This window comes from Cognataquiflexum nitidum, from assembly GCF_022538055.1.
GTDB classification, from domain to species: Bacteria; Bacteroidota; Bacteroidia; order Cytophagales; family Cyclobacteriaceae; genus Cognataquiflexum; species Cognataquiflexum nitidum.
Window position 1 is genome coordinate 173,014 of sequence record NZ_JAKZAM010000003.1, and the last position, 57,671, is coordinate 230,684.

Sequence of the window (57,671 nt, forward strand, 5' to 3'; positions counted from 1 at the left end):
CAGGCGGAAATATAGTAGAAGCACCCACTTTCCTGAGATTTCAAGGAACCGGAATTCAACAAGTCATCGGTTTTGATATCGATGTACAGCAATTGGAAGTCAATAAACCGACGGGAAGTTTGATTTTCTATTCAGATGTGAGGACCAAGGCCAACTTCATCATGAAAAACGGGCAAGTGGATTTCACGGGATTTGACCTTTATGTGAATACAGGGGGAGGCGGAGCTTTGACTTATGAAGGAGGAAAATGGCTCAATTTGAATCAGTTATACTATAACCAAATCCCTGCAACATTGACTTCCGACAATGCTACATTCCCATTTGAAGACTTGTACCAAGGTGGAATTAGAAAAGTGCAGCTTTTGGGCAATTCTCCGGGTGGAAATATTTCCGTCCGTTTCATAGAAATTCCCGGGAGCAATGATGACCCGATGTACGATGATTTGGATGGAACCCCGATTCTCTATCAACTGAACAGCTATTTTGAGTTTTCGGGAATGAGTCCAAGCACAAACCCCATTGAAATGAGAATATCGGCTGAAAATCTCGTGGTGGACGATGTGGACGACCTGAGAATCACCGGAAATGGAAACGCATCCAGTGGTAATCATTTGCCGGGATTGGACCCGACCTTGCTTTGGGCTAGAAGGGAATTAGAATATGGTCAGATCAACGGAAATCCATTTACTGTCGGTAGTTTTCGGATACTATCAGTTTTGCCTGTGACCTGGCTTGAGGTATCAGCAAAATGGAACAAACAAAACATTGATGTTTATTGGACTACCGCCAAGGAGTCAAATAACGAACGGTTTATCGTCCATCGCTCGATGGATGGCATTGGAAATTTTGAAATCATAGGAGAAGTTGACTCCAAAGGAGATAGTGATCAAATCCAGGAATACCGGTTTTCGTATTTCGAAAAAATGCGCGATGCCCAAACTTACTTTCAAATCGAACAGAGGGATTTCGATGGAAAAAGCTCTTTCAGCAAAGTATTTAGAACTGAAGGAAATCCAGAGAATAATACCCAAAAGGTAAATGTCTGGCCTAATCCTTATGAAAATGGCCAAATCCATTTCGTATTTCCGAAAGGGACCAACCAAGACAAAGTGCAAATTAGAATCTCGGATTTGAAAGGGCAACCACTCTATTTTGGCAATTTTTCCCAAGGCATGATGGAAGAATTGCTTGAAAAACTCAGTTCCGGAATGTACCTCATGGAGCTGATAACAAACGATAAGAAATATGTATTGAAGCTACTGAAGAAATAAATCCTGAATATTTGCCTTCTGTAAAATTATGAAGTGCTTCAAAAGCGCCTATTTCGATTAATTTTTTAACTTGTTGGTCAAACCCAACCGCAACCTATGACCATTTTATTTGTTTTCGTCAGCATCTTGGTTCTGATCTTATTTATCACTTGGCTGAAGCTTAATCCGTTTTTGGCTTTTTTGATTTCTTCTATTCTGGCAGGTTTCTTATTGGGAATTCCCCCTGAACAAATCGCAGGTTCCATCCAAAAAGGAATCGGCGGATTGCTCGGAGACTTGGTCATCGTCATCGTGATGGGTGCCATGTTGGGCAAGCTGGTAGCAGAAAGCGGTGCAGCACAAAGAATCGCCGATACGCTGATGTCCATCTTTGGGGTAAAAAACGTGACTTGGGCCATGATGGTCACAGGCTTGGTTGTTGGAATTCCTCTGTTTTACAATGTCGGCTTTGTATTGCTCGTTCCTTTGGTTTTTTCAGTTTCCTACAGGTACAAACTTCCCGCGGTCTATGTTGGCATTCCGATGCTGGCAGCACTTTCAGTTACCCACGGATTTTTACCACCTCATCCATCGCCTGCAGCATTGGTTGCTCAGTTTGGGGCCAATATGGGACTCACCTTGGCTTATGGATTGATCGTGGTTATTCCAACGATTATCATCGCCGGCCCACTCTTCGCTAAGTTTTTGAAGGGAATTGATTCAAAACCTTTACAAACCTTTCAGGCCAAACAAAGAGAAGAAGCGGATTTGCCTGGCACCTTCAACAGTTTCTTTTCGGCCCTTTTTCCTGTTTTCCTATTGGTAGGCACTACGGTAGTCAGCCTACAGATGTCACCTGACCACGTCCTGTTTCCCTATTTCAAATTTGTGGGCGATCCGGGAATGGTGATGTTGCTCTCCTTGTTGATAGCAACTTTCACTTTGGGTGTCAAAATGAAGTTTAAAATCCCTCAATTAATGGATATCTATGTCGTGGCTGCCAAAGACGTCGCCATGATTTTGTTGATCATTGCAGGGGCAGGGGCATTGAAGCAGGTTTTGATGGACTCAGGGGTCAGTCAGACTATCGCAGATTCACTTCAGGGATGGGATGTCCATCCGTTGATTTTGGCTTGGTCGATCACTGCCATCATCCGGGTATGCGTGGGTTCGGCGACTGTCGCAGGACTGACGACCGCAGGCATCATAGCACCCATGGTCAGTGGCGGAAATGTTGACCCAAATTTATTGGTATTGGCGATCGGCGCAGGGAGCTTGATGTTTTCCCATTTTAATGATGCAGGATTTTGGCTTTACAAAGAATACTTCAATGTCAGCGTCAAAGACACCATCAAATCCTGGTCTGTGATGGAAACAATCGTGGCGGTAGTTGGATTGGGAGGGGTTTTGATTTTGGATGTTTTTATTTGAAATGATATATGCTTCGCGATATTTAATTGATATATGCTTCGCGATATAAGATTGATATAAATGGATATAAAATTGATATATGGTGGATATTAGCTGCGCGATATTTAATTGATATTTGCTGCGCGATATTTAACTGACATAAAGTTGATATATGCTTCGCGATATAGGGTCTATATAAATGGATATATAATTGATATTGGTGGATATTGGCTGCGCGATATTTAATTGATATATGCTTCGCGATATAGGGTCGATATAAATGGATATATAATTGATATTGGTGGATATTGGCTGCGCGATATTTAACTGATATAAAGTTGATATATGCTTCGCGATATAGGGTCGATATAAATGGATATATAATTGATATTGGTGGATATTGGCTGCGCGATATTTAACTGATATAAAGTTGATATATGCTTCGCGATATAGGGTCGATATAAATGGATATATAATTGATATTGGTGGATATTGGCTGCGCGATATTTAAATGATATAAAGTTGATATATGCTGCACGATATAAATGGATATATAATTGATATTGGTGGATATTGGCTGCGCGATATTTAATTGATATATGCTGCGCGATATAGGGTCTATATAAATGGATATATAATTGATATTGGTGGATATTGGCTGCGCGATATTTAACTGATATAAAGTTGATATATGCTGCGCGATATAAATGGATATATAATTGATATTGGTGGATATTGGCTGCGCGATATTTAATTGATTTAAAGTTGATATATGCTTCGCGATATAGGGTCGATATAAATGGATATATAATTGATATTGGTGGATATTGGCTACGCGATATTTAAATGATATAAAGTTGATATATGCTTTGCGATATAAATGGATATATACTTCGTGAAATACGTTGATATAGGCTTCGCGATATTTAATTGATATATGCTGCGCGATATATGGTTGATATAAATGGATATAGGTCCTGAATCAAACGCTATTCGAGGTTTCGACATATTAAAATTTCATCAATATCCTATTGATTCAAAAAATGGTTGATCGTAATCAAACCTCAAGACCCAATCCTATTTCAATTTATTTCTACTTTATTTCTACTTTATTTCTACAGTATTTCCACCTTATTTCTATCATACTTCAACCGAATCTCAAATCTCCTGTCTCAAATCTCAAATCTAATTTCATGAAAACTGCTGAAGAAAACTTTGCCTCACTTGGACTAACTTTACCTCCACCACCAAAACCTCTTGGTGTTTATAAACCCTGCTTGGTTGATGGAAAATACCTCTACCTCTCCGGACACGGAACAGTCCAAGAAGACGGAACCCTTATCATCGGCCGTGTAGGCAAAGACATGGACATGGATGCGGGGAAATTGGCTGCAAGACAAGTCGGGCTCGCCATGTTGGCCACCATCAAAGCCAATATCGGTTCACTCAATAAAGTCAAACGTGTCATCAAAGTATTGGGAATGGTCAACTGTACACCGGAATTTGAAAGACATCCTTATGTCATCAATGGCTGCAGCGAATTGTTTGCGTCGGTATGGGGAACTGAGAATGGCATCGGCGTAAGAAGTGCAGTAGGATTTGGTTCTTTGCCTGATAATATTCCTGTGGAGATTGAGGCACTTTTTGAGTTGGAGTAATTTTAAGGATATATACTTCGCGATATTTAATTGATATAAAGTGGATATATGCTTTGCGATATAAATGGATATATACTTCGTGAAATACGTTGATATAGGCTTCGCGATATTTAATTGATATATGCTGCGCGATATATGGTTGATATAAATGGATATAGGTCCTGAATCAAACGCTATTCGAGGTTTCGACATATTAAAATTTCATCAATATCCTATTGATTCAAAAAATGGTTGATCGTAATCAAACCTCAAGACCCAATCCTATTTCAATTTATTTCTACCATATTTCTACTGTATTTCAATAATATTTCTACCTTATTTCAATTTAAATTAAAAAAATGTTCACCATAGACGCCCACCTCGATCTCAGCATGAATGCCCTGGAATGGAACAGGGACCTGACAAAATCTTTATCGGAGATCAATTCTCGGGAGAAAGGTTTGAAAGATAAGCCGGATCGGGGAAACGCAGTGGTTTCACTTCCTGAACTCCGCAAAGGGAATATAGGGTTGGTGGTGGCTACTCAGATTGCAAGGTATGTAGCAAAAGACAATCCTTTGCCTGGTTGGCACTCTCCTGAGCAGGCTTGGGCCCAGACTCAAGGACAATTGGCATGGTACAAAGCCATGGAGGATGCGGGAGAAATGACCCAAATCACAGACCTTGATAGTCTTGAGAAGCACATTCATTTATGGCTACACGAGCTTCCTTGGAGTACCAAACCCATCGGTTACATTCTTTCTTTGGAAGGTGCTGATTCCATCGTAAAAGTCAATTATCTGGAAAAAGCATATGAATCGGGCCTTCGGGCTTTGGGTCCTGCGCATTACGGGCCGGGCAGGTATGCGAATGGCACGGATGCTACTGGTGGATTAGAAAAAAACGGCAGGGAACTACTCAAAGAAATGGAGCGGTTGAATATCATCCTCGATGCCACACACCTTTGTGATGACAGTTTTTGGGAGGCTTTGGATCATTTCAATGGACACATTTGGGCAAGTCATAACAATTGCCGCGCCTTAGTCAATCATAACAGACAATTTTCCGACGAACAAATCAAGGTCCTGATTGAAAGAGGTGCGGTCATCGGCGGCGCCTTGGATGCCTGGATGATGGTACCCAATTGGGTGAGGGGAAAATCCAATCCCAAAGAAATGGGCTGCAATTTGGAAAAAATGATTGACCATATGGACCATATCTGTCAACTTGCCGGAAATGCAAATCATATCGGTATCGGGTCTGACTTAGATGGGGCTTTTGGTAAAGAACAATGCCCCCATGACTTAGAAACTATCGCTGACCTACAAACCTTACCCGGCTTACTTTCAAAAAGAGGATATTCTGCACAGGATACTGAAAAAGTGATGTTCGGCAATTGGTTGGGATTTTTGAGGAAAGCCTGGGCAAAATAGGATTTGCATAATACAATAACATTAGTATCTGCATTAATCCGACCTTGTTCACTTCAGAACATAAGTAGCCAGAACTTTTTGTACATCATACACATTTACAGATTTAGAGAATTGTTTTTTGATGCTTGGATCCTGTTCGCTTGATACCCATATTTTCAGTTCTGCATCCAAGTCAAAAGTACCTGTCGTCTCCACGCTGAATCTGGAGATACTTTTATAAGAAATAGACTTATATTCTACCTTGCTACCCGTGACCCCTTGTTTTTCCACCAAGATCAATCTCCTGTTGGTAAAAATAAAAACATCTCTGATCAGTTTGAAGCCCATTTCGATTTCCTCTCCCTCAATCAATAGTCTTCCATAATCTTTGACAAGGTCTTCCTTGTTGGCGTGGCCTGCGTTGCCGAGAAGTGCAGAAAATAATCCCATATTTCAAAATTTTTAATATTTTAATTTTATATTCAATAAAGGAAATTTAATTCAATAATCCAGCGAGGTCATACTTAAAACACGTTGATTTGAATTCTCATTTTTAGTGCACAGGTAGGCAGGATTTTTTTTTCAATGATGTGTAAAAAAAAAACTTCACCTATGGAAAAATGCAAAGGTTTGCATAAGTAAAAATAGTTTATATTAATTATTTTAAACATGTATATATTACGTAAATTAATATTTTAAATTATTATTTTTTATTTTTTTTATTATATTTTTTTGAAAAATGACGATAAAATTTAATTTCCTGACACGTCAAACTATAAAATTAAAGTAATATTAAATTTGCCATAGTCAAATCTTTTATTGCAAAGTGTTGTTTTTAAGATTTTTTAACTTGAAATTAAACAGCATTTTCTATCCAAATTCTGTTTAAATCCCTTTTCAAAGGATTTTAATTAAGAAAAAAGATAGGGATGTGTTAATTAAAAATCAACAATCAAACCCCATTAACCCATGAAAAAACAATGGAATTTTGCTTTCCTTTTGTTTTGTCTTTTGTGCCTGAGTGTTCCGAACCTCAGTTTTGCACAACAAAGCCAAATAACTGGAAAAGTTACGGACACTGATTCTGGAGAAGGAATCCCAGGGGTCAGTGTTTTGGTAAAGGGTACCACTAGAGGTGCCATTTCTGATTTGGACGGGAATTTTTCGATTGCGGCTGCCGCAGATGAAATCCTAGTCTTCTCATTTATTGGATACGAATCCTTGGAGCAACCTGTGGCAAACAGGTCTGTGATCAATGTCGGATTAAAAGTATCTGTACAAGCCCTTAATGAAGTCATCGTAGTAGGTTACGGTACTCAGGAAAGGAAAGAAATCACAAGTGCCGTGACAAGTGTCAAAGCTGAGGATTTCAACCAGGGAACTGTCAATGATCCTCGTCAGTTGCTTCAGGGCAAAGTGGCAGGTCTAAACATTGCAAGACCGGGTGGTAACCCCAACGGAGGCTTTGCTATGCGTCTGAGAGGTATTTCCTCTATTGGAGAAAACGCCGAGCCGCTCATAGTAATTGATGGTGTGATTGGTGGTTCTTTGAGTACAGTGGATCCTAATGACATTGAATCTATGGATGTTCTTAAAGACGGATCTGCAGCTGCAATCTATGGTACTAGGGGTTCTGCAGGGGTTATTTTGGTAACAACCAAAACAGGAAAAACCGGCAGAACAGTTGTAGAATTCAACAGCAGTGCTGCAGTAGAAAATGTGGCAAGGACAATCAGCGTCATGAATGCTGAAGAATACAAGCAGATTCCTAACTCCAGGGACCTTGGTGGAAATACCGACTGGATGGACGAAGTAACAAATACTGGATTAAGCTTTATCAATAACCTCTCCCTTGGAGGTGGCAATGCGAGTACAAGCTACAGGATTTCGATCAACTCACGTAATGTAAAAGGTGTCGGGATCAATTCAGGTTTTGACCAATTGAATGCAAGAATCAACCTCACCCAAAAAGCACTGAATGACAAAGCAATCTTTACTGTAAACATTTCGAATACATCTATTGATAGAGAGTTTGGAAACGAAAACTCTTTCAGATATGCCATCATAAGCAATCCGACAGTTCCTATTCGCGATCCAAACCCACAGAGTCCTAACTTTGGTGGCTATTATGAGCGTGATATATTTGACTGGTTCAATCCTGTTTCCATTGCAGAGCAAAACATTGCTGATGGTAGAGACAGTAGGCTTCTTGCCAGTATCCGTGGAGAATATAATTTCACCAGCAAGTTAAGAGGCGCTATATTCTATGCCAGCCAAAGAGAAACTGATTGGAGAGGTTCTTATTCACCAAAGACGGCTAAATTTGGAGGAGGATTTGGAAGGAATGGCCTCGCAAGAGTAGAAAACAGAGAAAGGCTTAATGACCTCATTGAAACTACCCTTAATTATGATGAAACAATAGGTAAAGTTGGAATGGCTTTCTTGGCCGGATATTCTTACCAGGAGTTTTTCAACCAAGGAAACTTCACTGAAGCAGGAAATTTCCTTACAGATGCATTCACTTACAATAATATCGGTGCAGCACTTGATATCGCCAACGGTTTGGCATCAGTTTCAAGTTTTGCCAATTCAAACAGGTTGGTAGCATTCTTTGGACGTGCCAACTTCAATATAGAAGACACCTACCTTTTGTCAGTCAGCGCAAGATATGAAGGTTCTTCTCGATTCGGAGCAAACAACAAATGGGGATTGTTCCCTGCGATCAGTGCGGGTGTAAACATCGCCAACTTGATTGACATGACAGGCGTAAGTGCTATGAAATTCAGAGCGAGTTACGGAAGAACGGGTACACAGCCTGGTCAATCTTATTTGTCATTGCTAAGATTTGGCCGTCAGGGGAACTTCTTCTTTAATGGTCAATTTGTTCCTTCTTTCGGACCTGTATCAAATGCCAACCCGGACCTTGCATGGGAAACCAAAGACGAATACAATGTGGGATTGGACTTTGTGATTCTTAACAACAAATTAGACGGTACAATAGATTATTACTCAAGGGTTACCACAGGAATGATATTGCCTATCAACGTTCCTGTTCCACCAAACCTTTTCCCAACTACCCAGTTAAACATTGGAGAACTTCAGAATTCAGGTCTAGAGGTAATGTTGAACTATAGGGCGATCCAAAAATCAAACTTCAGATGGACAACAGGAGTCAATTTCTCCACCTTGAGAACAAATCTAAGGAGCTTGTCAGCAGGTGATCTAAGTTTTGGAGAGGTAAATTACCGATCTAACTTCGGATCTCCGGGTCAAAACCTAACCCAACTTATCCGAATCCAAGAAAACGGACCACTTGGACAGATTTGGGGTCCAATCAAACAAGGCGTAAGTGAAACCGGTGCTCCGATAATGCAGGTAATCAACGGTACAGCCAGAGATGCAAACGGAAACCCTGTGTATTGTAACTGTAATGATGACAGAACCCAATTGGGAACTGCCTATCCAACATTGAACTTTGGTATCAATAACAGCTTTGGCTATAAAAACTGGGACTTGAATTTCTTCTTTAGAGGAGCTGTAGGTCACTATCTAATCAATAGCTACAGAGGCTTCTATGAAAATACAGAAAGTACTACTGTTCAAAACTGGAATATCGTGAATACCAAGTATTTCGATCCTGCAGTTACAAAAGCAGAATACAACAGTTCTCACGTTGAAAAAGCTGATTTTGTGGTATTGGATAATGCTACCCTTGGTTACAACTTCAATGTTGGACCAGGCAAAGCAATCGGAAGAATCAGAACTTTCATCTCTATACAAAATCCATTCATGTTTACAGGATACACTGGTGTAGATCCTGAGGTAAGATATGGTGATTCGGAGTCGGGCAATGATCCACTTGCACCAGGTATCGAGCGTAGAGCTACTTACTTCACTACTACGATCACTACCCTTGGCCTTAATTTAAGTTTCTAAGCTAAAACAAAAGATATCATGAAAAAATTAATCAATATAAGATACTTCTTGATTGGCCTTGGAATGAGTTATTTCGCTTCATCATGCGTCGATTTGGAAGAGGAAGTATTCAGCGAAGTTACAGCGGATAACTTCTTCAAAACCGATGAGGAATTTATTTCTGCACTTGGACAAGCATATACATCCTTAAGTGGATTGGGTAACCACTCCGGACTATGGTCAATCAATGAAATCGCTTCTGATGAAATCGTAGTCTCCCACAAAGGTGGTGACTGGTTTGATGGAGGTGTGCTTCTGCAATTGCACCAGCATGAATTCCAGCCTGATAACCCTTTCTTGCAGAACTCTTGGAATTTCCTCTTTGGAGGTATTAATAACTGTAACAGGTTGATCTTTTCCTTTGAACAATTAGATAATCCAAATTCTCCTGCCTTCATCGCAGAACTCAGGGCATTGAGGGCTTTGTATTATTACTGGGCAATGGATGCTTTTGGAAACGTTCCGATTGTAATCGACTTTACAGATGAAGAAGCACCTGCTACCAAATCAAGAAAAGAAGTTTATGATTTCATATTGAGCGAACTCAATGAAATCATTCCTTTGCTACCTGTAGCAAGAGATGGAACCACTTATGGAAGGATGACCAAATGGAGTGCTTTGATGATCAGAATGAAGCTTTACCTGAACTCGGAAGTGTATACAGGTACTGCGCAGTGGGCATTGGCTGCGGCGGATGCCTCTGAAATCATCAACACAGGTCCTTACAGCTTGATGCCGTCTTACAGGGATAACTTCGTTATCAACAACAGCCGGTCAACAGAAAATATCTTCGTCTATCCTTATGACAAGGTATTTGCAAGAGGCTTCAACTGGCCAATGATGGCACTTCATATTGTGAGTCAAGCAACCTTCAACTTTACCACTCAACCTTGGAATGGTTATCAGACTGTAGAGGAATTTTATAATTCTTATGTAGATCCTGCAAAAAATCCAGGTGTTCAGGGCCCAGTTTGGACAGGTTTGGCTTTGACACAATCGACAGGTACGATAGATGGCAGGTTGAGCAATTTCTTGGTTGGACCTCAATTCAGGGCAGACGGCACTACATTAATAGATCCAGGAGTGGAACCTACCGATCCAACAGGAAGAAACGGTGATCCAAATGGCCCACCACTTACTTTCATGCCATTCCTCAACGAAATTTCTCCGGGAGGACTTCGTCAGGCAGGAGCACGTATTGCAAAGTATGAATATGAGAGAGGTGGCACAGAAAACATGAGCAATGACTTCGTAATATTCAGACTTTCTGATGTGATCCTTTCACTTGCAGAAGCAAGATTCAGATTAGGACAAACCACCGAAGCATTGGCCTTGGTCAATCAGATCCGTGCCAGAGCAGGTAATCTTACTCCATTCGCCACTTTGACAGAAGAAAATCTTCTAGCAGAAAGAGGTAGAGAGATGTATGTGGAGATGACCAGAAGACAGGACCTTATCCGATTCAAAAAATATGGAGATGCATGGTGGCCTTTTGCAGGTATGAACAGACCTAAGAGAGTACACACTCCAGGTAGCTTCTTGGAATTGTTCCCAATTCCAGCACCTCAGCTTCTTGCTAACCCAAGATTACAACAAAATCCAGGATACAATTAATTAGGGTTTGATACAAATTAAAAAAGCAGGCTGAAGATTTTTCAGCTTGCTTTTTTTTTATATAATTTTCTGACCCATATTTTATCCAAAAGGATTGAAGTATAGACACAAATTCCTTTAATTTAAATCCTCAAACCCTCCAAATATTCCAAAAGGAGAAAATTTAAAACTTTGCTTGACACTCAAATAAACTATGCGCAGTTACATAACCATATTGTTCCCTCTATTCATTCTTGTCCTGCTAATCCAAAGTTGTGACTCTTCCATATTTACCTCCTCGGACAATAATTTATCCAAATCCGACAGTCTGTTTTTAGGATTTCATTTGGGTATGCCCCAAAAAGATTTTTTTGATCTCTGTACCGAATTGAATAAACAACAAAAAATCACCCAAGGTCCCGGGGGGACTACTAATGTGGAATATAGGATCGTAGATGAATACGACAGCGAAATCAGCATGCGGTTTTACCCGACCTTTATTGAAGAAAAAATATTCGAAATGCCTGTCACCTATTCTTATGTCGCTTGGGCTCCTTGGAATAGACAATATTGGGCCGAAAAATTATTGCCGAAAGTTTTGGAGAGATACAAAGAAATCTATGGCGATGATTTCAAGTTGATCAACCATCCTACGCAAGGAAAGGTCTATTATAAAATCGACGGCAAAAGAAGGATTAACTTATTTATCAAGGACGACCAACATGTACAAGCCGTCTTCTCCGATTTAAGGGTAGAAAAGAGACTTAAAGAAGAATTTGAAAAAAGCCAAACCCAAGAACAGGCACCTACGAATTGAACAGAAAAAGAGTGAGTTTGTGAAAAATCCATCAGATGAAATATGCCCGATTGCCATTATTATTTTTACCGCTGTACATCCTGATTTCATGTTCCCAAAAAACTGATTTAAAGCAAACATTACCCCTTTTTGAAAGTCTGAGTCCAAAAACAACAGGCATAGATTTCACCAATACATTGGACGAAACAGAGGAATTCAACATCATTGAATACCTCTATTTCTATAATGGAGGCGGAGTGGCTGTTGGAGACATCAATAATGATGGGCTGTTGGATATCTATCTCTCCTCCAACCAACTTCCAAACAAACTTTTCCTCAACAAAGGAAATATGGCCTTTGAGGATATTACGGCACAAAGTGGAGTGGGATCGCCCGGGCCCTGGAAGACAGGCATCAGCATGGTTGATATCAATGGTGACGGGCTATTGGACATCTATGTTTGCAGACTCGGGGATTGGAAGGGAGTCAAAGGCAAAAACGAGCTATACATCAACAACGGAGACCTGACATTTACGGAAAGTGCCAATAAATATGGTTTGGATTTTCAGGGATTCAGTACCCAAGCAGCATTTTTTGATTTTGACCGAGACGGTGATCTCGACATGTACCTTCTCAACCATGCCGTTCACACAGAGAACAGCTACGGCAGGGCTTCACTCCGCTACATGGACAGCGGCCCTGAAGGAGACAGGCTCTATAGAAACAATGCGGAAAAGGGAGAACTGAAGTTTACTCCTGTGACCAATGAAGCAGGGATTTATTCCAGTCAGATAGGCTACGGCTTGGGAATCGGAATAGCAGACCTCAATAACGACGGGTGGCCTGACATTTATGTGTCCAATGATTTCAATGAAAATGACTACCTCTACATCAATCAGGCCGATGGAACCTTCAAAGAATCCAGCAAAGAAGCCTTAAGCTATATGAGTAGGTTTTCGATGGGAAATGATTTGGCTGATTTCAACAATGACGGATGGATTGACATCATAAGTCTTGACATGTTACCGGAGGACGAAATCGTCCAAAAAATGTCTGCCGCCGAAGACAGCTATGAAATATACCAACTCAAACTGAATTTCGGTTACGGCAGACAGACTACCCGAAACAGCCTGCAGCTAAACAATGCTAACGGCACTTTTTCGGAAATAAGCCAACTTGCAGGAGTCAATGCCACAGACTGGAGTTGGTCCCCTTTGTTCGCGGATTTTGACAATGACGGTTGGAAGGATTTGTTTATTTCCAATGGCATTGCACGCCGGCCAAATGATATGGATTATATCAACTTCATCACCAATCCCGAAATAAGAGATGGACTGGTACAAAGACCAGATATCAGCGATTTGAAAATTTCGGGTCAGATGCCTCCCGGAGAAGTTCCCAATTATTTTTTCAGAAATTCGGGAAACCTGACATTTGAAAATGTAAGTGAGGCTTGGGGAATAACCGAAGCTACGATTTCCAATGGGGCAGTCTATGCTGACTTGGACAATGACGGAGATCTTGATTTGATAGTCAACCATATCAATCAACCCTCCGAAATATATGAAAACAAGCTGAATCAATTTACAAATGGTGAAAAACCATCCTTTCTGAAAATCAGGTTTGATGGATCAGGAAACAATAAGTTTGGGATCGGGGTGAGGGTAGAGGCCTACTTAGGTGATGCGAAAATCATTCAGGAAAACTTCACTACAAGAGGATTCCAGTCTTCCGTTGCGCCGGAGATCAATTTGGGATTGGGAAAAGCTACTAATATTGATTCTCTAAAAGTTATTTGGCCTTCAGGGAAGAGAGAAACTTTCCTCAACCTAGAAGTAAACAAACTGATTACCGTAAAAGAGGAAAATGCATTGCTTGTCTCCATTCCCAAAATTGAAAAAAAGCTTTTTTTAACCCAAAAACTCAGTTCGGAGGAAACAGGCTTGGATTTTTTACACGTAGAGGACGATTACAATGACTTCAACAAAGAGCCCCTCCTGCCTCACAAACTTTCTCATGAAGGACCTGCATTAGCCACTGGGGATGTCAATGGAGATGGATTGGAAGACATATTTATCGGTGGGGCATTAGGTCAGGAGTCAGTTCTATTCCTCCAAAACAAAAACGGAAAATTTCAGAAGTCTCTGCAAGCGGTTTTTGAAAAAGGCTTGGAATCCGAAGATACCTATGCTGCCTTTGTGCAAAGTGACACAAAGGAATTTGCAAATTTACTTTTGCTGAATGGAGGAAACAATCCTTCAATTCCACATTCCAATAAAATCCATCAAAATCACGGTTCATATTTCGAATCAATTGATCTTCCTATTGATCCGGAAATCCAATATGTAATAGCACTTCCACAAGATTTAGATGGCGATGGTTTGGAGGATTTGTTTGTAGGTGGAAGGAATGTCACAGGGAAATATGGACAGCTTCCCAGAAGTTATATCCTCAAGAACAGTGGAAATGGAACCTACATGGATATCACTTCCCAAATGGCACCTGACTTAGCCACTATCGGAATGGTCAAGTCCGCTGCTTGGGTAGACTTGGATCAGGATGGTAATATGGATTTGGTTGTGACCGGAGAATGGATGCCGATCAGCATTTTGATGCACCGCAATGGGAAATTGGTCAACGAAACTGAAAAATTCGGGTTAGCCAATACTTCAGGCTGGTGGAATACGGTAGAAATTGGAGATTTGAACGGAGATGGTTTCCCGGATTTGGTACTAGGAAATCTTGGATTGAACAGCCGGCTAAAAGCCTCCACAGAAGCACCTGTAAGGATGTATGTCAGGGACTTTGACGGAAACGGCAGTCTAGAACAAATCCTGACTTACCAAAATAAAGGCAAAGAATATACCATCGCCACACGGGATGAATTGGTGAAGCAAATACCAGTGCTCAAAAAGGAATTTGTCAGGCATTCAGACTTTGCCGGCAAAACAGTACATGAAATTTTCAAGAACTACAAGTTGGAAGAGGCCATACTTTTCGAAGCCACCCAATTCAAATCCCTTGCCCTTTTAAATAATCGAGGAAAAGGATTCACTATCCAATCACTTCCTGTTGAATCTCAATTTGCACCCATTCAGGCAATTTTGTTGGAGGACCTAGATGGTGATGGAATATTGGATTTGCTCTTAGGGGGGAATATGACAGCCGCTTCTCCCTATTTCGGTGCCTATCAGGGAAGTCATGGATTGGCTTTGAAAGGAGACGGAAAGGGCGGATTTTCAATTATGGAAAATGGCAAACTCGGTATCCAAGGTGATATCAAACATATCCGTACCATTAAAGTCAAAAATGAAACATGGATTCTCTTTGTCAAAAACGATGGAGAATTGGAGGTTTTTAAAAAGCCATAAACATGGCCTCCCATTTTTTTCAGTACAATTGGATACAAGTTGAGGTAATTAGGCTTCAATTCCAATTACTGCAATTTCAACACTGAACCAACAGTGATATACTACATGAATTACTGACAAAGGCCATTGATAAAAATGAAAAGTACCTTATTAAATTTCGACCTATGAAGTAATAAGTGCGCATCTGCAACTTTTCCCTATTCTTATTTATTCTGAAAAACCGCCCCTTAAAACTTGAATGAAATACAGCAGGTTACAGCAAACATCAAATCGCCCAAAATAAAATTAAACCTTGGTTTCTAACTTGTTTTTCAAATCAATTAATTCCCTCAGAAGTTTCCGTTCTCTTTCAATTGCAGCTTTTTTGTGGGTATCAAAATTTTTCTCTACTTCTGCCAAGGATTCGAAATTATATCTGTATTTTGCTCTGATCCTAAAATACAAGGTGCTTAGGAAAAACACCATAGTAAGCAGAGTGGCAATCAGTAGAAACCTTCCAAAAAATGATGCTTGCTTGATTTGATAATCCTTGTTTTCTACCAACAATTTTTCATTCAAAATCAGGCTCAAACTATCAATTGACCGGTTCGAAATCAAGAGTGAATCTGTTTTTAATTGGTTGTTTTCGAGTAAGGATTTAATTATTGAATCTGTGGAATCACTATGGCTTTGAACAATAAATTTTAATTGCTTTAAGTCTTCTTCATTCACAATAAAGTGACTATTGGAATTGGATGCGGGAAAGAACATCTCCTCAAAGAGTATAGAAATACTGTCTGAAAATTTGGAAGTCACATTTTCATCAAAGTTATCCGCTTGGATGAAAAGCATAATTGCAAAAATAATTGAATACATTTTGTCGGGCTTATAGGAAGGTTTACAGAACTTTATTTGAACCGGCTAAGGAAAGTCAGTATACTTTTGGACCTTAAGTAACAAAAAAATAAACATGTCAAAAAAATAAATTCTATAAAATAGAACCATCAGTTTTTAATTGTAAATAAATTGAATGTAAAAAAGTTAAATAAAATTTTTTTTAGAAATTATAACGTTTTTCCCAAAATAAATTTCATTTTCATGTTCTAAATCCAGATATAGCTAAGATTCAATCAGTGTGTTTAATCTTAATTTTCAATCTGTTTTTGGGTCACAATGATTAAAATAAGAATGTATACCTGTAAAATAAATGGGAAAAGTTATTGCAGTTGCAAACCAAAAAGGCGGTGTAGGAAAAACCACAACAGCCATGAATTTAGCTGCTAGTTTGGCAGTCCTAGAATACAAAACATTAATCATTGATGCAGACCCACAGGCAAACACCAGTTCCGGACTTGGGGTTAATAAGGAAGATACAAATGGAAGTATTTATGACTGTTTGATTGCGGGAGCGGAATTAAAAAACATAATTCAACCTACCGAATTTAAAAACCTTTATTTGGTGCCTTCAGTAATAGACCTTGCCGGGGCAGAAATCGAGTTAATCAATATAGAAAATAGGGAGGAGGTATTAAAGCTTGTCATAAGCAATTCAAAGGAGGATTTTGATTACATAATTATCGATTGCTCTCCCTCACTCGGTATCATTACCATCAATGCACTCACAGCTTGCGATTCAGTTATTATCCCTGTGCAATGTGAGTATTTTGCATTGGAAGGCCTTGGAAAACTGCTCAATACCATAAGGATAATTCAGACTAGACTCAATCCACAACTTGAAATCGAAGGGATACTGTTGACCATGTATGATCCAAGGTTAAGACTTTCCAATCAGGTGGTGGAAGAAATCAAGCTTCACTTCAAACACATCGTGTTTGAAACCATCATTCCAAGGAATGTAAAGTTGTCCGAATCCCCAAGTTTTGGATTGCCGGTGCTGTCCCTGGATGCCGATGGGAAAGGGGCCATTGCCTACTTAAATCTTGCACGGGAAATTACCCTCAAAAATTCCTAAGTGGATACTTTGGAATCCACGTGCCAATAAAAGGTGCGGAGTCCATCATTGGTTTTAGAACATTCCCATTTACCAAAAAACCCGGCAATCCTAAAGTCTGAAATCAAGTAGTGACAATAAAAGAAAGAAATAAAAATCTTGGTGCGGTAGTTATTTTGCGGATCTAAGTTCAGCCGATCAAATATTTTGTAGTTTAGAATCGCCAAAAAAAGTATCAGTTCCCAAAAACCACTTTTACACCCTCAGCTTTCATTTTTTCCACTTTTGCAACTTTAGAATCAATAACTGTATTCCAAAGGTAAAGTGATTTGAGAGAATGGATCTCGGAAAGGGCTTCCAAACCTGATTCGCTGACTTTGGTCCCGTTAAGGTTCAAACTTTCGAGTTTGGAAAGAATCTTCAAAGATGAAATTCCGGAATCTGAGATGGGATTATTTTCGATCCGCAGTCTTTGCAAATTGGAAAACTGAGCTACCTGATTCAGGTCAGCATCCTGAACTCCTGTCCCGGCCAAACTGAGCCAATAAATCTGGTCTTTGATAGGCAAAAGTGCTTTCAATAATTCGGAGGCCTGATTCTTTGCGGCATCCGATGGTAAGACAACATCCAAAGCACCGGATTCATGAGAGAGAACCCTTACCCGAAATCCCATTTTCTCCAAAGCCTTGAGATGAACAGTATCGATGCTCACCGCTATCATTTTCTCCCCTCCGAGAATATTTAGTCTTGGCTTTGCCCATGCGATGATTTCTTCATCCGCAGCCATCAAGGATACTTTGGGATCTGCCTTCCCCATTGCTATCCACCAAATGAGTATTTGGATTTCTTCCTCCGTTAGGGGCTTTTTCCCTTCGGCAGGCATAAAATCATCGTGGTCATACGGCAGCGTTACTCTCCTTATCAACTCACTTTTTTCGGCATCAGCAGCAATAAAAACCGGGCCGTTTTCTCCCCCTTTGAGCATTGTCTCATAGGAAACCAAGTTCAGATCACCTTTGGTTTTTCCGGGTCGGTGACAGCTTTGACACTTACTTCGAAAAACAGGCTGAATCACATCGGTAAAAACCTCCGCATCCTCCACCTTAGCCAAAACCCGCCCTTTGGTCTCTTTTTGCTTTTCACCAAAAGGTGCAAAAGCAGTCAGATAATCTTCTCCATGAGTCAGGCTTCCTCCAAAATGTCCGGTAACAGAAAGTGCCAGGATCATAAATCCCAACACAATATAATTCAGCTTTTTGCTGAATCTAGGCTCATTCTTATTCACCCACCAAGCAATTCCAGAAATAATGACCGTGGTCCATCCAGCCACCAAATGAATATCCAAAAGGTCGTCCTCATATCCCCCGGATTGCGAAAGCATAAAACCCAACACCGCCGCAATCAAGGCACTGATGGTTCCCAAAAGCAAAGAAAAATTCACAGCTTCCTGCATCGCGGGCCTTTTCCCAAATACCTCATAAGCTTTAAAAAAGACTGCTATGATCAAAAAGCCAATGGGCAAATGAACCCAAAGTGGGTGAAACCGGCCGATGAAAGTAATCAGGTCTTGTATCATATTTTGACCATCCTAGGTTAAAATACCCTTTACCACATGACCTTCTACATCGGTCAGCCTAAACCTCCGGCCTTGATGCTTGTAGGTGAGTTTTTCGTGGTCTATCCCAAAAAGATGTAAAATCGTAGCCTGCAGGTCATGCACATGAACCGGATCTTTGACCACATTATATCCAAAATCATCTGTTTCTCCATAGGTAAATCCGGGCTTCACTCCAGCCCCACACATCCATTTGGTAAAGCAGCGTGGATGATGGTCCCGGCCATAATTATCCGGTGAAAGCGTGCCTTGACTGTACACCGACCTTCCAAATTCACCTCCCCAAACGACAAGCGTATCCTCCAACAAGCCCCTTTGCTTGAGGTCCTTGATCAGTGCAGCTGTCGCCCGGTCAGTTTTCTGGCATTGGTTTTTTATCCCTCCGGGCAAATTCCCGTGCTGGTCCCATCCCTGATGGTAGAGCTGTACAAATTTGACATCCTTTTCAATGAGCTTTCTCGCCAAAAGGCAATTGGCGGCATAAGTACCGGGATCGCGGCTGCCTTCACCATACATCTCATACACCGAGTCAGGCTCCTTGGACATATCCGTAATTTCCGGTACCGAGGTCTGCATCCGGAAGGCCATCTCATATTGGGCGATGCGGGCACTGATTTCAGGATCGCCATAAGTATCCAACTGCACCTCATTCAATGATTTGAGGTAATCGAGCATTTCGCGCCTGTCTTTTCCATCGTAATTTTCAGGATTGCCAAGATAAAGTACAGGGTCTTGCCCAGACCGGAATTGGATGCCTTGGTATTGGGAAGGAAGAAAACCATTTCCCCAAAGTCTGGCATAAAGCGGTTGGTCCTGCACCGCATTTTTGGAAACCAATACGATAAAAGATGGCAGGTTTTGGTTGTCCGAACCCAAACCATAACTCAACCAAGCGCCCATCGAGGGTCGGCCCGGAAGCTGATGACCTGTCTGGAAAAAAGTAATGGCCGGATCATGATTGATCTGTCCGGTCTGCATGCTTTTGATAAAACAAAGTTCATCCACGATCTCAGCAGTATGGGGCATCAGTTCACTGACCCAAGCCCTGCTTTGGCCATATTGGCTAAATTTGAAAGCTGAAGCAGTCATAGGAAACGAACTTTGATCGGCACTCATCCCGGTAAGACGTTGCCCGTCTCTCACCGAATCAGGGAGCTCCTGCCCGTGAAGGTCCATGAGCTTTGGTTTGTAATCATACAATTCCAATTGGGAAGGCCCACCACTTTGAAAGAGATAAATCACCCGCTTTGCCTTGGGCATAAAATGCGGCAAGCCTGCCAATCCATTTGCTGACTCAGAAAGCAAAGGCGGGGTTTGGGGATTTTCTGCAAAAATCTTCTCCATTCCCATCAGCGAGCCCAAGGCCAGGGAACCAAGTCCCAAAGAAGTTTTTGTCAAAAACCTCCTTCTGTCCATATTCTTTTCAATCTCCTGAAGATCCCTGTTGGAAGACCTGAGAGGGGCATCGTGATGGTGACTCATATTATCTTTTGGTTAGAAAAGCATCTGAATTGATAATGGCACTGGCGGTAACGGCATTGGCCGCAAGATGGAAAGGATCTAATTCTTTAGGAATCTGATATTCCCCTGAAGCCAACCAGCCTTTGGTCTTGTTTTGATCTGCCTTGAATTTACGGTATTCATTTTCCCTCAATTCTATAAGAATTTGAAGCTCCTTAGGATTGGGTTTTCTTCCTGTCAGTCTGCGGAAAGTATCTTCTATAGACTTGGAGATTTCCGGATAAGCCAGCATTTTTTCTCCCAAAACCTTGGAAGCCTCCACAAAAGTCGGATCATTCATCAGTACCAAAGCTTGAAGCGGGGTATTGGTTTCCTGCCTTTTGCTCACCGAAAAGCTATGATCAGGTGCATCGAATATGGACAATGTAGGATGGTGAACCGAGCGTTTCCAAATCGTGTACATACTCCTCCGATAGAGATTTCCCCCTTTATCCTGCACGTAGTTGGCTCCATTGACTTTCCAAAGACCTTCAGGTTGGTAAGGAAACACACTTTTGCCTCCAATCGTCGGATTCAGCAAACCTGCGGCAAAAAGCGCATTATCACGGATCAATTCTGCAGGAAGTCGGACCGACGGCCCGCGGGCAAGGAGGTAATTGTCAGGATCCTTTTCCATCAGTTCCGGCCTGTTTTTCGAGGCTTGACGGTAAGTGGCAGAGGTGACAATCAGACGCTGCATGGCTTTGACATCCCAAGCGGAATTTTGAAATTCCAAAGCCAGCCAATCCAACAATTCCGGATGAGAAGGCAATTGTCCTTGATTCCCAAAATCCTCGGAAGTTACGACCATCCCGTTTCCAAAGTAATTTTGCCAAAAACGGTTGACTGCTACCCTTGCGGTGAGTGGATTTTCTGCATCCGTCAGCCATTGAGCCAGTCCAAGGCGGTTTTTGGGAAGGTCTTCGCGCATGGGCAAGACGCTCTCAGGGGTATTGGGAAAAACCTCTTCTCCCCTCATATTATATTCCCCACGGGTCAAAACATAAGTGGGCCGCTTATTGGTTTTGTCCTGCATGACCATCATCTCCGGAATCCGCTCCACAGAATCCGCATAGGCTTTTCTCTTAGCCACCACCGCTTGTAGCTTTTCTTTATAAGCCAAAGAATGGTTATTGAGGTACAGTTTTTTCAGGGCTTGTCTTTCTTGGGCGCTAAACTCGTTGCCAGATTGGGCAAGGATTGACTTATATTCTTCTAACCTCACAATCTGCAATACCTCCAAAGAAGAGAGTTCTTTGTCGTAGACACTCACTTCATCCACCAAAGCGTCTTTGAGTCCCTTGCCTCTCCACACTGCCCCTACCTGCAAACCCGGCTGTCCCCCCTGAAAAAGGATGTCTTTGTACAGATTGTCATGGGTAGTTTGGGTAGCCATTTCAAGTCCGTTTAGGAATATATTGAGTCCATTTGCTTTGGAAGAACCGTCATACGTCATGACCAGATTGATCCATTGGTCCCGGGGAATATCCTGTTCTGTGACTTTGGTGATGGCATTGTATGGAGCGGTGTGCGCCATCAGCAATTCCAAGCGGTTGTTTTTGAGACTGAGGTGATATCCACGCCAGTTATAAAGCACTGCGCCTGAACCCTTGTGAAAAATCACTCCATCAGTCAAAGATTTGGGTACAGTAATCCAAATACTCACAGAAAAAGGTTCGCTGCGCGAAAAAATACCCGAACCGCCCAAATCCAGCCAGGAATCCCCGTTGAGTTTGACAGCTTTTCCTCTAAAGCCCTCTACATAGGCAGGTTTCTGGTTTTTCACCTCGCTGCTTTCCATCGTTCCTTTTTGGGAAGGATTGAGATTGTTTTGTATGGAGTTTTGGTCAAAAGAATAAAACCCGACCCGACTTGCCGGAAAATCCAGTTTGGCAATTTTTTGAAGGGAACTGGATGCCAACCAAGCCTGAAATGCCTTTTCTTCCTTCTCAGCCACTATTTTCAGTTCCTCTTCCTCCCTGTTTTTTTGGGAAAGCAAGTAGGAAAGCATGTTGTCTTTCTCCGTATCTGTCAAAAGCATCGTCGGAACAGGTGTGGCATCATCCCAAGAAATCTGACCGGCCTCATCCACCTGATTGAAAAAACTGCTGAGCTCAAAGAAATTTTTCTGGGAAATGGGGTCGTACTTGTGGTCATGACACCGCGCACAGCCCAGCGTCAAAGCCATAAAAGCCTGACCCATGGTACTCGTCCGGTCTACTACATATTCCACCCGAAACTCTTCCTCTACAATGCCTCCTTCCATATTTTGGGGATGAATGCGGTTGAATGCCGTCGCTATCAGCTGTTCTTTGGTAGGATTGGGAAGAAGGTCTCCCGCCAACTGATGGGTGATAAACTGGTCATAAGGTAGGTTTTGGTTGAAAGCCCTGATAACCCAATCCCGATAGGGCGATGCATCCCGATACCGGTCTACGGTGTAGCCATGTGTATCGGCAAACCTCGCAATGTCCATCCAATGCATGGCCATTTTCTCCCCATAATGCGCAGAATTGAGCAATCTGTCGACCTGTTTTTCATAAGCATTGACGGAAGGGTCAGCAAGAAAGGCATCTATCTCAGCCAGGCTTGGAGGCAAACCTATCAAATCCAGACTCAATCTTCTCAGGAGCGTTTCCTTATCCGCCTCTTGCGATGGTTTGATTCCTTCCTGTTCCAATTTGCTAAGTACAAAGTGGTCAATGGGATTTTTGGTCCATGATTTATCCTTTACTTTCGGAATGTCATGTTTTTGAGGAGGGATAAAAGCCCAATGCTTTTTGTATTCAGCCCCATCTTCTATCCATTTGATCAGGATGGCCTTTTCCTTTGGAGTCAAGGTCAAGTTTGATTCTTGGGAAGGCATGCGGAACTCCGGATCTTCTGAAATGATCCGGTGAAAAAGTTCGCTTTTACGGAGGCTTCCAGGGTGGATGGCTACCTTGCCGGGGGAATCTTTGAGGGAGGCAAAAGCCATTTTGGGATCGTGCAAGCTTAATCCTGCTTTTTGTGCTGCCAGATCAGGACCGTGACAGGCGAAGCATTTATCCGACAAAATCGGCTTGACATGAATATTGAAATCCAATGCTTCCGGCAATTCCTCGTAGGCTGCCTGAACATCCTCGGGGAGTTCGGGGCTACAAGAAATTAAAGAGAAAATAAAGGAAAAGAAAAACAGTATTCTTAAGACCATTTGAAATCAAATCACCGGATTAAATTAAGGGAATTTCAAATGAAATCCCACCTGTTGTATCCTGAATTGTGGCAATACATTTCTTTGTATAAGTGATGAGATACTATAGTCATCCGACTAAATGCAGGAATACCTTAAAATCTCCCTTGATGTTTAAATTAAGGGAGATTTTTTGATATATTACAAATACCCCCTGCTTTAAACTGAACAATTCAAATTGTATTATTTTCAGATCCCTTTCTAAACCTGAAAGTCATCCTAATCTGAGAAGCTTTATTAGCGATATATAAGAGCAAATGTTAATGGCTGCCATATTTAAAATTGTGACAAACTTTTCAGCCTCTTTGCACTGCCTGCGAAATACCTTAAATAATTAATTGGCTATCAAAACTATCCAAACCAGGGTTTTGATCCCTTCCAAGCTGTCCGCGTAAAAGTATCCCAATTCGAAGTTCTGATTCAGTTGCTTGAACAGAATTTCGATATTCCATCGGCATTTATAAAGTAGAATTATTGTGTTCTCACTGAGGTCAAACATATTGGACACAAACTCAAGTACCTTCCCGATTTAAGGGCCTTTTTATATGATCAATCTGGCCTTCAGAGGTTACTTTGACGGATTCAGAAGGAATATCTGATCGAAGATAATCCCTTCATAGGCATATTCACTGATATGGTTTGGTTTTCCTTCCAGGATCTCATAATCTGAATTTTCATGAAGTGGGGTTACAAAATAGACTCCGTTATCACTCCAATCTTTCCCTTTCCGATCCTTGACATAACCATTGTCAAAGACATAAATCGTCCCATTTTCTCTTTCATGCTATCTGAGAAAAGATTTATCATTGCAGGCAGCTTCGTTAATAAGCACAAGATCCGGTACTAAGCAGCCCAAAGGCAACTTAGAGTGGATTTTAAGCCCGCCTTTCTTTTTGCCCAATATTAGGATTGCGCTCTGCGCCTTTGTACACATCCACGAAAAGATAGATTGTCTAAGAATCAATGATTATGACTTTTCCCTTATCCAACTGTCTGTCCAAAAAGTTGGGTTCTAAAGGCTTCATCTCTGCCTTATAAGGGTCAAAAAGATGATGATTTACCGATTCAAATACCACACTGTCTCGCTTGATATTGAAATCACTATCCATACTGACCGCAGGAAGTTTGTCTATACCCAAATATGTCAGAAGATCTTCAAGGAATAATAGGTTTTTACTTAGACTATTAAGTGATTGGCATTTGGCTACAAAACCGCAGAGCATCAATACCAGTTACTTCCATGTAGTCATAGTCTTTTAGTACCTTTCGCTCTAGTGTTCAGACAAACAGAAGTCGACAATTTCCCGGGGAAGAAAAGAAAGTAGCTGACAAATTACCGGATGACCCGCAAGATTCGTATTTTTGAACATGATGTTTTTTTGGTGTGGTAACTTCAAACATCATAAACTCTAGCAAGGTGTCAAAACCTCGCTTTTTTCAAGATTTTCAAAAACACGCAGTGTTTTTGTCTGATGACAGTAATTTTTTTTATCATTATTAAGAAATTTAACCCCTTTAAAGGCCTTCAATGGTTGTAAATCAGCTTAATATTAGGTGTTCAAGAATCAATAAAAGTCTATTTAGCTTCGGATTGCTTTTTCTAGTTGTGATCAATCCGGTCTACAGTCAGCTTATTGGTCGTTATGATGATGATATTAATTTATCGTCTTTCCCCTACCATATTATGACATACGGCACTCAACATGGTCTCCCTGTGAATCAAGTCGATGGCTTGGCAAAAGACCGGAATACCGGTGTTTTGGTTATATCAACTTCCAACGGCCTTCATCAATTTAACGGGTATGAATTTAGCTCCTACCGTAACCATCCATTTTATAGTCAAACGATATTTATTGGATTATTTTCTTCCAATTGTTATGAGCATCTGCTGGGGATTAATATGTTTGGTGAGGTTTATCATATCGCCGAGGAACCGGAATTGGTAGGAATCTTTAATGCAGTTGAAATTAGGGATGAGTATATTTTAAGCATTGATTCAATTGGGACAGTTAGATATTTACAAGATCCTGACTTTAGCGAGCACATATTCCAAACAGACATTACTAAGGCCAATTTCATTCACCGACTGCATCCTGATACGCTGATAATAGCCGATCAAACAAAAACCTATAAATTTTTACCAAAAAGTGGTCACAAGGAAGTGATTTTACAAGAACGCATAATTGACGTGGAATCTGATCCCAATGATGATTTTCGATACTTTCTAACACAAAAAAAACTTTATCAACTTACATCGGGAGGTCTTAGTCAAGTTGATATACCACTCTCTGTAAATGAGAACTTAATATCTATGTTTTTCAACAATGGCGCGTTGCTGATCAACTCATCCGGTGGTCTTTATTATTATTACATTGGCTTCTTATCAAAATTCACTCAGGATGATATACTCCCGACAAATGGGCTATTCAGTTTTTTCCTAGACCATCAAACTCGGACCCTTTTTCTAGGAACACGCAATAAAGGCCTTTTGAAGCTTACCGAAAGGCGGGTGGTCAATCTTTTTTCGATATCCAATGAACTTCTCAGTTCTTTTGGCTCATTAGTGTTGGACTCCACATCGGTATATGCTTTGGCAGGAGGTAATTTGGTCAAAGTTTTCAATCAAAATACATCCAAAATTTTCGATACGGATAATAAATCAAATGCTTTAGCATCACTCAACATTATTGGAGACACGTTATTTCTAGGTACTTGGGAGGATGGAATCATTGCCCTTTCTAAGCGAACAGAAAAACAGCTCTATCATCAAAGACTAGGAGGAAAGTCAGTTTTTGCTACATATCAAGATCCCAACGGGGTCTTTTGGGTGGGAACAAATAAGGGTGTTTACACTGGAAACAGTATAGAAAAATTAATTCCATTTAAACCTGACACTATTGATACTCAAATTATTACAATGTTCCGTACACGATCCGGTCATTTGTGGATGGGCGGAGAAACTACCATTTACCATCTTGATCAAAATGGGACAATAATAGATCAATTTGGACCGGAACAGGGTTTAAAAGTAAAAGATGTACGTGCTTTTTATGAGGATTGGGAGGGTAGAGTTTGGATAGGCACTTATCAGGGTGGCTTGTTTTGTTTTCATGATAATCAGTTGATAGAACTTCGCAACAAGCCTAACAACATGCTCAGTAATGATATCTTTACCTTGACCAAAGATAATTATGGTAATTTGTTGATGAGCTCCAATAATGGAATTATGGTAGTTCAGGAAAAAGCTTTGATTGCCTATTTAAATAATGAAATTGATTATTTGGTGCCTTTCTATATTGGTGTTCAATCCGGAGTTTTTAATACGGAATTTAATGGAGGGTTTTTAAATAACCATATCAATAAAAACGGAAGTGCAATCTATTTTCCATCTGCACAGGGTATAGTTGTCTACTTATCAAGTCAGATCGAAACAAAGAAAACTCCGATCATTCTAAAAGGTGTATTTGCTGACGGGAAAGATGTTCTGTTTACGAGAGAAATTTCCCGTACCACCATGAAAATCCAATTTGAATTTTTTAATGTTAACTACAATGAATTTGAAAATGTGTATTATCAATTTAAACTGGGAAAAAATGGCAATTCTGTCGAATGGAGTATGCCTTCACGGGCCACTATGGTCAACTTTGATTTTTTGCCCCCCGGTGATTATGTTTTTCAGGTCAGGGCTATCAACGGTTCAAATGATCCGGAGCCGGAGGTTCTAAGTTATAGCTTTAGAATTCTCCCCTATTTTTATGAGCGACCCTTGGTTCAGGTCGGTTTTTTTCTGATTTTTCTGTTCTTGATTTTTGTGACAGTTCAGAAGCGAAATCAACGAAAGCAACAGCAATTTCAACGAGATTTGGAGAATAAAAATACCATAACAGAGCTCGAACTAAATGCTATTCAAGCCCAGATGAATCCTCATATTATTTTCAATTCGCTTAACATGCTGATGCATTTAATTAGATTGAAAAGTTTTGAAAAAGCAGAAAATTTCACTTTTGAATTTGCACAGATGTTGAGAAATATTCTTGAGAGAAGTGGAAATCATTTCATTGAGATTGGTCAAGAAATAGAATTATTGGAGAATTATCTACAGGTTCAGATGATCCGGTTCCAAAATTCAATAATCTACAAGATTGAATGTGAACCTAGACTGTATGCCGTACGGATCCCTTCGATGATGGTACAGCCATTGGTTGAAAATGCCATTGTCCATGGACTTTCAAATACAACTGAAGGCGGACATTTAGTGATTCGATTTGAGAAAGTAGGGGATTCAATCTATATTTCAGTAGAAGATGATGGGATTGGAAGGGCAAAATCCGCTAAAATTCAGGAAGGAAAAAAACGCAAGTCAATAGGTTTGATATTGATCCACAAGAAGATAGATCTGATGAAATCAAAGTATGGCATTTCCATAAAACTTAATTTGGATGATTTGTATGAAGGTGAGCGTTCGGGTACAAAAGCTTCACTGATGATTGATAATGATTCTTTGGCAAATAATGAATTAGAAGGGGATCAAGTCTCAGTTATTAATCAAAAATGATCACTTATTTATCATTTGATTTAGAAAGGAATCATGGATCAAACATTTTGATTTAATTTAATCCTTTGATATAATAACTCTTCCTATGATTCGATGTGCAGTGATTGAAGATGAATTGGCCAGCAGGGATATTCTGATCGAAAGAATCAAGACGTTTTATCCGGAATTGGAAATTAAATCTACCATAAGGAAAAAAGAGGAGGCCACTGATTTTTTGAATAAAAACCCTATCGATATTGTCTTTATGGACAACCACTTGATAGGAGGCTTGGGGCTTCAGGTATTGAAGGAGGCGGATGTAAAAAACACAGAGGTTATATTTGTGACTGCCTACTCAGAATACGCCATAGAAGCGATGAATAGCGGAGCTACCTATTACCTATTAAAACCGTATAGTGACCTCCAGTTTCGCAAGGCTGTAGACCGGGCATTGATGCGCATCAGTGAACGACGGAGAATCCTAATGGTAGGTGCAAAGCAGGATACGATGATTCATCTAGATGATGTAATGTACATCGAGTCTGATGGCGTTTATTCTGTATTTCACATGAAAGACGGAATAAAGATTATATCCTCAAAAAATCTTGGGGTTTTCGAAAACCGTCTTTCGTTTTACAATTTTTATAGAATCCATCATTCACTGATCGTAAATGTGGATCATATCGACATAGTAGAAAAGGGGGCCCACCCGGTGGTCAGGCTAAAGGATGGAGCTACTAAATTGTCTATTTCCCAGCGTAAGTCAAAAGCTTTTTTTGAAGCCTTCGGTTTTTAAACCCGGGTTACATATTTGATTCCTACTGAAGGTTTAAATCACAACAAATCAGGAAATTTTATTTGGAAATCATGGTACTGCTTCGGTGGGAAATAAATGAACCGAATCGGAAGACTTGAAAAGAAGTAAAGTCTAAAAATACATTCAAATGCCTATTCTGGAATAATAAACAGATGGAATTTTTCCTCTATCGTCAGTTATTAATTGTTTTGTCGCACTTATTAAAATTGCCATTTCCATAAATAGAGAAAGGACTAAATTGCTTCAACATCCAAAAATTATGATAGCACTAAATGCAAAGTGAAAATCTTATATGATTGAAAATCAAATCTTTGTAAGATAAATTTAAACCAACTCTAATGTTTTACAATTATGAATTTCTTTAAAAAATTGAGATTGCTAGTAATAAACTATAGGAACAAAAAATTAAAAAATCCAAGTTTGGAGCTTGAAAGACTTCCATGGAAATCAAAAATACTACATAGGTAATTCAACAGGAGGTCTAGTAACATCGGATATGACTTGGTAACAGGAATTAGCCTAGTTTTACTTAATAGGGTATAGAAGCGGATAGTTCTGCGCACTGAAGTTTGATTTTACCTTGAATCAAAAACCATGATCGCTTTAGGAAACAAAGCGAATTTAATGCCCGAAATACAAATGCAATTCCAAAAAATCATCGCTTCCTTAATACTCTGAAGGATGAACTGTTATTTTTTTAAATCTATACAAATTAATTCTAAGCAAACCCCTGACTTCCGTAGGGCCGAAAATCAAACCTGTTATTAGGTTTTCACTATTTCAAGATGGGGATCCGTATTTAAAAAAAAATCCCTCCATTAATGAAGGGACTTTTCTTGGTAGCCTCGAATGGAATCCCTGCCCTGCCGACAGGCGGGGAACCCATATCTATTGTTTAGAAAACTTCTATTATTGAGATTGATTTTAAATATTTGTAAATCAATATTTTATAATTTTAATTACAGTAAAGTAAGTCCGTTTGGAACTCCAACTGCAATTTTATTTCAAGGTAAATTCAGGTCTTTAGATTTTTACTCACCCTCTCAGGTACAATTAACTTGGTAACAATCGCAAGAAAGTTTCAATGTTTATACCTATCCAAAAATTACGAATTGTATTCGCTAGTAATTTTCTCAATCAAAGACCCTTTCAGCTTTAAGAAACTTTCAAAGGGAAAAAGCCCTGTTATATTCCTGATTTTGAAATTAGGGACTGTAAGGAACTATCAGGCTTGGTTTTCTTCTTAAAATAGAATTTCTTTAAGACTAATTCTTAGCTATTCCATGAAACATCTTATCTTTTTGATTCTATTCTTTCACCTAATCCCATGTTCAGAGATTTACTGTCAAGGAATTAAAGACCCTATCTCAAATTCAATCATTTTATTCATAGGCCAAGTTGAACCTTTGTTTGCGACTACCTATGTGAAAAGTAAAGACGGCAATGATTTAAAGTACACAGACTTTTTGATCTCCGAAATCAAGTCCGCATCTGAGGACCAACAAAAGGTCAAAGCTTTAGCCTCATTTGCTATGGTCATGGCTTCTCTGAGTAAGGAGGATGCGAAAATCTTTGGCGCCAAAACCGGTAACGATGAAGCAATTAGAAGAGAATATCAATCTTTCCTCTATTTAGAAACCATTCCAATCTCTTCGGAAGAAGAAAAACTTCAAGTCTATCTTCATGCCATCAAGTCAATAGCATTTCACCTCAAAGTAAAGGAAATACCTGCTTATGAAAATCTTGAGATGGTTAATGACTATGTGGAAAATGAGCTTTCTAAAAACCTACAAACATTACCCAAAAATGATGCGCTTAGAATTAATCAGACACAACTCCACTTTTTGTTCTCTATAGCACTTGAGAATTATTCCAAATTTTTGTCTGTCGGTATCCTGAAGGAGAAGCAAAATCCTAGATTTGATCAACTCACTGCTTCAAGATCAAAAATTCTCCCTCAGGCAAAAAATGTCAGTGGATTATCCGATAGCTTGATAAGCATGGAGGGTGAGGCTTATTTAAAACTCAATCAAGATATGGAATCATTATCAGGTGAATATCTTGATTTTGCGTCTGATTTGATGGGGAAAATAATTGAAGGATAACATCAAAAAAACTGAAATGATATGACTCTCCAAAGCGCAGATAAGCTTATCTATGATGATAAAACCTACTATATCTATGCAGAGCCTTTAAGTGATTACTTGAAACAAGCAGCTTTGCCTTACCCTCTTGTAGCTCCAAATACAGCTTGTTGGAGAGGGTATTCCGCCACCTATACGGTTCAAGGTAACAAGTTGTTCTTGACTGAATGGAAGGGGTATATTCGTGATTTTATGCAAGTAGGGATTGACTACCTTTTCCCCGGCGAGTCATTTGTCTTTGCGGACTGGTTTACCGGTAGCATTAAGATAAAGCAATTAGGGGAATACATAGCTGGCAGTGGTCCTTTTGAGATCCACGAAGGCCAGTTGGGTTTGGAATTCGAGCAGGGAATTTTTATTAAAGAATCCGAATACTGGCTTCCCAAAGAGGATGTTGAAAGGATTAGAAAGGAAGAAAACGACATGCCTTTTTAAATTAATAAATATGATAAGTCACCTCGACCAAGTTTTGGATTGCTTTGTCCGCATGGATGTAGAAAGGTTGGAATTGTTGCTAAGTGATCAGTTTACCTATTCTGATGTATCGAAGGAAAAGTTTTTAGAAGCCGTTGATATATTTTTTCAGGATTACAGAAACGAAGATCCTCCCACATTTCAGTTTCAGATTTTCCCGGGGGCATGCTGTAACAAATCCTGTGACCTTCACTTGGGCACTACTGCTTATCGCTTTATCGGAGCTAGTGACATTTATACAGATATCCGTTTTATACTAGAAGAAAAAGTTGGAGAAGAAAGTGTGGTAAAGGATATCTACAACTGCAATCAGTTAATTACCAATGAAATTTCTCCTGAGGTACAAATGCAACGGATCCTGTGGGTATTTGAAGATGATAAAATCACCACCCAACTTCCTCCTAACTATGCATTGCAATTAAGTCAGGCCCTTTCTGCAGAATCAAGTTGGAAAATGAAAACCAAGGATTTCCCTATTCAGATTGCCGATGTAAGGTCTTGGTTGGCTGTGCATGAAAATCTATTTCATGATCTGGGAGGCCACCCTCCATCCTACGAGATAATCTGGAAGTGGGATAGATTTCTTGTACTGTATTCCAATTTGAAGAAGTTTGTTCAGTTTCTGGATGATCTGGATCCTCACCTCCAAAAATTTTCAGATTTAAAAGGTCGGGGATTACCCGAATCAGAACTTCTCCGCTGGATTGTAGAATTGGAAAAATTGCTAGAGAAAAAGTATAGCAAAGTATATGGTTGGTTTTACGAACTAAAAAATCTTGGGTTCGCTTGGCATATCACGATATATATAAGTACTAGATTCCAAACAGAAGACCAGTTGATTACTGATTTACAGGCCTTTTTATCTTGGTTTGAAAAAGAGCGAAAAAAACTATTCGATCACTACTTTTCGATGACTTCCGGAGAGGTTGATCAATTTATGGATCAGGCAAAACACCCCTACGAGATCTATCGGGTAATCACTTTGGTTTCCTATCACCTGGCGATCAGAGAACGCTTCAAAAAACAAGGTGTTTACATCCCTTTTAATTTAGGAAAGGATCTGGATTTGGAGCAGTACCGTTTGATAGTCTAGCCAGACACAAGAAAGTAATAAAATTCATCTAAGAATGTTGATTGAAAGATTTTTGTCCAATGAAAACAGGTAACCACAGCTTTAACCTAATTATCATTTCTTATTTTAGTTCAACCATTTTTTTGGTTTGTGGCAACTCTTATATTTATTTGTGACAACTCTTATATTTAAAGGTCACCAGCTTACAATGAATCCAGAATTCAAACTCCTCATCCGAAGCATTTCCTCCTATGTCATGATTTTTTCCGGAGTCCTGATTTTATTCTGGTTTTTATTTGTGATGGGCAGTAGTATCATGGGATTCAACTTTTTCTCCAGTGAGGCCTTGGAACTTATGGTATTTATTTTTCTGATGGGGATTTCAATCATTGGCGTGGCGGCGGTGATCAATATTAGTTTGAGTATCGACCTGATCGCAGATGCTAAAATCAAGGAGTTAAATCTCCCGACTCAACCCAGAAATCTTGGAAAACGCATGGTTGCCTGGACATTGGGTGTGATAGGAGTCTTGGTTTTACTGGCATTTATAGGAAACTATTCCATCAAAAGAACCCACCTTCGGAAATTCCAGACCTTAACTTCTGACGTGGTTCAATCCCATCAGGATAATCTCGTGAGGATCTTTGAGTACATGGGGGATACCGCAAAGATTTTAGAGACAAAGAAAATACTATCTCAAGTATCCGGGAGTTCCAATAAAATCTTAGGGGCGGAGGTGATTCTGAATAGAGAAATTCAGGGTGAAAGCAAATGGGTTGAGATTACTTCCGGAACAGATTCCAGCGCACTTGTCAATCAAGAGTTCGAACAACTTATAATTATTCTTTCCGGGGACGAGAAGAAACTGATTCAAGAACTGGCTGATGGTACTAAAGCAGGTGCGCAGGTGCTTGAACTGGAAAACGGAGAGATCAAAGGATACTATCCGATCAGCAAAAATGGAAAATCTATGGTGGTAAGACTAATTCCGATGCCGGAATCCCGAGGAAGCAGAAATTAGAAATTACTATCAATGAGCATAAGATGGAACAACTGACTAAACTCAAAAGGCTACGAATCGAGAAAGACGAGCTGCTGATCACTATCCGGGAAAAGGAGGAAGCGAAAACCAAATCGGCTGTTTACCTTGCTATTTTCGTTCTTCTTTTGATTTGGATGGTCGCATTACTCGCAAATCCCAGCGGGGCTCAAGACCCAAATTCGATGAACGAATCCGGGGCAAAGTTCCTGAAATTTGTTTCAGGTAAATTTCTGATAGTAAGTTTAGTCCTGATGTACCGGACACACAAGATCAACAAAGAAATCCGGGAACTTGAAAAGGAATACGAGGAGATGAAGAAGGGAGTGGGGTATTTGAGTAATTGAGGTGGTGGTTTCGGCTCTGGTTTTATAATATTTTCGAATCAACCCTTTGGTTTATCTTGAAAAAATGATGGAAGCGAATTACAGAATATGGATTCAGGAATTAAAGCAAAGAATTCGTTCTGCTCAGCTTAAAGCCGCAGTGGCGGTAAATGAGCAGATGATTATGCTTTATTGGGATATTGGGAAGCAAATAGTCGAAAAACAGCAAGAAGAAAGCTGGGGAAGCAAAGTGGTAGAACAGATGGCAAAAGATTTGAAAAATGAACTGCCCGAGACGAATGGATTTTCCAGAACCAACCTGTTTGCCATGCGTCAATTTCACCTATTTTACAAAGATTCTATCCTCCTACAGCAAGCAGATATTGATTTACAAAACAAAGAAAATCAGAGTGATATAATTGTCCACCAAGCTGGTGGACTAATTGGAGAAGACAATCTGCTCTGTAAAATGCCGTGGAGACACCATGTGGCAATCCTTAACCACTGTAAAGATACAACCCAAGCCTTTTTCTATATCAAACAAACCATTCAGCATAATTGGAGCAGAAGTATTTTGGAATTACAGATGGAGTCCGACTTGGATAAGAGACAGGGAAAAGCGCTCAATAACTTTGAACTCACGCTACCCAAAATCCAAAGCGACCTAGCCAAAGAAACACTGAAAGATCCTTACAAATTTGACTTCCTCACCTTGGAAGCTGATGTACAGGAATTACAGTTGGAGAAAATACTCACGGAAAATATTTCTAGATTTTTGCTTGAGCTGGGAAAGGGTTTTGCTTTTGTGGGCAGACAGTATCCCCTGCAAATCGGAAATAAAGAACGGAAATTAGATCTGCTATTTTATCACCTGAAAATGCATTGCTATGTTGTGATAGACTTGAAAATGACGGAGTTTGAACCTGAATTTGCCGGTAAAATGAACTATTACCTAAGTGCCGTGGACCAACTGTTAAAAACGGAACTTGACCACCCTAGCATTGGGATTATTTTGTGCAAATCAAAAGACAAAATAGAAGTTGAGTTTGCCTTGCAAGACCTCAACAAGCCCATGGGAATAAGTGAATTCACCTTCAGTGAATTACCCTTGGACATACAAAAGAACATGCCTACAGTAGAAGAAATCGAAAACGAATTAAAAGACAATTTGGATGACTAGTGGTATAAAATTTTATGGAGAGCATTTCGTTCACTGAGGTTTCTGATGCCGAGAATATATCCCTTCCAAGGTTCCTGAAATTTGTTTCCGGTAAATTTCTAATAATAAGCTTGGTCCTGATGTGCCGGACACATAAGAACCATAAAGAAATCCGGGAACTTGAAAGGGAATATAAGCAAATGAAGAAGGAAGTGGGGTATTTGAGTAATTGAAAAAAACAGCCAAATTAAGGTATGCTAGAACAACTTAAAGAAATCAAAGAAAAACTCAATCAGCTCATCCAAGAGGTTGAACAGTTAGAAAACTCAATCCATGGTGAGGAAATAATTATTGAAAGAAAGGATTTTAAGTTTATTAAACGAGTTTCAAGGATAGCAGATTCTGATTCTCATCTTTTTCGATATTTAAATGGGGTTTTTTTTAGGCTATATGGAATATCACCTTCTATCTTGTTAGGAGAAAGTTTGAGTTTAGAGTTGAAATATGAGTATTCAATTTTTAAAGCATTACAAGAAAATCGACTTCAAAAAATTGTTTTGTTAAAATTAAAAGAGCCTGTAACAACAAAAAACGGCTCCATAATAACCCATAAAATTGAACAAGAAATTGACTCCAAATTACGTGAAAATTATAGGGTTAAGTGATGATATTAATTAGATAACATTCTTCAGAAGAGTTTAATTTTCCTGTGAACCTAGACAGCACATATGTCTCTCAAATTTGATTCATCATTAAAAATCAAAGAGGATAATGCTAAAAACAACGATTTCAACGGTTTTCATGAATAGAACACTGGGACTTCAAAAAGAGGTTCTGGATAAACACGGATTTATCAATTCTTTTTTACAGGATCAGTCTGCCGGAATTGAGTACAACAAAGATTTTGTTATTCTGGCATTTAGACCTAGTAATCAAACTGAATTCCAACAGTTTGTAAATTCCGAGACTCGAAGAACCCAATCTCTTATCCGGCATTATTCTTAGCCCTGCGGGATTAAAATGCTGGTTTACAAATTGGATTCTAAGTATTCTGCCGATTATGAGCTCGTCAGGCAGGGGAAGTATTCAAAGACTTCCAAAGAATACCAGGCATTGTTCCCAAAAACTGTTAAGATTAAAGACATTTTCGGAATAGAAAAGGAGCAAATTTCCCTTCAATATCGGATTTTCAACAAAACACCAGACCTAAGAAAATTCTGGGAGGACAGGCTTGGAGTTCAGTTTTCAGAGGACCAAGAACTTTGGCCTATCGTGTCCATGGAAAAGGAAACATTACATGTAAACCGATTCTTATTAGCCGTAGCTGGATAATTTTTGAAGGGGTGATTGCTTAAGTTAAGTGAACCCTATAAAAGTGTATTCAATATTGTTTCCTAGCAAATTGAATGATTTCATTATCCTCCCAATCCCCTTTTATATCTAGTATTTTTCCGTTGTCGAAAATAAGGGAGCAGTTATCATCAACTAGTTTTTTGAACTCTTTTACTGAATTTAGATCAGAGAGATACTTAACGGTGACTGTATTATGAGTCTTCTGATCTATTTTTCCTTTGGTTGTGTAGAAGTTGAATCCTTTGCCGGCAATCATGTAGAAGTAATTGGATAGGATACAGCGTTCATGGAAAAATGAATTCTGTAAAAATACGATGGAAAATTCTACCCTATCTGAATAGTTGGTTTCCAGCAAATCTTTTACTTCTTGATATCGCTTTGAAATAAAATCCGCAGGAGAAAATCTCTTATTTACATCACCTCCTACAACGAAAAGGATTTTAAGAGGAGTCGTAAGCCGTTCAAAATCTACAAGTCCATTGATAAGCTTAGTGACATTCTCCTGAATCAAATCTTTTTCATTGAATAGGTAAGGGTCAAAAATTACCAGCGATGAAAATGGTAGGCCTTTTATGCCAAAATCTTCCCAAGATTTAAATTCAGAATTTTTCCCTCCCACATTAATCAATGAAACCCGATTATTACTGAATTTTTTCCAGGAATTCGGCAGAGAATTCATTTTTAGCCATTCTTTATAATGAATACACTCAGATTCCTTTGTAGCGCTAAAGAGTACATTCATCAACGATGGAGAAATTTTCGCCAAAACCTCTGGACTATTCAAACAATGATTTTTATCTATGGTGATATTTTTTTGTCCTGAAAATGATCGGTCAATGAGGTTCCTTAAAACTGGATTACTGTCAATTGTCTTTTTATCCAACTCATTCGGACAGAGAGCAAGAATCTCGGAGGAGTAGAAAAAACTATTAAACTCGGCAAAAAATTCAATTAAATAGCTATGCTCCAAAATAGAATTTCGAAGGTCATTCAATTTTTGAATGGTAGGAAAGTCAATTACTGATCGAGCAGGAATCGTCTTCATCAATTGGAACTTGAGTTATACAAAAAGGCCAAAAGTCTTGGAATCTCATCAAAGAATCCTTCACCAAATTCGGCTGATAATCGTCCATCCTCTAAGATGTTTATTTCCTTAAAAGGCGAATTTTTGAATTCATCAGAATCCGGATGGTTGAAATAATAGATCTTTGTACTCATAGGGTCTAGCTCTTTCTTAGCAGTTAGGTATTGGAAATTTCGAATCATATATTCACTATGAGTTTCCACGACAAATTGAATATTAAATTCCTTAGCCGCATCCAGAAGAAAATTAGCCAGCTTGGATTGTAAAGAGGGATGAAGGTTGCTTTCTGGTTCTTCCAATAAAAATACAGTTGGTTTTATATTCTTAGTCCTATGATTTTCTCCCATTTTTCGAATAACTGAAATTGCAATTTTTAAAATAATCGGAATCAATTGAGAATAACCGTATCCAAGGTCTGCCAACAAAACCTTTCTCCCATTTTTTAGAATGAATATTTCAGAAGTGACGCCCTGAATTGAGTTGATTATCATTTTATCTCCAATATCAAATAGCTTCAATGAGTTATCTATAAATTTTTTTACTTCATGAGAAATATTCGTTCCAACCTGACCAAATTCCCAAAGTAGCTTATTCATCTCCGCCACTTGTCCACTTGCTGAATATAATCGTTCTGTATTGGCTCTAAATGAAGACAATGAATCAACAATCGAAAAAATATCAATCACTCTTTTAAATGTTCTATTGAGTTCCTTTTCAAAAAATTCTTCAAAGACAAACGTTCCAAAATCCGTTAAGGGCAAGGTTGACTTCTTATTGCTAGTACTAAATTGATTAATTCCCGCATCGCTTACTTTAATAGACAGTCGATCTAAGATCTCAGAAATTGAATATAAAAATATAGCTTCAAATTTTTCTGGAAAATCGTACACACTGTCTGAAACTATGTACTCAATTTCAACTCCTTTAGAAATTCCATCAAGTTGATCCAAAAAGCTTTTCTTGTCTTCTTCTTCAAATTCCTTGAATAGTTTTGCATTTACATCTTTATGTTTTCTTTCTGGAAATATTTTTAGATAAAAGTTTAAAAAAATGTCTGGGAGTAATTCTTCTGACACATTTCTTCCTCCTTTGTGGTACTTCCAAATTTTCCTTTCCCAATTTTCTAGTCCTGGATGAGAATATAATAAAGTATCATGATAACCATTTTCATACATAAAAATTAAACTTGCAATTATACTTTTAAAATTACATTTTACTTCTATTGGAATAAAAGAATATAGAAAGACGCTTCCATATTGTTCATCTTGATCATATTCCGCTTTCTCTATTCCTTTTTTTAATTCAAAAATAATATCTCCACTTTCGAAATATATTTTTACCGCTTTCAGTTTTCCAGAAAAGGAATCTCGTGATTGAGCATCATATACTAAATCAATAAAGGTTTTATCAATTAATTGAGGAAATGGGAAATCAAAAGTAAAAACCAGCTCATTGGATTCGCTCTTGAAATTCAAGACTTGGCCATACCATCCTAGATGATGCTTACCACCAGAAAAATTAAGCTCTTCTAGTCCCCCCGTTTCACTGATACTACTTTTCAATAAAAGGAGTGACTTAATTAATGAGCTTTTTCCAGAACTATTTTGCCCAGTCAATAATGTTATAGGGGCTAAATTAAAAACAGCTTTCTCTTTAAAAAGTCTGAAATTTTCTAAACCTAAAGTATGGAGGTAAGACATGATTATTTATATTGACTTTATTATCTTAAACTTAATGTAAATCAGATTAATTTATTGTTACTTATCTTGCTTTAGATTTTCGATTTGATTTTCTAAATCTTCTAATAGACTATTTTTTTGGGTTATCATATTTTCAAATTTTTCAATTTCCTTTTTTAGCCTCTCATTTTCTTGTAAGATTTTATAAACATCAAAACTACCCAATTCATTAACTTTTTTTAGAAATTCCATTATATGTCTTTGGAATACTGAAGGGAATCCTCCATTTATGCTAGTTTTAAATAGCTCGTTTCGATTTGTGTCATAGAAAATTAATTCCTTGTCAAATGAATTATAATCACCTTCAATAATGTCTATCAATTCAAAATTATTTATTTTAACTTTTGTCGAATTTCCATTTTTATCAAAAAAATCATATCTGCACTGAATATAACCTTTTTGACATTTTTTTAGTGGAGTTGATTTAATAATGAAATCAAAATATGACAATTTAATTGCCTCTTCTAAGCTGTCTTTATTAATTACAGAACCATCTTTAAACCAAGCAGAATATATTATTTCCATTTTTATTATTTTATAAATTAAATTAATTTCCATCCCCACTTTTCCTTTTTGGAGTCGTAGGTTTTTATGATTTGTCCTTTGAAATTTTGCCCATCGCTGAGCTTGTATTTTATAATCAATGTTGGCTGGATAAAAGCATCCCCAATAAATCCGAAGCTTGCTCCAGGTTTGATTTTTACAATTCCTTCAACTTCTTTTTGAAATTGGGATTTGAAGGAATCATCTGTTATTTTCTTACAGGTTAAGACATTGTAACGCCCGCCTTTTGCGCCTCCATTGAATCGGACTGATAGCACTTCTCCAGGATGGACTTTTTTTAGAAACCGGTCGAATTTGAAGAAGCCAAACTTTTCTTCGGATGCGATAAAGTTAAGCATGCTCTTATCCGAATTGACAAACTCCACAAGAACGAGTTCTTCCGGGGTATCCGAATATAGTATGCTTTCGGCCAAGGCTGTATGCTGTCGATAGAAGGATTTATTGGAATCCAAAGTCTTTGCTTCTTGAAACCAAGATTGACTTAACCATTGATTGATGATTCCAGGAATCTTATGCCCGTGAGATTCCTTTACTTTCAAAATCAACTCGATTTCTCTCTTGGCTTCGTTATAAAGTTTTCGTTGGATCATTGCTTCCGCCATCTTTTGCCTCACTCCAACCAACATCTCCTCCGGACTGGTACAAACCAATGCCCGACAATGGCAGGAAAAGACTTTTTCAGGATCTTGTTCTACCGCTTCAGCTAAGACTTCCCATACCCAAAAGTCATTTTGCTTCTTTTGTGCAAAAGGAATCAAGGCAGACAAAACGTTCTCCTTTTCCCCCAAAGCCAACAAGAGTTTAGCCTGGAAATATGGTGGGTATTGGTAGGCGGGATATTTCTCACTTAAAGCCTCTATCTGGGGGAGAAATTCTTCTGCTTTCTCCCGATTGAAATAAACATTCCCCTGCATGTCTCTTTGGGGTAGGAGGTGCTTGGCATAAGCGATATAAACCTGCTCGGCCAAGGCCATGATTTCTTTTCCGGTTGGGAGTTTCTCCTTCTGAAAATCATGTTCGGAAAGATTTTCCAAACCCCACCAATCCATGAATTGGAGGTAATATCCGCTATCTTTTAAGCCTTTATGAAACCCTTTCAATAAAAAACTATATCCGTCAGAAGGTTTGGTAAAATGGAAGCCTTGGATCAAATCAGCCAACTTCTTTATTTTTTGAACCGGAACAGGTTCTTCTTTGGACAACGCAAACACTAGCTTACCTCCCTGAAAAGACAGGGAATCAAACAGCATCTTTTCATCTTCGGGTAATTGAAGCTCAACCAACTGAATCAGCCAATAAACAAAGTCTTCAAAGCTTTCAGCAGAAGCATTGATCTTCAGGTAGTCGTAATACACCCAACTGAGATTCCTCTTGGTCCAGATATTTTCCGGATTAGCTTCGAATTCAGCCTTGGCCATTTCCAAAGCTTCTTCAAGCCTTCCGGATTGACGTAGTTCTTTGATTTCTTTAGCTGGCATATTCGTCTTGTTTAAAAGTTTGCAATAACGTTTTAATGTTTGATAGCAACGTCGGACTATTTGTCATACTTTGAATAGGAACAACCCTGCCAAAAAAACCATTCTTTTTATATTCAAAATCAACTACAGCTGTTTCATTGTTTCGCTTAAATCTATAGCGCTCTTTGTATTGCTGATGTTCAATACCATCAATGTTGATACCCGTTTCTTTAAACAACAATACTAAGTCATCAAACAAACTTCTTGTAAATGGGAACTCTTCTTCTACCTCAAAGTCAAATTCAATTTGGCTAATAATCGTTTCGGCTGTATTTCGCTTTATGGAAACATTTGGTAAATGATTTAATATTTCAGCTATTGTATTATTGAATGCACTACTTGGGGAAAGATTTGGCATAGACGCAAATGGATTTCGAAATTCATTTTTCCCGTTTATATAAGTTCTGAAAACTGCTTTGTCTTGCTCCCTCTTAAAAGTGTATCTAATCTCATAGCCAAATTTCTCCCACCCAACAATTTCAATGTATTGCTTCCTTACTGCCTGGCGAACTTTGATAAAATGATCCTGCAATGCAACAGGTTGCTCTAAAAGGTTCAGCATTGTAAGCTGTTGCAGCAATTCATTGTCCAGACTGATTTCTTCTGTTTGAACCTGATTGCCATTTAATTCTTTTAATGCATTCAAAACTGTTACATCGAGGAATGTCATATCTGAATAGGAATTGAAAAACGGTGGATTTAATGCATATAAGGTTTTTGATGCCCGGGTGATTGCGGTGTACGCGCATCGATAAAAATCCTGATTTGTTTTTCCAGCTCTCCGCTGTTTATCTGTGAAGCAGTCGAAACCTTCCATAGTATCATTATCCCAAACGGTAAATACATTATTCCATTCACCACCTTGAGCCTTATGGCAAGTAACGGCATAACCGTACTTCATAAGCAGGCAATTGAAAAACTCATCCTGCATAATGGCTTCCTTAAACTCTTCTGTTTTGGGCTTTAAACCCTTATGCCGGGTAGTAAAGTCTACATACAAAGCTTGGGTTTCTTCCGGCTTCAGGTAATTGTCTCCGTAAAGGAAGTTTTCAAGCATTTTGCCCTTTACAATCTTATTATTGGTTTCTATATCCGGAAAAACCAACTCCACATCACGCCAGTAAAGTGTTACCGGATTTTTACCTCTTAATGCAATTGTTCGCTGGGTAACTACATCGCTTACTTCATTGATTACTGCAAATTCACCATTAAAAATGCCCTTGCGATAATTATTACCACCCATGATGACAATATCACTTTTCTGAATAGGCAAATCAGCATTACCAAATCTTCGTCCTCTTATCTGTAAATTTAGATCAAGACAAGTTTTATTCTTACTGGCAATTATAATTTTTGGACTTGCTGCAACTTGCCAAGTTTCGAGGAAATTTTCATAGGTAGGATTTAGAATATCCTTAGCATTTGAACGCAAATTGAAGTCATTGAAAAAACGGGCTGAAATACTCTTACGAATTTTTGCAGCTGCTCTCAGAATGCCACTATCACCACCTTGCCGTTTTATTTCCTTCATTTCGGTTTCTTCTGAAGAAAGATTGAACTTCTCTTTAAGATAGTTGGCTTCAAATGCTTTTGAACTATTATCTCCTACCGGTGGTAATTGACAAGGGTCTCCAACAAAGATAATTTTAGAATTTACGTTAGGCTGTGCAACCCTTGTGTAAGTAATCAAATCAGACAATAAGTGGCTTGATCCAAAACGGAAAAACTCTCCTTCGCTTTTGGCATCAGATAACATCGAGGCTTCATCCACTATGAATATCTTGCCGACCACATCCACATTTTTCCGGATTTTATAATAGTAATAGAAAGAATCACCTTCTTCTATCTCTACCATATCTTCATAGCTATAGATAGACTTATGAATAGTGTACGCTTCTTGCCCAGTTTTTTCTTGGATTACTTTTGCTGCTCTGCCTGTTGGAGCCATCAAGGCAAAATCCTTTTCAACTGCATTGAGATATTCTGCTAACCCTTTCAGGATGGTTGTTTTACCACTGCCGGCATATCCTTTCAGCATAAACACCTGCACTGGACTGGCTAAAAAAGCCTCCAGCTTAGTTAGAGCCGCTTCCTGGTCTTGGCTTAGGTTTAAATGCTTAAAGTGATTGAATATGCTCATGGATTTTAATTTGAATCAAAGCTACGCGAATGGTGTGCAGTGTAAATGCACAGAGAAATGGGTGGTTTTTCTAAGTCAGATCAAAATCGATATAACCCAATGAAAAACAATACATTATAAGCTTTTTCCTTCAATAATTGATTGACTAATCTTGGTTTTGAGTTCTTCAAGAACCTCATAAACCAGGTAGAATTCTTCTTTTCTCTTATTAATAATGAACCTTCCGTCATTATATAGCTTTGATTGGTCTTTGGTTAGTTTATTAAACTCTATGTATCCCCCGTCCAGAAAACCGTTGATTTCAAATTCCTGAAGCGTTTTATCATCGTTAACTTCCGATAGGGAACTTCTATGACTTAGTTCATTTCTAAAATCATTTAAAAAATAAAGATGCGATGAGATCTTTTTATCTAAAGTCACCATTTCTTTTAGGGCGGTTAATTTTATTTTATAAGGAATATGAAAAATCGAGGTTGGTTCTTGAGATGGTGAATAGTTGGAGTTCTTTTGCTTCAAATAACGATTGACTGATCTAACATCGCTATTAGATATCTTAAGAAAAAAGTAATTGACCATTTCTTCAGCCTGTAAGTGGGCATATCGGCAAAATTCCCCAAAGTTTTTTTTGTGGTTTGGCGTCCCCTTCTCAAACCTACACATTTCAATACAATCTCTAAAAAGTTGTTCACGAGAAGGCTCTTCAAACCAAGAATAGTCGATAAGATTTTGGAAGTCTAACGCCAAATAGTTTCTAATTAAATTAACTTTTTGGTCTAGGTTTTCAGAATTATCCGTCAAAAAATCAACCTCAACCGACTTCTTTTCCACCCCATTTGAATGAAAAGTCTGTATTAATTGATCTCTAAACCATTCATTTCCAGGAGAAGTTGAAATCTCCTTTACAAACTTCAACAAAGCTTTGAGTTTATTCCTGTCCATTCATTAATCATTATTTTCGAAAATTTCCATTGCCTTTTCCAAGCCTTCTTTAAACAGCAAATCCAATACATTTTCCAGAAAATCTTCTCTTTTTTGCAACTTCGGTTTTATTGGAGCTCCGCATAATTCATTAAATCTACTTTTCAATTTACTATACATATTTGACTCCCCTCGCACCATTTTCAAATAGTTCAATTTTCCCTCAATGACACTTGCCATATCAGGCCTTCCTTTTAAGATATGACTTTTATTCTTGAGGTATTCAGCCATGAAAAAGGAGTATGCCCTATCATACCCGTATCTTTCCCAGTAATACAGCCACATCCGGAGCTGCTTAACATAGCGTTTGGAAACATTTACTTTTTCATTGACCACTAAGCCTGTGACTTCTTGTCTAAAACCTTCTTTCTGAAGCCGGGTTTTTGACTCTTTTATTTCAAATCCTTGATCTTTAACAACCCTCTCAAGTTCAATCAGAAACTCTGAATCTTTCTGATAAACATTGTGCATGGAACTGAAGGTAAGATCATCTGCATATCTAGTGTATCGAAGTCCAAATCGTTTAGCCACCCCATTCAACCGATGATCCATTTTGTGGCAGATGATATTGGTAATCGTAGGTGATGTCGGGGCTCCCTGTGGAAGTACATTTCGCTTAGTCTTGACCCAATTATTTTCAGGATCTTTGCGTTCTACCTCAAGTTCAGTACAGCAAATTCCAGCAATTATATTGGCGATTTCTAATTTGCCCAAGGAAGGGATCTCATTAACCAACCATGCCACTTTTTTGGCATCATTTTCAAATTTCCAGTGAGAATGGTGTGATTTGGTTATTACATAAATGGGTTTTTCATCATTTATGGAACTAGAGGCAAAAAGCTTAACCTTGAATTGATTTGAGGGAACGGGAACAAAAATTTCATAAAAAGGATGGTCTCTTTCCGGAATATCACTTTTATCAACTACGACTTCTGAAACATAAGAGTAACGATACCTTTGGAATGTTATATCCTTAGACTTTAAAACCTGAGTTGAGAATTCTTCCCAAGGCATAGAAAAAATTTCAGGCGAAGTTTCTTTATTAAGATTGAATGGAGGCAATTGAAGAACTTTCCAAACTCTTGCCTGTTCGATGGATGGGAAAAAGTCTTTTAAATCTAGATTATAGACATAACGCTGGCCAACGTGAGCCTTGGCATTATCTACAATAGATTTTCCAGGGACAAATCCCGTTGCAGCAAGGTGAGGCTGGTTAATTGCCTGAAGGATTACATTTAATATTTGTTGAAGTGATTTCAGCTTTCCAATAGGGGCATGGATTGATCTTTCACCTCCGGATTTCTTGTTTACCTGAAATTCAAAATACCTTTTACCTCCTAGGTTTGCATTTGCATATCTGGTCAGTTTTGTCATACTAAAGGAGTATGCTTTTTCCCCATATATCCACTCTGCAACCAGATTGATAAAGTTCAAAAGATCTTCCTTGGTCTGAAGTCTTTTAAAATTTTCCCTTACGTATTTAACTTGATTTTCAGTTAGCATCGCTGATGAATTAAAAAATTCTAGAAGACCTGTCGATATATTCTCCGTTTATGAACTATATATTTCATAAAATTGAAAAATCTAATTCAAGAAAAATTTCATTATTCTTTCATGAATAATTCGATTTAACTCAACCATTCATCCCGAATTTCTTCGGAACACCAACCGCTCTGATTTAACCTTACGGCCATTTCCAGTTGGCACAAATCAATAGTTTTCGACAGGTCTTCAAAGAACTTCCACAAAGGAAAAATATTACTGTGCAGTAATGCTTCACAGCAAAATCTGTTTTCCTATATTTATTTACCGGTTGAATAAAGCCTTGAGACTTAACAAAAGCCGGACCTAATTCAAACGGACCGAAAATAAACAAAAATGTCAACTAACAAAAATGCCCTAATCCGTTATAAAGTCCTTGATTCTTGTTTTCGAAATCCAGGAAAGCGCTATTTTATAAATAGTCTGATAGAGGAGTGCGAAAAAGTTTTAGCAGAAATCGACCCGAAGACCAAGGGGATTTCCAGAAGGCAGATTTTTGATGATATCTCATTCATGGAAAGTTCGGAGGGATGGTCGATAGATTTGGAACGCCTTAAGGATGGAAAAAAGGTCTTTTATCGTTACAAAGACCTTTCTTTTTCAATAAACAATATGCCCCTGAATGAGGTGGAGATCAATCAGCTCAATGATGCAGTTGATATCCTTTCGCAATTTAAAGGAATGCCTCAATTCGATTGGATTAGCGAGATGATACCGAAATTGAGGCAGGGAATTAACTCATTTGGACCCGAAACCAAATTGATGGAATTCGAATCCAATGAATTTTTGAAAGGAAAAGACCATTTAGGAACTCTATACAATGCTTTAAAACATAAGACACCTTTAAAAATAAGCTACCAACCATACCAAAATGAGGTTCCTTACAAGCTTATTTTCCATCCCTACTATTTAAAGCAGTACAATGGAAGATGGTTTTTGTTCGGCTATAGTGCCATGAATGGAAAATCTGACTGGAATTTGGCAATTGACAGAATTTTGGAACTTGAAGATTTTTCAATCCCTTTCAAAGAAAATACCGAAATAAACTGGGTAGAATATTTTGAAGACATCATTGGCGTCACCAAACCGGAAGGACAGCCCATCCAAAAAATAGTATTGTATTTTTTCGGAAAAACCGGGCGATATATTGAGAGCAAGCCTATCCACGGATCTCAGAAAAGTAAGTGGATTGATCCAGAGACTTTGGAAGTCAGGCTGGAAGTAATCGCAAATTATGAATTGGAAAGATTGATACTTTCATATGGGGAGTCGGTTTTGGTCCAATCTCCTTCATCGCTCAAGAAGAAAATATATTCAAGAATAGAAGCCTCTTTAGGGATGCAAGGAAAAAATCTTCAATAACTATTAATTGATTGAAAGTATTTTTTGATAACCAATTTTTATAAAAAGTCCCATTTCAAAAAAGATCACGGTTTTTAAGAACCGGTAGAAATTTAATTCTCAAAATTTTTTCTTTTCAATTTCTGAGTGAGCATATCCGGCCTATCACTATGGAATAACTGGCCTGAATACTTTTAAACCTTCTGAACCCACCATTTAAAGCGAAAGATAAAATAGTTTGTAGATGTTTTTAAATCTATAATCGGGATTTTTTAACCTGTGAACTTCCACTGCATTGATGCGTCGGAAACTTGTATCACACAAACGGAACAATCATGACCGAGCAAATTGAAAATCAAAAAGGCCTTTATGATCAAGGCTTGGAAGATCCAAGATGGAAGCGCCTCAGACTTCAAGTTCTGGATCGAGATCAGCACCAATGTAGATTCTGTCAGAGCCAATCGGATCTTCAAGTTCATCACCGGCAATACCACAGAAACAAGTCCACCGGTGAATGGAATAAACCCTGGGAATATCATCCCTTTTTCCTGATCACTGTCTGCGATTCCTGTCACTATCAAGGACACCAACACTACCCAATACCTACCAAAGAAATCTAAAATCGTTTCAATTATGAGCATCTTCACCAAACTCTTCAGAAAAAAAGCTCCCTTAACGGTTGAGCAACAATCACAAGTCCTGACTCCAACTGAATCCATGGCTACCACTGTACCCATGATCGACAAATCCCTCTTTACCGAGGATAGACACCCTAGTGAACTCTTTCCGGTTCCTGATTCTCTCGCTACAAAAAAATCCAAGAAAAGCCTCCTGGAGGATCTCAAATCTAAAAATTACTATGCCATGGGCATGAGAGATGGATATGACGATCCAAACTTTGAAACCATGAATCAGAACGTCAACCTGATCGCCTGTGATTATAAGGAAGTATATGCTGTGGCGATTCAGGAAATCGACGAGCACCTTCTGAAAATCGAACGCACCCTGGTACCTCAATTCGAAGAGCAGATGCCCTTTGAATACCGTGAGGTAAAGCTGCAAAAAGAAATGCTGGAAGAGCATAAGAGAGATCTGAAGCAACAGTTTGATCTAGCGGCCCTGGGTGAAGGTTATATTGAAAAATCAGTGGAACAATATAGAGCAGGCTTCAGGAAAGGTTTGCGCCAATGGACCGATGAAGTAGTGTTGTTCAAACCTTTTAGCACTTTATAATCATGCTACTTAAACTATTTTCCAATCTGTTTGGCTACAACTACGAGGTAGTAAAAGCCCAAACTACCGTCAGCAAACAGAAGATCATTACTTTGGGCACACTGATGCTGATTCCAGTTTCCCTTTGGACAATATCCGGTTTTTACATTGGTTATGACCTTTTGGGAGCAGGTTTTTTCCAATCCTTAATCGGCGGATTGTTTGTTGGTACTCTGATTCTGATCATCGACAAAAGCTTCCTCACTACTCCAAAAGAAAGTGTCAGTAAGTGGCTCAAAACATTTAGAGTAGTCTTTGCAGTTGTAGCAACGATTTTGGGTTCTATCGCTTTGGATCTGATGTTTTTTAGTGGGGACTTGGAGGAATATCGGGAGAAAAAATCCGCGAAAATTCAGAAAAGTGAGTCTGATAGTTTTATGAAGGAAAACAATCATCTCCTTACTAATCTTGAGAACTCCATATCTAAACAGCAATCAATTACCGAAGCTTCCAAGATTGATTGGAAAAATGAAGCGGATGGTACAGGAGGTTCCGGCAGTGCAGGAATAGATAAAATAGCACTTCTGAAAGAAGGAATCTATAAATCTGATGCCGCAAAACTAGCACAGATGGAAGCTAGCCTTCTTTCAATAAAAGATAGTCTTGGTCAAGAAGCAATCCTTTACGGTCAAAAAATGGCGACCAAGAAGAGTAATGCTTTGTTGAGCAAAGTCACAGACTTGCATGATTTTATCCTGAGTAGCGGATTAAGCATGTTCTTCTATGGGCTGTTTTTTGTGGCCGTGTTTTCCCTAGAAATTTTCTTTCTCATCACAAAATCATCTACAGCAGATTCCCTTTTTGATAAAATGCTCTATGCAGAGGAGAGAATGGGAGAACGCAGGCTCCAAACTTTGATGACTCAAAGAGATGAAATTCTTCGCCAAGATGGACTCTTTGGCCCTCGAGCAGAGAGAATCCGTCAATTGGCTTCAGAACACGACAACATCCGAAAAATCGGATAAGTAAATCTTAATAACCCAACCTTTATCAATCTTAAACATGGAAAATCAAGCAGCAAATTCCTTTAACAAAGAGAATTCAACATTAAAGAAAAAGACCTTCTACCATCTGGTCTTGGATCGAAGTGGAAGTATGAGTTCCTGCTGGGAAGAAGCCATCCAAGTTATCGATAAGCAACTTTTGGACTTGAGGCGAATTCAAATCGAAAATCCGGATTCGGAAATCATTTTCTCACTCTGCGCATTCAATCAAGCACTTCATTTTTCTGAAGAATTAATGAATGCAGAAACGTCTAAAATCGACTGGAAAACAATTTTTCCTTACGGAATGACAGCCTTATATGATGCCATTGGAGAAAGTATTGAATTTTTGAAAGACAAAGCAGGTCAGAGTTTAGAAGAAAAACATTCTGATGTTATCATATTGATTTTGACTGATGGATTAGAAAATTCTTCTAATAAACACCTTGGCCCAGAGATAAAAAAAATGATCGAAGCTTGTGAGCAAACCGAAAAATGGAATTTTCTATTTCTTGCGGCAGGTTTGGATGTTGAACAAGTAACAAGAGAGTTTGATCGTGGAAGAAGAAATTCTTTAAATTTCAATAAATCAATGATGGCTTCTGCTGTAGGCATGGTCAGCGATGAACTCTCGAACTTTGTCAAATCCAAAAACACTGGAGCAAAGAAGAAAGAATTCTTCAAGGATGGGGATGATTTAGCTTTTTAAAAGTTGACTACACCTCGCAAATCTTGAATCTTTATCAAGTTTTATTAACTCAAACCATTAGAAACAAAAACAAATGAAAAATACCCTATTACTGTTAATTAGCTTTCTGACCTTGATGTCAACTCTTTGTGCTCAAGTAAAAGAGGGACACTATATTGGATTTGAAGTGGATGAATGGGTTTACAGTAAAAATCAAAAAACACATATTTTCCTGGAGACAGTCGAATTAAATACTCAGATAATAATGAATAAGAATAAGATTGAATTTCAAAAAGGAAAAGATGCTGAATGGCTCGCCAACAAATGGGAGTTTGATGAAACAGTAAAGGAAGAAGATGGAACTGTTTTCTACAGATACTTTGATGAAAGAGAACAAATGGTACTTTTTACTCCAGAAAACAATCTTTTGTATTACTATTATAATTGGGACGATACCTTTAAAAACTTCCGGAATTTAACTGTTTATAAAAACCTTCAACTTAAAAGCAAAAAGAATCAAACTCTTGAAGATTCCGAAGAGCAAGTGGACCTCGCCAGATTTATCATTACAGATGCCAAATTTAATGGTGAAGATGTAACTCCTACAGTAGTGAAGAACAAAGCTTATACTGTTTTTTATACTTTAAAGGGAAGAGAGGAGATTTACATGGCGAATTATTTTAGTGAAGCTAACACTCAAAGCTTCGGGCTGTTGTATGACTCAAATCTGGAAGTATTTAAGGAGACTGAGGAAGAATATAAAACAGACGTACTGACCTCTTCTTGGAGATATATGAATGATTATGATGATAAAAAGGGGACAGCCAAAATCAAATTAATAAAAATTTATAAACCTCAAGGAATCATTTTTGAATTAACAATCATTGCTGAAAATCTTGACTTAACGGTTTACAAGGGGTATATGGAGGGATCTTTGGATTTTTCAATGTTCAAATAGTTCACATTTAAGCCTTGTATTGGCAACTTTGGATGCTTCATCGTTAAGAGCGGTTTGGCCTATGATCCACTGTTACCGGTTAGTGCTTAATTTTTATATCATAGAGCTTATAATGAATGGTCAAAGCCAGAAATGCTTGTCTTTTAAGATTAACGTTTGATCATCATTGTTAAGTTCATAGACATATTCAATCAAAATATCTTTATAAATGGAATTAAACCTTTCTCGTATAGTACCTTTAATTAAATCACTCCTGTTAATAGGAGGAAGATTGGGTGGCCAATTAAGAGTTGATTTATAAGTTTCAAAATTATTTATTAGCCACTCTTTTTCATTAAAATCAGTATTATTCAGTTCCGAAAAAGCCTTTATATAATCGTCTTCATTGAGCATAAGGCATGTATTTTTGGGTTACCTTTCGATTCATTGTTTGCCGTTTTCATTGGTCAAATAAAGAGAATCTCATTTCAGTCAGCTACCATCAAGATAGCTGAATTTTCTGAACTACAGTCGAATTTGAGAAAATGGTTACCGACACATAAAAAAGGAAGGCACCTTCATCAATCGGATCTGTATTCCGGTTGCCCTATCACTGTAAAAAAAATCAGGATCTGACACGGATTTCAATCAAAAGACTGGTTTCTTTTTTATAGGTATTTTTGAAATCTACCGAAAGTTTGTGCAGTTATAACGAAAAAGGGATGAATTTCCTCCCTTAAATCATTGTAAAACTGTGTAGCCTCGACGGGAATCGAACCCATATCTATTGTTTAGGAAACAACTATTCTATCCATTGAACTACGAGGCCATTTGCACTTGTAAAGATGACTAATATATCTAACCCATATCTATTGTTTAGGAAACAACTATTATATCCCCGTCCGACCGATGTCAGCCGGGCGGGCATTGAACTACGAAGCCATATTTAGACCGCTAGATATGAGATGCGAGATACTAGATTTGCAACCTGTGTTTGAAAACAACTCCAAAAAGTCTTTAAATAAAGCTGGTCTTGTTTCTTGACGCTAGTTTCATCTCTCGCTTCTCGCTTCTAATCTCTCGCTTCTAAATCAGGTCGCAAGTTAAATCAATTCCCTCCATTTCCGCAAATAATATTAGGGTCATTTGTTCATTTCATTTTTAATACGCTATCTTTGCAGTCCAAAATTTAAGATGGACGGGATCCATCAATTCACTAAATATCAAATTAATATGGCAGTAAAAATCAGATTATCGCGTAGAGGCAGAAAAAAAATGGCCATCTATGACGTTGTAGTAGCTGATGCTAGAGCTCCACGTGATGGACGCTTTATCGAAAAAATCGGGACTTATAACCCCAACACTGACCCTGCATCCATCAACATCAACAATGAGCGCGCTCTTAAATGGTTGTTGAACGGTGCGCAGCCGACTGATACAGTAAAGGCTATGCTTTCTTACAGAGGTATATTGTTGCAAAAACACCTTCAAATCGGTGTATTGAAAGGCGCGATCACACAAGATCAGGCGGATGCAAAATTCGAAACTTGGAAATCTTCTAAAGAAGCTGCTATCGGCGGTAAAGTGGACAGATTGACCAAAGAAAAAGAAGACGCAAAAACCAAGGCATTTGAAGCTGAAACAGCTAAAAACCAAGCCCGTCTTGACGCCATCAAGAAAAAAGAAGATGACGCTATCGCTGCTGCTACTCCAAAAGTAGAAGAAGCTCCGGCGGCTGAGGTTGAAGCACCTGAGGCAGCAGCTGAAGGAGAAGAAACCCAAGCTTAATACCCCTTTACACCATGAACAAAGACAATTGTTTCCAATTGGGCTATGTGTCCAAAGTTCATGGGCTTCATGGTGAGGTTACGGTAGTCCTGGATGTAGATTTTCCGGAAGATTACGAAGAACTGAAGCATGTCTTCATCGAGCAAAAAACCAGGTTAGTCCCTTTCTTTATTGAGCATTTTGTGTCCCAACCGAACAACAAGGTGCTTGCAAAATTTGAGGATTACAACTCGGTGGACGATGCAAGCAAACTCATAGGATCGGCTTTGTTCCTTCCGATGAGCGAATTGCCCGAGCTTGGAGAAGACCAATACTATTACCATGAATTGGTAGGTTTTGAGGTAATCGACGATTCCCTCGGACTTATCGGAGAGGTTAAGGTCATTTATGACATGGAAACCCAGGATTTATTGGGCGTCGAACATAAAGGAAAAGAGGTTTTGATACCCATTCAGGACCAGATTATCCTCAAAGTCGACAAGGCAGCTAAGAAAGTTTACTGCTCCCTGCCCACAGGATTGATTGACATATATTTGGAAGACTGATGCGCATAGACATCATTTCAGTTGTTCCCGGATTGTTGGAAGGACCCTTTTCACATTCGATTCTCAAAAGAGCGGAAGAAAAAGGTTTGGCCACAGTGAGGGTCCACAACCTGAGAGATTATGCCGGCGGCAAACAGAAGCAGGTCGATGACTATGCATTTGGAGGCGGTGCCGGGATGGTCATGATGATAGAACCCATCGCCAAGTGCATCGAAACACTCAAGAGCGAAAGGGAGTATGATGAAGTCATTTACATGACACCTGACGGAAAGAAATTTGACCAGCAAATGGCCAATGAACTCTCTCTCAAGGAAAACTTCATCATCCTGTGCGGACACTATAAAGGTGTCGACGAAAGGGTCAGACTGAAATGGATTACCAAAGAAATCAGCATCGGTGATTATGTCCTCTCAGGAGGCGAATTGGCCGCAGCTGTGGTGACGGATGCCATTATCAGGTTGATTCCGGGAGTACTCAATGACGAAAGCTCGGCATTGACAGATTCCTTCCAGGACGGGCTTTTGGCCCCACCGGTATATACCAGACCCGCAGACTATGAGGGAATGAAAGTGCCGGAAATATTAATGTCAGGACATCAAGCCAAAATAGATACCTGGAGATTTGAAGCATCGGTTCGCCGAACCAAAGAAAGAAGACCGGACCTTCTCGAAGGAAAAGAACTCTGAGGCGATATATCTAAGAAAGTAATATCATTGAGTCTAACAAAAGATTGCGCTGAGGCGCAGTCGCTACAAGCACATAAAATATACAGCTATGAGCGAACTACTTAAAATTGTAGAAGCGGAATACAGCGAGGCGAGAGCCAAATTCCCTTCTTTCAAAGCAGGAGATACCATCAACGTCCACGTGAAAATCACTGAAGGTAACAAAGAGCGTATCCAGCAATTCCAAGGCACCGTCATCCAGAGAAAAAATCCAAATACAAACGGAGAAACTTTCACTGTAAGAAAAGTATCAAACGGTGTAGGTGTGGAAAGAATTTTCCCTATCATCTCCCCAGCCATCGACAAAATCGAATTGATGAGAGAAGGTAAAGTGAGAAGAGCTAGATTGTACTACCTAAGAGGTCGTCAAGGAAAGTCTGCCAAAATCAAAGAAAAAATCAGACACAGAAAAGACGCTTAATTGTCTTTTTCACAAAAAGGGAATCCAAACGGTTTCCCTTTTTTTATAGGCTTTGCTGACTTATAAACTCTTTAAACAAAAGCACTTTTGCTTTGTCTTTTTCTGAAAAAAGGAAAGAGGCAACATCAGAAGCCATTTCTTCCATGCTGATTTTTTCACAATGCTCGATTATCCGGTTTTTGAGTTCCAAACCGGCGCTGATTCCTATTTTCTGACGGAGGTATCCGTAATCTGGAGTTTGGATTTTGCTCAGAATAAATACAACATCAAAAAAGTCCCTTCCCTTATTCCTTGGCCTATTCAAAATCGCATAAAACTTCTTCGCAAGCAGTAATTTCAAAGGCACAACTTTGATTGGGCAGAAAACATCAAACCGGTTTAGGATGTAGGATTCTGAAATAAACTCAAAATGCTGAGCTTCAGTATCCAATTGGATCAAAATCTTTTCTTCCTCGTATCCTGAGAGTCCCGAATCGAAAAGAAGTTTTGGGAATTTTACCAAACAATGAAAAGCACCTCTAAATCTATTTTGGATTTCCACCTCGTAACCTTCATTGCTCAGAGAATTTTTAATCTCCAAGGAAATTGATTCAAATTCATTTTCTGTCAAACCCAAATTATCGAAATCCAAGTCCTCAGAAAAACGTTGGTTACCGTGCACAATTCTCAAACAGGATCCTCCTAAAAAAATAAGTTTATTCCCATAAGAACTCTCAAACACAATTTGAAGGATTTTATATTGGAGGTATTCCCTAAGCATAAACCTCCTGAACTTATGAAGATGCTCAGGGAAAAATTTTTGGATTTCATCAATTCCTAACATGGTCAACGTATTTTATTAAGCCCTCCACCCTTTTCTCAAGAGTTTTATTTTGGTAAATTTTTAAATAATCATGCAATAACTCCCATTTAATATGACTTATAACAGAGGGGTTTAGCCGCAAAGATTCAAAATCTCCTATACTGACGAAATTGGGATTTAGGTACAAATAGTCCAGAATGCATTTCTCTAAATCTGCCATTGCAAAATGGATATGCCCTACCTGTTTGATCTGATATCCAAAGAAAATCTTGCTGTGGATACTTCTATAACTGAATGTCCCAATGAAGGTATTGAAGGTTGAAGTTTTTTTTGTAGAAATGGAAGTTATAGTAAATACTCCCTCAGGTATTAAGTTATAATGGCTAAATGCGGATTCCAAGGACACGTAGGAAGGTTGATAAATCTTATTGGCAATCCGGTATAAACTTTTCGTCGATTGTTCGATTTCCGCAAAGACATACCATTTATTGATTATCTTTTTCAGGTATCCTTTTTCCTGCCATTCCACCAATCTTCTGTTATCGAAGTTCGGGAAAAATATATTTATGTGTGAAATAGAGAAAAAACCCAACGGCAACAGTTTTTCTCTAAATTCTAAATATTTCATTTTATTGTTATTTATAACAATTTTAAGAAATATAAATTGAAATTACAACCGCTATTAATTAACCCATATCATTGGGTTGGTTATAAGGTATCCTTATCTTTTCCTATCTTTGCAGCCTCAAAATAGACTGAACAATACAACCAAACGGATTCCAACAGGTTGTACTAAGAATAAAATCATACCATGAACAAAGAAGTACGTGTAAGATTTGCTCCTTCCCCTACAGGAGCTCTACATATCGGCGGCGTTAGAACTGCCCTTTACAATTACCTATACGCAAGAAAAACAGGAGGGAAATTCCTTCTGCGCATCGAGGATACTGACCAAAACAGGTTTGTGCCCGGAGCAGAAGAATACATCAAAGGTGCATTGGACTGGCTTGGAATCTCTCCTGATGAGAGTCCTTGGAATCCGGGCAACAGCTCTCCCTACCGACAGTCCGAGCGAAAACCAATGTACATGCAGTATGCGCTTGACCTGATCGAAAAAGGTCATGCCTACTATGCATTTGATACTTCTGAGGAATTGGATGCGATGAGAGAAAGACTTACTGCCGCAAGGGTCGTATCTCCTCAGTATAATTCTATCACCAGGACCCAAATGAAAAACTCCCTTACCCTCCCTGAAGATGAGGTCAAGGCGAGATTGGCTTCCGGCGAGGCCTATGTCATCCGTATCAAAATCCCAAGAAAAGAAGAAGTGAGATTGCATGACCTGATCCGTGGATGGGTCATGGTTCATTCAAGTACTTTGGATGATAAAGTCCTGATGAAATCAGACGGGATGCCTACTTACCATTTGGCCAATATCGTGGATGACCACCTGATGAAAATCACCCATGTCATCCGCGGTGAGGAATGGCTTCCTTCCGCACCCCTACACGTATTGCTGTACAAGTACTTTGGATGGGAAGATACCATGCCGGAATTTGCGCATTTGCCCCTGTTGCTAAAGCCTGACGGAAACGGCAAACTTTCCAAAAGAGATGCCGACAAGCATGGTTTTCCTGTATTCCCGATGGATTGGAAAGATCCGAATTCAGGGGAAACAGCCATGGGATTCCGCGAAGGAGGTTACCTCCCTGAAGCCATGTTGAATTTCTTGGCTTTCTTGGGATGGAATCCGGGCGACCATAAGGAGATTTTCAGCTTGGAAGAATTGGTCGAAGCATTTTCTATCGAAAGAATCGGTAAATCAGGTACAAAATTTGATATCAATAAGGCAAAATGGTTCAATGAACAATACCTCAGGGCCAAGTCAGATGAAGAATTGGCAGCATATCTCATCGCTGATATCGAAAAAGAAGGGCTTTCAATAGACAAAGAAAAAGCAGCAAAA

General features: G+C 38.9%; 48 protein-coding genes and 1 tRNA gene (2 of these 49 only partly in view). 30 read left to right on the plus strand and 19 right to left on the minus strand.

Going from position 1 to position 57,671, the window contains the following annotated elements; translation table 11 throughout:
• The 4 genes from MMU07_RS03030 to MMU07_RS03045 all read left to right on the plus strand — a co-directional run.
• Window positions 1-1,271, plus strand: partial view of a T9SS type A sorting domain-containing protein gene (locus tag MMU07_RS03030; protein WP_241124357.1) — the 3' portion only. 1,057 nt of this gene lie to the left of the window's left edge; only the last 1,271 of its 2,328 coding nucleotides appear in the window; its start codon lies beyond the left edge, outside the window; the stop codon is at window positions 1,269-1,271.
• 96 nt (window positions 1,272-1,367) lie between these two features.
• Complete coding sequence (locus MMU07_RS03035) at window positions 1,368-2,681, plus strand: gluconate:H+ symporter (protein ID WP_241124358.1); 1,314 nt, start codon at window positions 1,368-1,370, stop codon at window positions 2,679-2,681.
• A gap of 1,172 nt (window positions 2,682-3,853) precedes the next feature.
• The gene (locus MMU07_RS03040) at window positions 3,854-4,318 is read left to right on the plus strand and encodes a RidA family protein (RefSeq protein ID WP_241124359.1); all 465 of its coding nucleotides are present in this window, start codon (window positions 3,854-3,856) and stop codon (window positions 4,316-4,318) included.
• 338 nt (window positions 4,319-4,656) lie between these two features.
• Window positions 4,657-5,730, plus strand: coding sequence for a dipeptidase (locus MMU07_RS03045; RefSeq protein WP_241124360.1), 1,074 nt, complete (start codon window positions 4,657-4,659; stop codon window positions 5,728-5,730).
• Window positions 5,731-5,778: 48 nt separating this feature from the next.
• On the opposite strand, the gene MMU07_RS03050 is transcribed toward MMU07_RS03045, so the two are convergent.
• The gene (locus MMU07_RS03050) at window positions 5,779-6,159 is read right to left on the minus strand and encodes a PH domain-containing protein (protein ID WP_241124361.1); all 381 of its coding nucleotides are present in this window, start codon (window positions 6,157-6,159) and stop codon (window positions 5,779-5,781) included.
• A 519-nt stretch (window positions 6,160-6,678) separates the two neighbouring features.
• On the opposite strand from MMU07_RS03050, the gene MMU07_RS03055 reads away from it, so the two are divergent.
• From MMU07_RS03055 to MMU07_RS03070, 4 genes are all read left to right on the plus strand, one after another.
• Complete coding sequence (locus MMU07_RS03055; protein WP_241124362.1) at window positions 6,679-9,645, plus strand: SusC/RagA family TonB-linked outer membrane protein; 2,967 nt, start codon at window positions 6,679-6,681, stop codon at window positions 9,643-9,645.
• An 18-nt stretch (window positions 9,646-9,663) separates the two neighbouring features.
• Window positions 9,664-11,298: a RagB/SusD family nutrient uptake outer membrane protein gene (locus tag MMU07_RS03060; protein ID WP_241124363.1), complete on the plus strand. Its 1,635-nt coding sequence runs from the start codon at window positions 9,664-9,666 to the stop codon at window positions 11,296-11,298.
• 193 nt (window positions 11,299-11,491) lie between these two features.
• Window positions 11,492-12,094, plus strand: coding sequence for a hypothetical protein (locus MMU07_RS03065; RefSeq protein ID WP_241124364.1), 603 nt, complete (start codon window positions 11,492-11,494; stop codon window positions 12,092-12,094).
• A gap of 35 nt (window positions 12,095-12,129) precedes the next feature.
• A complete protein-coding gene (locus MMU07_RS03070; protein ID WP_241124365.1) occupies window positions 12,130-15,444 on the plus strand; it encodes a VCBS repeat-containing protein in 3,315 nt (1,104 codons plus the stop codon).
• A gap of 285 nt (window positions 15,445-15,729) precedes the next feature.
• Here MMU07_RS03070 and MMU07_RS03075 read toward each other — a convergent pair whose 3' ends face one another.
• Window positions 15,730-16,275 (minus strand): hypothetical protein, encoded by a 546-nt coding sequence (locus tag MMU07_RS03075; protein WP_241124366.1) that lies wholly within the window; start codon window positions 16,273-16,275, stop codon window positions 15,730-15,732.
• Window positions 16,276-16,630: 355 nt separating this feature from the next.
• Between MMU07_RS03075 and MMU07_RS03080 the strand changes: the two genes are divergently transcribed.
• The gene (locus MMU07_RS03080) at window positions 16,631-17,395 is read left to right on the plus strand and encodes a ParA family protein (RefSeq protein ID WP_241124367.1); all 765 of its coding nucleotides are present in this window, start codon (window positions 16,631-16,633) and stop codon (window positions 17,393-17,395) included.
• Between the two features lie 214 nt (window positions 17,396-17,609).
• Here the strand turns inward: MMU07_RS03080 and MMU07_RS03085 are convergent, their stop codons facing one another.
• The 5 genes from MMU07_RS03085 to MMU07_RS03100 form a co-directional block, all read right to left on the minus strand.
• On the minus strand, window positions 17,610-18,950 hold the full coding sequence (locus MMU07_RS03085; RefSeq protein WP_241124368.1) for a DUF2231 domain-containing protein: 1,341 nt from the start codon (window positions 18,948-18,950) through the stop codon (window positions 17,610-17,612).
• A gap of 12 nt (window positions 18,951-18,962) precedes the next feature.
• The gene (locus tag MMU07_RS03090) at window positions 18,963-20,471 is read right to left on the minus strand and encodes a DUF1501 domain-containing protein (RefSeq protein ID WP_241124369.1); all 1,509 of its coding nucleotides are present in this window, start codon (window positions 20,469-20,471) and stop codon (window positions 18,963-18,965) included.
• Between the two features lies 1 nt (window position 20,472).
• A complete protein-coding gene (locus tag MMU07_RS03095) occupies window positions 20,473-23,682 on the minus strand; it encodes a DUF1553 domain-containing protein (RefSeq protein ID WP_241124370.1) in 3,210 nt (1,069 codons plus the stop codon).
• Between the two features lie 373 nt (window positions 23,683-24,055).
• Entirely contained in the window at window positions 24,056-24,220 is a 165-nt protein-coding gene (locus MMU07_RS21815) for a transposase (RefSeq protein WP_418884502.1), read from the minus strand.
• 454 nt (window positions 24,221-24,674) lie between these two features.
• The gene (locus MMU07_RS03100; RefSeq protein ID WP_241124371.1) at window positions 24,675-24,944 is read right to left on the minus strand and encodes a hypothetical protein; all 270 of its coding nucleotides are present in this window, start codon (window positions 24,942-24,944) and stop codon (window positions 24,675-24,677) included.
• 461 nt (window positions 24,945-25,405) lie between these two features.
• Between MMU07_RS03100 and MMU07_RS03105 the strand changes: the two genes are divergently transcribed.
• The 11 genes from MMU07_RS03105 (at window position 25,406) to MMU07_RS03155 (ending at window position 36,618) form a co-directional block, all read left to right on the plus strand.
• Window positions 25,406-28,276: a sensor histidine kinase gene (locus tag MMU07_RS03105; protein WP_241124372.1), complete on the plus strand. Its 2,871-nt coding sequence runs from the start codon at window positions 25,406-25,408 to the stop codon at window positions 28,274-28,276.
• Between the two features lie 85 nt (window positions 28,277-28,361).
• The gene (locus tag MMU07_RS03110) at window positions 28,362-29,051 is read left to right on the plus strand and encodes a LytR/AlgR family response regulator transcription factor (protein WP_241124373.1); all 690 of its coding nucleotides are present in this window, start codon (window positions 28,362-28,364) and stop codon (window positions 29,049-29,051) included.
• A 1,445-nt stretch (window positions 29,052-30,496) separates the two neighbouring features.
• Entirely contained in the window at window positions 30,497-31,177 is a 681-nt protein-coding gene (locus MMU07_RS03115; RefSeq protein WP_241124374.1) for a hypothetical protein, read from the plus strand.
• Between the two features lie 21 nt (window positions 31,178-31,198).
• Complete coding sequence (locus tag MMU07_RS03120) at window positions 31,199-31,651, plus strand: hypothetical protein (protein WP_241124375.1); 453 nt, start codon at window positions 31,199-31,201, stop codon at window positions 31,649-31,651.
• Window positions 31,652-31,661: 10 nt separating this feature from the next.
• Window positions 31,662-32,783 carry a hypothetical protein gene (locus MMU07_RS03125; RefSeq protein ID WP_241124376.1) on the plus strand — a complete coding sequence of 374 codons (1,122 nt, stop codon included), beginning with the start codon at window positions 31,662-31,664 and terminating at the stop codon, window positions 32,781-32,783.
• Window positions 32,784-32,970: 187 nt separating this feature from the next.
• Window positions 32,971-33,783 carry a hypothetical protein gene (locus MMU07_RS03130; protein ID WP_241124377.1) on the plus strand — a complete coding sequence of 271 codons (813 nt, stop codon included), beginning with the start codon at window positions 32,971-32,973 and terminating at the stop codon, window positions 33,781-33,783.
• 23 nt (window positions 33,784-33,806) lie between these two features.
• The gene (locus tag MMU07_RS03135; protein ID WP_241124378.1) at window positions 33,807-34,148 is read left to right on the plus strand and encodes a hypothetical protein; all 342 of its coding nucleotides are present in this window, start codon (window positions 33,807-33,809) and stop codon (window positions 34,146-34,148) included.
• A gap of 64 nt (window positions 34,149-34,212) precedes the next feature.
• A complete protein-coding gene (locus tag MMU07_RS03140) occupies window positions 34,213-35,307 on the plus strand; it encodes a PDDEXK nuclease domain-containing protein (RefSeq protein ID WP_241124379.1) in 1,095 nt (364 codons plus the stop codon).
• Between the two features lie 233 nt (window positions 35,308-35,540).
• Entirely contained in the window at window positions 35,541-35,951 is a 411-nt protein-coding gene (locus MMU07_RS03145) for a hypothetical protein (protein ID WP_241124380.1), read from the plus strand.
• 136 nt (window positions 35,952-36,087) lie between these two features.
• A complete protein-coding gene (locus MMU07_RS03150; RefSeq protein WP_241124381.1) occupies window positions 36,088-36,291 on the plus strand; it encodes a hypothetical protein in 204 nt (67 codons plus the stop codon).
• Window positions 36,292-36,306: 15 nt separating this feature from the next.
• Entirely contained in the window at window positions 36,307-36,618 is a 312-nt protein-coding gene (locus tag MMU07_RS03155) for a hypothetical protein (RefSeq protein WP_241124382.1), read from the plus strand.
• A 49-nt stretch (window positions 36,619-36,667) separates the two neighbouring features.
• Here MMU07_RS03155 and MMU07_RS03160 read toward each other — a convergent pair whose 3' ends face one another.
• From MMU07_RS03160 to MMU07_RS03190, 7 genes are all read right to left on the minus strand, one after another.
• Window positions 36,668-37,684, minus strand: coding sequence for a hypothetical protein (locus MMU07_RS03160; protein ID WP_241124383.1), 1,017 nt, complete (start codon window positions 37,682-37,684; stop codon window positions 36,668-36,670).
• On the minus strand, window positions 37,684-39,423 hold the full coding sequence (locus tag MMU07_RS03165; RefSeq protein ID WP_241124384.1) for an AAA family ATPase: 1,740 nt from the start codon (window positions 39,421-39,423) through the stop codon (window positions 37,684-37,686). Before MMU07_RS03165 ends, MMU07_RS03160 begins: the two co-directional genes overlap by 1 nt.
• Window positions 39,424-39,480: 57 nt before the next feature.
• Window positions 39,481-40,020: a hypothetical protein gene (locus tag MMU07_RS03170; protein WP_241124385.1), complete on the minus strand. Its 540-nt coding sequence runs from the start codon at window positions 40,018-40,020 to the stop codon at window positions 39,481-39,483.
• Window positions 40,005-41,504, minus strand: a complete 1,500-nt coding sequence (locus MMU07_RS03175) for a DUF7017 domain-containing protein (protein ID WP_241124386.1) — start codon at window positions 41,502-41,504, stop codon at window positions 40,005-40,007. Before MMU07_RS03175 ends, MMU07_RS03170 begins: the two co-directional genes overlap by 16 nt.
• On the minus strand, window positions 41,494-43,683 hold the full coding sequence (locus MMU07_RS03180) for an ATP-dependent DNA helicase (RefSeq protein ID WP_241124387.1): 2,190 nt from the start codon (window positions 43,681-43,683) through the stop codon (window positions 41,494-41,496). Before MMU07_RS03180 ends, MMU07_RS03175 begins: the two co-directional genes overlap by 11 nt.
• A gap of 114 nt (window positions 43,684-43,797) precedes the next feature.
• Complete coding sequence (locus tag MMU07_RS03185) at window positions 43,798-44,622, minus strand: hypothetical protein (RefSeq protein ID WP_241124388.1); 825 nt, start codon at window positions 44,620-44,622, stop codon at window positions 43,798-43,800.
• A 3-nt stretch (window positions 44,623-44,625) separates the two neighbouring features.
• Window positions 44,626-46,095 carry a reverse transcriptase domain-containing protein gene (locus MMU07_RS03190; protein WP_241124389.1) on the minus strand — a complete coding sequence of 490 codons (1,470 nt, stop codon included), beginning with the start codon at window positions 46,093-46,095 and terminating at the stop codon, window positions 44,626-44,628.
• A gap of 444 nt (window positions 46,096-46,539) precedes the next feature.
• Between MMU07_RS03190 and MMU07_RS03195 the strand changes: the two genes are divergently transcribed.
• Window positions 46,540-47,565, plus strand: a complete 1,026-nt coding sequence (locus MMU07_RS03195) for a helix-turn-helix transcriptional regulator (protein WP_241124390.1) — start codon at window positions 46,540-46,542, stop codon at window positions 47,563-47,565.
• A 251-nt stretch (window positions 47,566-47,816) separates the two neighbouring features.
• Here MMU07_RS03195 and MMU07_RS03200 read toward each other — a convergent pair whose 3' ends face one another.
• Window positions 47,817-48,185 carry a hypothetical protein gene (locus tag MMU07_RS03200; protein WP_241124391.1) on the minus strand — a complete coding sequence of 123 codons (369 nt, stop codon included), beginning with the start codon at window positions 48,183-48,185 and terminating at the stop codon, window positions 47,817-47,819.
• Between MMU07_RS03200 and MMU07_RS03205 the strand changes: the two genes are divergently transcribed.
• From MMU07_RS03205 to MMU07_RS03220, 4 genes are all read left to right on the plus strand, one after another.
• Window positions 48,178-48,777, plus strand: a complete 600-nt coding sequence (locus MMU07_RS03205) for a hypothetical protein (RefSeq protein WP_241124392.1) — start codon at window positions 48,178-48,180, stop codon at window positions 48,775-48,777. The two genes, MMU07_RS03200 and MMU07_RS03205, sit on opposite strands and share 8 nt — an antisense overlap.
• A gap of 2 nt (window positions 48,778-48,779) precedes the next feature.
• Window positions 48,780-49,781 (plus strand): DUF4407 domain-containing protein, encoded by a 1,002-nt coding sequence (locus MMU07_RS03210; RefSeq protein WP_241124393.1) that lies wholly within the window; start codon window positions 48,780-48,782, stop codon window positions 49,779-49,781.
• A 37-nt stretch (window positions 49,782-49,818) separates the two neighbouring features.
• The gene (locus tag MMU07_RS03215) at window positions 49,819-50,508 is read left to right on the plus strand and encodes a VWA domain-containing protein (protein ID WP_241124394.1); all 690 of its coding nucleotides are present in this window, start codon (window positions 49,819-49,821) and stop codon (window positions 50,506-50,508) included.
• Window positions 50,509-50,581: 73 nt separating this feature from the next.
• Window positions 50,582-51,445 (plus strand): hypothetical protein, encoded by an 864-nt coding sequence (locus MMU07_RS03220; RefSeq protein ID WP_241124395.1) that lies wholly within the window; start codon window positions 50,582-50,584, stop codon window positions 51,443-51,445.
• 120 nt (window positions 51,446-51,565) lie between these two features.
• Here MMU07_RS03220 and MMU07_RS03225 read toward each other — a convergent pair whose 3' ends face one another.
• Together MMU07_RS03225 and MMU07_RS03230 are read right to left on the minus strand one after the other, a co-directional pair.
• Window positions 51,566-51,838, minus strand: coding sequence for a hypothetical protein (locus MMU07_RS03225; protein WP_241124396.1), 273 nt, complete (start codon window positions 51,836-51,838; stop codon window positions 51,566-51,568).
• Between the two features lie 343 nt (window positions 51,839-52,181).
• Window positions 52,182-52,253: transfer RNA gene (locus MMU07_RS03230), tRNA-Arg, on the minus strand.
• 404 nt (window positions 52,254-52,657) lie between these two features.
• On the opposite strand from MMU07_RS03230, the gene MMU07_RS03235 reads away from it, so the two are divergent.
• From MMU07_RS03235 to rplS, 4 genes are all read left to right on the plus strand, one after another.
• The gene (locus MMU07_RS03235; protein ID WP_241124397.1) at window positions 52,658-53,212 is read left to right on the plus strand and encodes a 30S ribosomal protein S16; all 555 of its coding nucleotides are present in this window, start codon (window positions 52,658-52,660) and stop codon (window positions 53,210-53,212) included.
• Between the two features lie 14 nt (window positions 53,213-53,226).
• Window positions 53,227-53,757, plus strand: coding sequence for a ribosome maturation factor RimM (gene rimM / locus MMU07_RS03240; RefSeq protein ID WP_241124398.1), 531 nt, complete (start codon window positions 53,227-53,229; stop codon window positions 53,755-53,757).
• Window positions 53,757-54,443, plus strand: a complete 687-nt coding sequence (trmD, locus tag MMU07_RS03245; protein WP_241124399.1) for a tRNA (guanosine(37)-N1)-methyltransferase TrmD — start codon at window positions 53,757-53,759, stop codon at window positions 54,441-54,443. The genes rimM and trmD overlap by 1 nt, the downstream gene beginning before the upstream one ends.
• Window positions 54,444-54,531: 88 nt before the next feature.
• Window positions 54,532-54,903: a 50S ribosomal protein L19 gene (gene rplS / locus MMU07_RS03250; protein ID WP_113923857.1), complete on the plus strand. Its 372-nt coding sequence runs from the start codon at window positions 54,532-54,534 to the stop codon at window positions 54,901-54,903.
• A 43-nt stretch (window positions 54,904-54,946) separates the two neighbouring features.
• Here rplS and MMU07_RS03255 read toward each other — a convergent pair whose 3' ends face one another.
• Together MMU07_RS03255 and MMU07_RS03260 are read right to left on the minus strand one after the other, a co-directional pair.
• Window positions 54,947-55,726, minus strand: coding sequence for a nucleotidyl transferase AbiEii/AbiGii toxin family protein (locus tag MMU07_RS03255; protein ID WP_241124400.1), 780 nt, complete (start codon window positions 55,724-55,726; stop codon window positions 54,947-54,949).
• Window positions 55,713-56,333 carry a type IV toxin-antitoxin system AbiEi family antitoxin domain-containing protein gene (locus MMU07_RS03260; protein ID WP_241124401.1) on the minus strand — a complete coding sequence of 207 codons (621 nt, stop codon included), beginning with the start codon at window positions 56,331-56,333 and terminating at the stop codon, window positions 55,713-55,715. Before MMU07_RS03260 ends, MMU07_RS03255 begins: the two co-directional genes overlap by 14 nt.
• 183 nt (window positions 56,334-56,516) lie before the next feature.
• Here MMU07_RS03260 and gltX point away from each other — a divergent pair, with 183 nt between their 5' ends.
• Window positions 56,517-57,671, plus strand: partial view of a glutamate--tRNA ligase gene (gltX, locus tag MMU07_RS03265; RefSeq protein WP_241124402.1) — the 5' portion only. 381 nt of this gene lie beyond the right edge of the window; 1,155 of the gene's 1,536 nt are visible here — the first part of the coding sequence; the start codon lies at window positions 56,517-56,519; the stop codon falls past the right edge of the window.

Bases quoted from the DNA above. Each gene is read 5' to 3' on its own strand.
- MMU07_RS03035 (WP_241124358.1), top strand. From the start codon at position 1,368: ATGACCATTTTATTTGTTTTCGTCAGCATCTTGGTTCTGATCTTATTT.
- MMU07_RS03040 (WP_241124359.1), top strand. From the start codon at position 3,854: ATGAAAACTGCTGAAGAAAACTTTGCCTCACTTGGACTAACTTTACCT.
- MMU07_RS03045 (WP_241124360.1), top strand. From the start codon at position 4,657: ATGTTCACCATAGACGCCCACCTCGATCTCAGCATGAATGCCCTGGAA.
- MMU07_RS03050 (WP_241124361.1), bottom strand. From the start codon at position 6,159: ATGGGATTATTTTCTGCACTTCTCGGCAACGCAGGCCACGCCAACAAG.
- MMU07_RS03055 (WP_241124362.1), top strand. From the start codon at position 6,679: ATGAAAAAACAATGGAATTTTGCTTTCCTTTTGTTTTGTCTTTTGTGC.
- MMU07_RS03060 (WP_241124363.1), top strand. From the start codon at position 9,664: ATGAAAAAATTAATCAATATAAGATACTTCTTGATTGGCCTTGGAATG.
- MMU07_RS03065 (WP_241124364.1), top strand. From the start codon at position 11,492: ATGCGCAGTTACATAACCATATTGTTCCCTCTATTCATTCTTGTCCTG.
- MMU07_RS03070 (WP_241124365.1), top strand. From the start codon at position 12,130: ATGAAATATGCCCGATTGCCATTATTATTTTTACCGCTGTACATCCTG.
- MMU07_RS03075 (WP_241124366.1), bottom strand. From the start codon at position 16,275: ATGCTTTTCATCCAAGCGGATAACTTTGATGAAAATGTGACTTCCAAA.
- MMU07_RS03080 (WP_241124367.1), top strand. From the start codon at position 16,631: ATGGGAAAAGTTATTGCAGTTGCAAACCAAAAAGGCGGTGTAGGAAAA.
- MMU07_RS03085 (WP_241124368.1), bottom strand. From the start codon at position 18,950: ATGATACAAGACCTGATTACTTTCATCGGCCGGTTTCACCCACTTTGG.
- MMU07_RS03090 (WP_241124369.1), bottom strand. From the start codon at position 20,471: ATGAGTCACCATCACGATGCCCCTCTCAGGTCTTCCAACAGGGATCTT.
- MMU07_RS03095 (WP_241124370.1), bottom strand. From the start codon at position 23,682: ATGGTCTTAAGAATACTGTTTTTCTTTTCCTTTATTTTCTCTTTAATT.
- MMU07_RS21815 (WP_418884502.1), bottom strand. From the start codon at position 24,220: ATGTTTGACCTCAGTGAGAACACAATAATTCTACTTTATAAATGCCGA.
- MMU07_RS03100 (WP_241124371.1), bottom strand. From the start codon at position 24,944: ATGCTCTGCGGTTTTGTAGCCAAATGCCAATCACTTAATAGTCTAAGT.
- MMU07_RS03105 (WP_241124372.1), top strand. From the start codon at position 25,406: ATGACATACGGCACTCAACATGGTCTCCCTGTGAATCAAGTCGATGGC.
- MMU07_RS03110 (WP_241124373.1), top strand. From the start codon at position 28,362: ATGATTCGATGTGCAGTGATTGAAGATGAATTGGCCAGCAGGGATATT.
- MMU07_RS03120 (WP_241124375.1), top strand. From the start codon at position 31,199: ATGACTCTCCAAAGCGCAGATAAGCTTATCTATGATGATAAAACCTAC.
- MMU07_RS03125 (WP_241124376.1), top strand. From the start codon at position 31,662: ATGATAAGTCACCTCGACCAAGTTTTGGATTGCTTTGTCCGCATGGAT.
- MMU07_RS03130 (WP_241124377.1), top strand. From the start codon at position 32,971: ATGAATCCAGAATTCAAACTCCTCATCCGAAGCATTTCCTCCTATGTC.
- MMU07_RS03135 (WP_241124378.1), top strand. From the start codon at position 33,807: ATGGAACAACTGACTAAACTCAAAAGGCTACGAATCGAGAAAGACGAG.
- MMU07_RS03140 (WP_241124379.1), top strand. From the start codon at position 34,213: ATGATGGAAGCGAATTACAGAATATGGATTCAGGAATTAAAGCAAAGA.
- MMU07_RS03145 (WP_241124380.1), top strand. From the start codon at position 35,541: ATGCTAGAACAACTTAAAGAAATCAAAGAAAAACTCAATCAGCTCATC.
- MMU07_RS03150 (WP_241124381.1), top strand. From the start codon at position 36,088: ATGAATAGAACACTGGGACTTCAAAAAGAGGTTCTGGATAAACACGGA.
- MMU07_RS03155 (WP_241124382.1), top strand. From the start codon at position 36,307: ATGCTGGTTTACAAATTGGATTCTAAGTATTCTGCCGATTATGAGCTC.
- MMU07_RS03160 (WP_241124383.1), bottom strand. From the start codon at position 37,684: ATGAAGACGATTCCTGCTCGATCAGTAATTGACTTTCCTACCATTCAA.
- MMU07_RS03165 (WP_241124384.1), bottom strand. From the start codon at position 39,423: ATGTCTTACCTCCATACTTTAGGTTTAGAAAATTTCAGACTTTTTAAA.
- MMU07_RS03170 (WP_241124385.1), bottom strand. From the start codon at position 40,020: ATGGAAATTAATTTAATTTATAAAATAATAAAAATGGAAATAATATAT.
- MMU07_RS03175 (WP_241124386.1), bottom strand. From the start codon at position 41,504: ATGCCAGCTAAAGAAATCAAAGAACTACGTCAATCCGGAAGGCTTGAA.
- MMU07_RS03180 (WP_241124387.1), bottom strand. From the start codon at position 43,683: ATGAGCATATTCAATCACTTTAAGCATTTAAACCTAAGCCAAGACCAG.
- MMU07_RS03185 (WP_241124388.1), bottom strand. From the start codon at position 44,622: ATGGACAGGAATAAACTCAAAGCTTTGTTGAAGTTTGTAAAGGAGATT.
- MMU07_RS03195 (WP_241124390.1), top strand. From the start codon at position 46,540: ATGTCAACTAACAAAAATGCCCTAATCCGTTATAAAGTCCTTGATTCT.
- MMU07_RS03205 (WP_241124392.1), top strand. From the start codon at position 48,178: ATGAGCATCTTCACCAAACTCTTCAGAAAAAAAGCTCCCTTAACGGTT.
- MMU07_RS03200 (WP_241124391.1), bottom strand. From the start codon at position 48,185: ATGCTCATAATTGAAACGATTTTAGATTTCTTTGGTAGGTATTGGGTA.
- MMU07_RS03210 (WP_241124393.1), top strand. From the start codon at position 48,780: ATGCTACTTAAACTATTTTCCAATCTGTTTGGCTACAACTACGAGGTA.
- MMU07_RS03215 (WP_241124394.1), top strand. From the start codon at position 49,819: ATGGAAAATCAAGCAGCAAATTCCTTTAACAAAGAGAATTCAACATTA.
- MMU07_RS03220 (WP_241124395.1), top strand. From the start codon at position 50,582: ATGAAAAATACCCTATTACTGTTAATTAGCTTTCTGACCTTGATGTCA.
- MMU07_RS03225 (WP_241124396.1), bottom strand. From the start codon at position 51,838: ATGCTCAATGAAGACGATTATATAAAGGCTTTTTCGGAACTGAATAAT.
- MMU07_RS03235 (WP_241124397.1), top strand. From the start codon at position 52,658: ATGGCAGTAAAAATCAGATTATCGCGTAGAGGCAGAAAAAAAATGGCC.
- rimM (WP_241124398.1), top strand. From the start codon at position 53,227: ATGAACAAAGACAATTGTTTCCAATTGGGCTATGTGTCCAAAGTTCAT.
- trmD (WP_241124399.1), top strand. From the start codon at position 53,757: ATGCGCATAGACATCATTTCAGTTGTTCCCGGATTGTTGGAAGGACCC.
- rplS (WP_113923857.1), top strand. From the start codon at position 54,532: ATGAGCGAACTACTTAAAATTGTAGAAGCGGAATACAGCGAGGCGAGA.
- MMU07_RS03255 (WP_241124400.1), bottom strand. From the start codon at position 55,726: ATGTTAGGAATTGATGAAATCCAAAAATTTTTCCCTGAGCATCTTCAT.
- MMU07_RS03260 (WP_241124401.1), bottom strand. From the start codon at position 56,333: ATGAAATATTTAGAATTTAGAGAAAAACTGTTGCCGTTGGGTTTTTTC.